The 57,671-nt window shown below is 59.6% G+C and carries 48 protein-coding genes, 2 tRNA genes and 1 pseudogene (1 of these 51 running past the window's edge); 34 read left to right on the top strand and 17 right to left on the bottom strand.

Features of this window, described 5'->3' with window-relative positions:
• Together rfaD and rfaE1 are read right to left on the bottom strand one after the other, a co-directional pair.
• On the bottom strand, window positions 1–538 hold the 5' portion of the coding sequence (rfaD, locus tag H6A60_RS00255; RefSeq protein ID WP_205101341.1) for an ADP-glyceromanno-heptose 6-epimerase. 467 nt of this gene lie to the left of the window's left edge; 538 of the gene's 1,005 nt are visible here — the first part of the coding sequence; it begins with the start codon at window positions 536–538; its stop codon lies off the left edge, out of view.
• A 49-nt stretch (window positions 539–587) separates the two neighbouring features.
• On the bottom strand, window positions 588–1,511 hold the full coding sequence (gene rfaE1, locus H6A60_RS00250; RefSeq protein ID WP_205101340.1) for a D-glycero-beta-D-manno-heptose-7-phosphate kinase: 924 nt from the start codon (window positions 1,509–1,511) through the stop codon (window positions 588–590).
• 223 nt (window positions 1,512–1,734) lie between these two features.
• Here rfaE1 and H6A60_RS00245 point away from each other — a divergent pair, with 223 nt between their 5' ends.
• The 15 genes from H6A60_RS00245 (at window position 1,735) to H6A60_RS00175 (ending at window position 18,744) form a co-directional block, all read left to right on the top strand.
• Window positions 1,735–3,117, top strand: coding sequence for a phosphomannomutase/phosphoglucomutase (locus H6A60_RS00245; protein WP_205101339.1), 1,383 nt, complete (start codon window positions 1,735–1,737; stop codon window positions 3,115–3,117).
• 6 nt (window positions 3,118–3,123) lie between these two features.
• Window positions 3,124–4,581 carry a phosphoglucose isomerase-related protein gene (locus H6A60_RS00240; protein WP_338054813.1) on the top strand — a complete coding sequence of 486 codons (1,458 nt, stop codon included), beginning with the start codon at window positions 3,124–3,126 and terminating at the stop codon, window positions 4,579–4,581.
• Window positions 4,578–5,555 carry a lipopolysaccharide heptosyltransferase I gene (waaC, locus tag H6A60_RS00235; RefSeq protein WP_205101338.1) on the top strand — a complete coding sequence of 326 codons (978 nt, stop codon included), beginning with the start codon at window positions 4,578–4,580 and terminating at the stop codon, window positions 5,553–5,555. The genes H6A60_RS00240 and waaC overlap by 4 nt, the downstream gene beginning before the upstream one ends.
• Before the next feature lie 2 nt (window positions 5,556–5,557).
• Window positions 5,558–6,874 (top strand): 3-deoxy-D-manno-octulosonic acid transferase, encoded by a 1,317-nt coding sequence (locus H6A60_RS00230; RefSeq protein ID WP_205101337.1) that lies wholly within the window; start codon window positions 5,558–5,560, stop codon window positions 6,872–6,874.
• A complete protein-coding gene (gene thiD / locus H6A60_RS00225; protein ID WP_205101336.1) occupies window positions 6,835–7,668 on the top strand; it encodes a bifunctional hydroxymethylpyrimidine kinase/phosphomethylpyrimidine kinase in 834 nt (277 codons plus the stop codon). Before H6A60_RS00230 ends, thiD begins: the two co-directional genes overlap by 40 nt.
• A 67-nt stretch (window positions 7,669–7,735) precedes the next feature.
• Window positions 7,736–7,812 (top strand) — tRNA-Met (locus tag H6A60_RS00220).
• 100 nt (window positions 7,813–7,912) lie between these two features.
• Window positions 7,913–9,244, top strand: coding sequence for a tRNA (N6-isopentenyl adenosine(37)-C2)-methylthiotransferase MiaB (gene miaB, locus H6A60_RS00215; RefSeq protein WP_205101335.1), 1,332 nt, complete (start codon window positions 7,913–7,915; stop codon window positions 9,242–9,244).
• Between the two features lie 22 nt (window positions 9,245–9,266).
• A complete protein-coding gene (locus H6A60_RS00210; RefSeq protein ID WP_205101334.1) occupies window positions 9,267–10,346 on the top strand; it encodes a PhoH family protein in 1,080 nt (359 codons plus the stop codon).
• The gene (gene ybeY / locus H6A60_RS00205) at window positions 10,343–10,852 is read left to right on the top strand and encodes an rRNA maturation RNase YbeY (protein WP_205101333.1); all 510 of its coding nucleotides are present in this window, start codon (window positions 10,343–10,345) and stop codon (window positions 10,850–10,852) included. Before H6A60_RS00210 ends, ybeY begins: the two co-directional genes overlap by 4 nt.
• A 48-nt stretch (window positions 10,853–10,900) precedes the next feature.
• The gene (locus H6A60_RS00200; RefSeq protein WP_205101332.1) at window positions 10,901–11,731 is read left to right on the top strand and encodes a CorC family transporter; all 831 of its coding nucleotides are present in this window, start codon (window positions 10,901–10,903) and stop codon (window positions 11,729–11,731) included.
• A 38-nt stretch (window positions 11,732–11,769) separates the two neighbouring features.
• Complete coding sequence (lnt, locus tag H6A60_RS00195; protein WP_205101331.1) at window positions 11,770–13,377, top strand: apolipoprotein N-acyltransferase; 1,608 nt, start codon at window positions 11,770–11,772, stop codon at window positions 13,375–13,377.
• A 162-nt stretch (window positions 13,378–13,539) separates the two neighbouring features.
• Window positions 13,540–14,448, top strand: coding sequence for a glycine--tRNA ligase subunit alpha (gene glyQ, locus H6A60_RS00190; protein WP_205101330.1), 909 nt, complete (start codon window positions 13,540–13,542; stop codon window positions 14,446–14,448).
• Window positions 14,449–14,466: 18 nt separating this feature from the next.
• Window positions 14,467–16,557, top strand: coding sequence for a glycine--tRNA ligase subunit beta (gene glyS / locus H6A60_RS00185; RefSeq protein ID WP_205101329.1), 2,091 nt, complete (start codon window positions 14,467–14,469; stop codon window positions 16,555–16,557).
• A gap of 127 nt (window positions 16,558–16,684) precedes the next feature.
• A complete protein-coding gene (locus tag H6A60_RS00180; protein WP_205101328.1) occupies window positions 16,685–17,431 on the top strand; it encodes a lysophospholipid acyltransferase family protein in 747 nt (248 codons plus the stop codon).
• A gap of 23 nt (window positions 17,432–17,454) precedes the next feature.
• On the top strand, window positions 17,455–18,744 hold the full coding sequence (locus tag H6A60_RS00175; RefSeq protein WP_205101327.1) for a M48 family metallopeptidase: 1,290 nt from the start codon (window positions 17,455–17,457) through the stop codon (window positions 18,742–18,744).
• Window positions 18,745–18,809: 65 nt separating this feature from the next.
• Here H6A60_RS00175 and rsmA read toward each other — a convergent pair whose 3' ends face one another.
• The 3 genes from rsmA to H6A60_RS00160 all read right to left on the bottom strand — a co-directional run bounded on the left by rsmA (window position 18,810) and on the right by H6A60_RS00160 (window position 23,614).
• The gene (gene rsmA, locus H6A60_RS00170) at window positions 18,810–19,622 is read right to left on the bottom strand and encodes a 16S rRNA (adenine(1518)-N(6)/adenine(1519)-N(6))-dimethyltransferase RsmA (RefSeq protein ID WP_205101326.1); all 813 of its coding nucleotides are present in this window, start codon (window positions 19,620–19,622) and stop codon (window positions 18,810–18,812) included.
• A gap of 262 nt (window positions 19,623–19,884) precedes the next feature.
• The gene (locus tag H6A60_RS00165; protein WP_239477485.1) at window positions 19,885–21,312 is read right to left on the bottom strand and encodes a peptidylprolyl isomerase; all 1,428 of its coding nucleotides are present in this window, start codon (window positions 21,310–21,312) and stop codon (window positions 19,885–19,887) included.
• Window positions 21,305–23,614 (bottom strand): LPS-assembly protein LptD, encoded by a 2,310-nt coding sequence (locus tag H6A60_RS00160; protein WP_205101325.1) that lies wholly within the window; start codon window positions 23,612–23,614, stop codon window positions 21,305–21,307. Before H6A60_RS00160 ends, H6A60_RS00165 begins: the two co-directional genes overlap by 8 nt.
• A 225-nt stretch (window positions 23,615–23,839) precedes the next feature.
• Here H6A60_RS00160 and H6A60_RS00155 point away from each other — a divergent pair, with 225 nt between their 5' ends.
• The 10 genes from H6A60_RS00155 (at window position 23,840) to H6A60_RS00110 (ending at window position 34,245) form a co-directional block, all read left to right on the top strand.
• Window positions 23,840–24,844 (top strand): aminoglycoside phosphotransferase family protein, encoded by a 1,005-nt coding sequence (locus H6A60_RS00155; protein ID WP_205101324.1) that lies wholly within the window; start codon window positions 23,840–23,842, stop codon window positions 24,842–24,844.
• A 17-nt stretch (window positions 24,845–24,861) separates the two neighbouring features.
• Window positions 24,862–25,578, top strand: a complete 717-nt coding sequence (locus H6A60_RS00150) for a nucleotidyltransferase family protein (RefSeq protein ID WP_205101323.1) — start codon at window positions 24,862–24,864, stop codon at window positions 25,576–25,578.
• On the top strand, window positions 25,575–26,576 hold the full coding sequence (gene dusB / locus H6A60_RS00145; protein ID WP_205101322.1) for a tRNA dihydrouridine synthase DusB: 1,002 nt from the start codon (window positions 25,575–25,577) through the stop codon (window positions 26,574–26,576). Before H6A60_RS00150 ends, dusB begins: the two co-directional genes overlap by 4 nt.
• Window positions 26,577–26,683: 107 nt before the next feature.
• Entirely contained in the window at window positions 26,684–26,905 is a 222-nt protein-coding gene (locus H6A60_RS00140) for a helix-turn-helix domain-containing protein (RefSeq protein WP_338054822.1), read from the top strand.
• 11 nt (window positions 26,906–26,916) lie between these two features.
• Window positions 26,917–28,470 (top strand): bifunctional phosphoribosylaminoimidazolecarboxamide formyltransferase/IMP cyclohydrolase, encoded by a 1,554-nt coding sequence (purH, locus tag H6A60_RS00135; protein WP_205101320.1) that lies wholly within the window; start codon window positions 26,917–26,919, stop codon window positions 28,468–28,470.
• Between the two features lie 158 nt (window positions 28,471–28,628).
• Entirely contained in the window at window positions 28,629–29,957 is a 1,329-nt protein-coding gene (gene tolB / locus H6A60_RS00130) for a Tol-Pal system beta propeller repeat protein TolB (protein WP_439145062.1), read from the top strand.
• 13 nt (window positions 29,958–29,970) lie between these two features.
• Complete coding sequence (pal, locus tag H6A60_RS00125; RefSeq protein WP_205101318.1) at window positions 29,971–30,513, top strand: peptidoglycan-associated lipoprotein Pal; 543 nt, start codon at window positions 29,971–29,973, stop codon at window positions 30,511–30,513.
• A 78-nt stretch (window positions 30,514–30,591) separates the two neighbouring features.
• Window positions 30,592–31,335 carry a tol-pal system protein YbgF gene (gene ybgF / locus H6A60_RS00120; RefSeq protein WP_205101317.1) on the top strand — a complete coding sequence of 248 codons (744 nt, stop codon included), beginning with the start codon at window positions 30,592–30,594 and terminating at the stop codon, window positions 31,333–31,335.
• Between the two features lie 275 nt (window positions 31,336–31,610).
• Window positions 31,611–33,230, top strand: a complete 1,620-nt coding sequence (locus H6A60_RS00115) for an NAD-dependent malic enzyme (protein WP_205101316.1) — start codon at window positions 31,611–31,613, stop codon at window positions 33,228–33,230.
• 58 nt (window positions 33,231–33,288) lie between these two features.
• Window positions 33,289–34,245, top strand: a complete 957-nt coding sequence (locus H6A60_RS00110) for a segregation and condensation protein A (protein WP_205101315.1) — start codon at window positions 33,289–33,291, stop codon at window positions 34,243–34,245.
• Between the two features lie 72 nt (window positions 34,246–34,317).
• On the opposite strand, the gene H6A60_RS00105 is transcribed toward H6A60_RS00110, so the two are convergent.
• From H6A60_RS00105 to H6A60_RS00095, 3 genes are all read right to left on the bottom strand, one after another.
• A complete protein-coding gene (locus tag H6A60_RS00105) occupies window positions 34,318–36,045 on the bottom strand; it encodes a SulP family inorganic anion transporter (RefSeq protein WP_205101314.1) in 1,728 nt (575 codons plus the stop codon).
• Between the two features lie 155 nt (window positions 36,046–36,200).
• Window positions 36,201–38,258 (bottom strand): methionine--tRNA ligase, encoded by a 2,058-nt coding sequence (gene metG / locus H6A60_RS00100; RefSeq protein ID WP_205101313.1) that lies wholly within the window; start codon window positions 38,256–38,258, stop codon window positions 36,201–36,203.
• 198 nt (window positions 38,259–38,456) lie between these two features.
• Window positions 38,457–39,440 (bottom strand): Bug family tripartite tricarboxylate transporter substrate binding protein, encoded by a 984-nt coding sequence (locus tag H6A60_RS00095; RefSeq protein WP_205101312.1) that lies wholly within the window; start codon window positions 39,438–39,440, stop codon window positions 38,457–38,459.
• A 245-nt stretch (window positions 39,441–39,685) separates the two neighbouring features.
• On the opposite strand from H6A60_RS00095, the gene apbC reads away from it, so the two are divergent.
• Entirely contained in the window at window positions 39,686–40,774 is a 1,089-nt protein-coding gene (apbC, locus tag H6A60_RS00090) for an iron-sulfur cluster carrier protein ApbC (RefSeq protein ID WP_205101311.1), read from the top strand.
• 134 nt (window positions 40,775–40,908) lie between these two features.
• Here the strand turns inward: apbC and H6A60_RS00085 are convergent, their stop codons facing one another.
• Window positions 40,909–41,991, bottom strand: a complete 1,083-nt coding sequence (locus tag H6A60_RS00085; protein WP_205101310.1) for an NAD(P)/FAD-dependent oxidoreductase — start codon at window positions 41,989–41,991, stop codon at window positions 40,909–40,911.
• A 145-nt stretch (window positions 41,992–42,136) separates the two neighbouring features.
• Window positions 42,137–43,645, bottom strand: a complete 1,509-nt coding sequence (locus H6A60_RS00080; protein ID WP_205101309.1) for a M48 family metallopeptidase — start codon at window positions 43,643–43,645, stop codon at window positions 42,137–42,139.
• Window positions 43,646–43,834: 189 nt separating this feature from the next.
• On the opposite strand from H6A60_RS00080, the pseudogene moaC reads away from it, so the two are divergent.
• Window positions 43,835–44,312 (top strand): annotated as a pseudogene (moaC, locus tag H6A60_RS00075) (cyclic pyranopterin monophosphate synthase MoaC).
• Window positions 44,313–44,392: 80 nt separating this feature from the next.
• Here the strand turns inward: moaC and H6A60_RS00070 are convergent.
• Together H6A60_RS00070 and H6A60_RS00065 are read right to left on the bottom strand one after the other, a co-directional pair.
• The gene (locus tag H6A60_RS00070; protein WP_205101308.1) at window positions 44,393–45,112 is read right to left on the bottom strand and encodes a response regulator transcription factor; all 720 of its coding nucleotides are present in this window, start codon (window positions 45,110–45,112) and stop codon (window positions 44,393–44,395) included.
• A gap of 219 nt (window positions 45,113–45,331) precedes the next feature.
• The gene (locus H6A60_RS00065) at window positions 45,332–46,231 is read right to left on the bottom strand and encodes a universal stress protein (protein WP_205101307.1); all 900 of its coding nucleotides are present in this window, start codon (window positions 46,229–46,231) and stop codon (window positions 45,332–45,334) included.
• Between the two features lie 345 nt (window positions 46,232–46,576).
• On the opposite strand from H6A60_RS00065, the gene H6A60_RS00060 reads away from it, so the two are divergent.
• The 6 genes from H6A60_RS00060 (at window position 46,577) to mnmC1 (ending at window position 52,989) form a co-directional block, all read left to right on the top strand.
• Window positions 46,577–47,380 carry a tRNA threonylcarbamoyladenosine dehydratase gene (locus H6A60_RS00060; RefSeq protein WP_205101306.1) on the top strand — a complete coding sequence of 268 codons (804 nt, stop codon included), beginning with the start codon at window positions 46,577–46,579 and terminating at the stop codon, window positions 47,378–47,380.
• A gap of 153 nt (window positions 47,381–47,533) precedes the next feature.
• Complete coding sequence (locus H6A60_RS00055; protein ID WP_205101305.1) at window positions 47,534–47,968, top strand: universal stress protein; 435 nt, start codon at window positions 47,534–47,536, stop codon at window positions 47,966–47,968.
• A gap of 98 nt (window positions 47,969–48,066) precedes the next feature.
• On the top strand, window positions 48,067–48,474 hold the full coding sequence (locus H6A60_RS00050) for a hypothetical protein (protein WP_205101304.1): 408 nt from the start codon (window positions 48,067–48,069) through the stop codon (window positions 48,472–48,474).
• Between the two features lie 113 nt (window positions 48,475–48,587).
• Window positions 48,588–49,256, top strand: a complete 669-nt coding sequence (locus H6A60_RS00045) for an aminoglycoside phosphotransferase family protein (protein WP_205101303.1) — start codon at window positions 48,588–48,590, stop codon at window positions 49,254–49,256.
• Between the two features lie 157 nt (window positions 49,257–49,413).
• Window positions 49,414–51,078, top strand: coding sequence for an energy-dependent translational throttle protein EttA (ettA, locus tag H6A60_RS00040; RefSeq protein WP_205101302.1), 1,665 nt, complete (start codon window positions 49,414–49,416; stop codon window positions 51,076–51,078).
• A gap of 576 nt (window positions 51,079–51,654) precedes the next feature.
• A complete protein-coding gene (mnmC1, locus tag H6A60_RS00035) occupies window positions 51,655–52,989 on the top strand; it encodes an FAD-dependent 5-carboxymethylaminomethyl-2-thiouridine(34) oxidoreductase MnmC1 (RefSeq protein WP_205101301.1) in 1,335 nt (444 codons plus the stop codon).
• A 32-nt stretch (window positions 52,990–53,021) separates the two neighbouring features.
• On the opposite strand, the gene H6A60_RS00030 is transcribed toward mnmC1, so the two are convergent.
• On the bottom strand, window positions 53,022–53,726 hold the full coding sequence (locus H6A60_RS00030) for a UPF0149 family protein (protein ID WP_205101300.1): 705 nt from the start codon (window positions 53,724–53,726) through the stop codon (window positions 53,022–53,024).
• A 148-nt stretch (window positions 53,727–53,874) separates the two neighbouring features.
• On the opposite strand from H6A60_RS00030, the gene H6A60_RS00025 reads away from it, so the two are divergent.
• Entirely contained in the window at window positions 53,875–54,714 is an 840-nt protein-coding gene (locus H6A60_RS00025; protein ID WP_205101299.1) for an undecaprenyl-diphosphate phosphatase, read from the top strand.
• Between the two features lie 99 nt (window positions 54,715–54,813).
• On the opposite strand, the gene trmB is transcribed toward H6A60_RS00025, so the two are convergent.
• The 4 genes from trmB to H6A60_RS00005 form a co-directional block, all read right to left on the bottom strand.
• Window positions 54,814–55,545: a tRNA (guanosine(46)-N7)-methyltransferase TrmB gene (gene trmB / locus H6A60_RS00020; RefSeq protein ID WP_205101298.1), complete on the bottom strand. Its 732-nt coding sequence runs from the start codon at window positions 55,543–55,545 to the stop codon at window positions 54,814–54,816.
• Window positions 55,546–55,682: 137 nt separating this feature from the next.
• The gene (locus H6A60_RS00015; protein ID WP_205101297.1) at window positions 55,683–56,336 is read right to left on the bottom strand and encodes a methionine ABC transporter permease; all 654 of its coding nucleotides are present in this window, start codon (window positions 56,334–56,336) and stop codon (window positions 55,683–55,685) included.
• Window positions 56,326–57,375, bottom strand: a complete 1,050-nt coding sequence (locus H6A60_RS00010; protein ID WP_205101296.1) for a methionine ABC transporter ATP-binding protein — start codon at window positions 57,373–57,375, stop codon at window positions 56,326–56,328. The genes H6A60_RS00015 and H6A60_RS00010 overlap by 11 nt, the downstream gene beginning before the upstream one ends.
• Before the next feature lie 219 nt (window positions 57,376–57,594).
• A tRNA-Lys gene (locus tag H6A60_RS00005) sits at window positions 57,595–57,670 on the bottom strand.
• Window position 57,671 lies beyond the last annotated feature (1 nt).

Raw genomic sequence — 57,671 nt, 5'->3', positions numbered from 1 at the left:
TGCGCCCCTTGTGCTGTTCGTTCGGGCCGTAGACATTGAAGTAGCGCAAGCCGATCACGGGAGCGCGCAGGTAATTGAAGTCGTGGCGAACGACTTGGTCAAACAGGAACTTCGAGTAGCCGTAGACGTTGAGCGGACCCTCAAAGCGGCGGTCTTCAACGAATTCGGTATGCGCGCCGTAGGTTGCGGCAGAGGACGCATAGATGAAGGGAATGCGAAGTTCCTGCGCCCAGCGGTAGAGGTCGAGCGTGTAGCGGTAGTTGTTCTCCATCATGTAGTGGCCGTCCTGTTCCATCGTGTCGGAGCAGGCGCCCTGATGGAATATGGCGTTCGGACGCGGCGCCGTGCCGGCACGCACGCGGGCGATGAAGTCGCGCTTGTCGAAGTAGTCCGAAATCTGGCACTTGGCGAGATTTACGAACTTTTCACTTTTTTCGAGGTTGTCGACGGCGATGATGTCGGTGACGCCTCGTGCATTGAGTGCGAGAACGTTGTTGCAGCCGATGAAGCCGGCCGCGCCGGTAACGAGAATGCTCATGGTCTAAATTTCCTATGGCTCGAGCGGGTGCCGAAAAGCACGCTGCGCGTCAGCCGAACAGTTCTTCGTAGGATACCGCAGCCGTGCCGAGCTTCCCCACCACGATGCCGCCGGCGCGGTTGGCGATGCGTACCGCATCTTCGATCGGCATGCCGGTAGCGAGCATCGCCGAAAGAATCCCGATCACGGTGTCGCCTGCGCCCGAGACGTCGAAGACTTCGCGTGCCTGAGCAGCCACAGACGTCTGTCCGTCGCGCTTAAAGAGCGTCATGCCTTCTTCGCTTCGCGTGAGAAGCAGGTAGTCGAGGTTGAGCGCTTCGCGCAGGTTCTGCGCTTTTTCCGTGAGCTCGGACTCCGAGTGCCAGGGGCCAACCACCTGACGGAGTTCTGCACGGTTGGGCGTAATAACCGTTGCACCGGCGTATCGGCTGTAGTCGTCGCCCTTCGGGTCGATCAGAATCGGGATGCGTTTGGCGCGCGCGGCTTCGATCATCTGGGAGATGTGCGAGAGGCCGCCCTTGCCGTAGTCGGAGAGCACGAGCGCATTCGTTTTATTCAGAAGCGCCTTGAAGTTGTCGAGGTGCCGCAGAAGCGATTCTTCAGCAGGCATCGACTCGAAATCGCAGCGCACCATCTGCTGCTGGCGCGCTACGACGCGCAGCTTCACCGTGGTAGCGAGCGAATTGTCAAATTCGAGCTTGGGCGTGATCGAGGCGAGCTTAAGCAGCGCTTCGATGCGGCGGCCGGGTTCGTCGTTGCCAACGACGGAAAGGAGCGTCGACTGTGCGCCGATGCCGGCGATGTTGCGCGCGACGTTGGCCGCGCCGCCGAGGCGCTCTTCGGTTCGCGTAACGCGAACGACGGGCACGGGCGCTTCCGGGGAAATGCGTTCGGCGTCGCCGAACCAATAGCGGTCGAGCATGGCGTCGCCCGCGACGAGAACGCGGGCTGCGCTGATGACGGATTTATCCATAGGAGCCAAGGCCTTCGGCAGAAACACCCAGACTCACGTGAGTCGCAGGATTTTGCCTGGCCAAATTTACTGTTGATTTCGGGCGATTTTACTTGCTGGCGGCCTTTTGCGGCAGGGGGCAAGGAGCGGAACTCTTCAGCCGAGAACAATGGAGCGCAGGTAAAATACCCAGTTTAGGGTGATTGAACCCGCGATCAAGACAGAAACCGAAAAAGGATGACCGATGCAAGCTGATGCGTCTATTTTCAAGGCATATGACATTCGCGGCATTGTGGACGAGACGCTGACCGAAGACGTCGTCTGCGCTGTCGGCAAGGTACTCGGAACGATGGCGCTCGAGCGTGGCGTCGATACATTCTGCATCGGTCGCGACGGGCGACTCACCGGTCCGCGCCTGAGCGCTGCGCTCGTCGAAGGCGTTGCTTCGACGGGCATTCGCGTCATCGATATCGGCGCCGTGCCGACCCCCGTGCTTTATTTTGCAACGAAGCATTTCGGTTGCGGTACGGGTGTGGCAGTGACGGGTTCGCACAATCCGCCCGAATACAACGGTCTCAAGATGATGGTGGCGGGGGTGACGCTCGCGGCTGAGGACATTCAGGTCGTGCGCCGTCGCGTGCTCGAGGAAGACTGGCGCGTCGCGTCCGAGCCGGGCAAGGTCGATCGTGTCGATGTGGTCGAACACTACATGGCCAAGGCGCTTGACGGTCTCAAGATCGAGCGCCGCCTCAAGGTTGTTGCCGACGCGGGTAACGGCATCGCCGGTCCCGTGATGATGCGTCTTCTCGGGCAGCTCGACGTCGAGGCGGTCGGGCTCTACTGCGAGCCTGACGGTCATTTTCCCAATCACCATCCCGATCCGTCGAAGCCGGCGAACCTCAGCGATCTCATTGCCGAAGTGAAGCGTACGGGTGCCGACTACGGCTTTGCACTCGATGGCGACGGCGATCGCCTCGGCGTTGTGACGAAGACAGGGGAAATCATCTTCCCGGACCGCCTGATGATGCTTTTTGCGGCGGACATTCTCGAAAAGCATCCGGGAGAACGTATTGTTTACGACGTTAAGTGTTCGCGCAAGCTCGTCGATTGGATCGCCGAACACGGCGGCGTACCGACAATCAGTCCGACGGGACACTCGCTTGTGAAGGGCAAGCTCCGTGAAACCAATGCGCCTTTCGCGGGCGAAATGTCCGGGCACCTTTTCTTTAACGACGAGCGTTGGACGGGCTTTGATGACGGTCTCTACGCTGCGCTTCGCCTGCTCGAAATTCTTTCGCGCGCCGAGCATCCCTCGGATGTGCTCGCGGGACTGCCGAACGCCGTCAATACGCCCGAAATTCAGATCCCGACCAAGGAAGGTGAAAACAAGGCCTTTATCGAACGCTTCCGCGAAGCCTGCCGATTCGACGACGCGGTCGACGTGATCAAGGTCGACGGCGTTCGTGTTGAGTGGCGTGATGGCTTTGCGCTTGCGCGCGCGTCGAACACGACGCCCGTCATCGTTGTCCGCTTCGAGGGCGACACGCCTGAAGCGCTCAAGCGCGTGGCCGAACGCTTTACGGCCGAAATGCGCCGCGTCGATCCTTCCATTCAGATTCCGGAGTAAACCATCGTGAAGAATCGCACCAAAGCGATGCTCCTGCCGTTTCTGCGTGACAGTGCCGGCGTGAATACCTCGGCGACGGCCTGCGGCATTCGTCTCGATATCTCCAGGCAGCGCTTGAGCGCCGACGATTTCAAACGTTTGCTCGAACTTGCCGAGAGCAAGGGGCTGCTCGATGCGTTCAAGCGCATGGTGCAGGGCGAAGTCGTCAATGCCTCTGAAGGTCGTGCGGCGCTGCATACGTCGCTGCGATCGTGGAATCCGCGTGCACCGCACTACGAAGAGGTCGCGCGCGAACGCGAGCGCATGCTCAACTTTGCGACCATGGTGCGCGACGGACGCTGGCGCGGCTGTCGCGGCGACCGCATCACGGACGTGATCAATATCGGCATCGGCGGTTCTGAAATGGGGCCGCACGCCGTCTGGCATGCGCTTCATCCAGCCAAAGCCGACATTCATCTGCATTTCCTCTCGAGTGTTGACGGCGTACTTCTTGAGCGCATTCTCGCGCAATGCAACCCGCGCTCGACGCTCGTGGTCGTGTCCTCGAAGAGTTTTACGACGCGCGAAACGCAGGTCAATTCCGCGGCGGTCGATCAATGGCTTCTTGATAACGGCATTGTCGGCGCGGACCGCGCCAAGCACATGGTGGTCGTTTCTGCGAATCCGCATGCTGCCGATGTCATGTGTCTGCCTGCGCAGAATTTCTTCCACCTCTGGGATTGGGTGGGTGGTCGCTTCTCGGTCTGGAGCGCGATCGGGCTGCCGCTCGCGATCGGACTTGGCGCGGAAACTTTTCGTGAGTTCTTACAGGGTGCCAATGAAATGGACCGCCATGCGTTCAATACGCCGGTCGAAGAAAATCTGCCGGCGCTACTCGCGCTTATGGCCTATTGGAACGCGACGCGTCTTGAAATCACTTCGCACTGCATGCTTCCGTATGACGAACGCTTGCGCGTGACGGTTCCGTGGCTGCAGCAGCTTGAAATGGAGTCGCTCGGCAAGACTGTTACTCCCGAAGGCGAACGAATCCCCGGCCATACGGGACTGAGCGTCTGGGGCTCGAACGGCAACGAAGCGCAGCACAGCTTCTATCAGTGGCTGCGTGAAGGCACGGGGCGCACGAGCATCGACATCGTCTGGAGCGAAATGCCGGGTCACCGCTATGCCGAACACTACCGCGTGCTGCTCGCCAACGCGCGCGCGCAGGCTGAGGCGCTTGTGATGCGCGATCCGGCGAGTCCCTATTTCAATGCCGTCTCGACGATCGTGTTCGACGCAGTAACGCCGCGCCGCCTCGGTGCCTTCATGGCGATGTACGAGCACAAAACGACGATGCTTGGCTCGCTTTTCGGCATCAATCCGTTCGATCAGCCAGGGGTCGAGCTCGGCAAGCGCTTGAGCAAACGCGCCGAAGCGGGCGGCGATCCCGCGCGCATCCTTCGGGAAGAGGCGGATCGGCAGTGAAGATTCTGATTGTCAAATCGTCCTCCATGGGCGACATCATTCACGCGCTTCCTGTCGCGCATGACATTCGGAAGGCTTTGCCTGATGCGCAGATTGATTGGCTCGCAGAGGAGAGCTTCCAAGCTATCCCGACACTCGCACCTGCGGTGCGTCGCGTGCATGTCACGGCGTTCCGCCGCTGGCGCAAGTCGATTCTGAGCGAACGCACTCGCAGCGAGGTGAGTGCGCTCAAGGCGGCGATGCGCGGCGAGCACTATGACGTGGTGCTCGACATTCAAGGCCTCATGCGTTCGGCGCTGGCTGCCAAGTGGGCGGGTGTTCCCGTGACGGGGTACTCGCGTTCGACGGTGCGTGAACCGCTTGCGAGCTTTGCGTACGCAAAGACACTCGATCTGCCGGCGTCGCTCGGCGCCGTACGCCGCTATCGCTTGGCTGCTGCACAGACGCTCGGCTACGAAATCGATGAGACCAATCCTGTTTTCGGTCTGCGGGCGACAGCCGAACCCGTCGCGGAACCGAGATCAAGTACGGTTGCTTTTGCCGTCAATACAAGTCGTGACGAGAAGCTTTGGCCCGAGGCGAACTGGATTGAGTTCGGGCGAATGCTCGAGCGTTCTGGTCATCCTATAGACCTCTACTGGGGCAATGCAGAAGAAGAGGCGCGCGTCAAGCGAGTCGCAGCGGCGTTGTCCAACGCGCGTGTTTTGCCGCGTGCGGGGCTCGATCGCGTGGCTGCGTCGCTTGCCCGGGCGCAAGCCGTCGTCGGGGTCGACACGGGGCTTGCGCATTTGGCAGCCGCACTCGGCCGACCGAGCGTCGGCATCTTTGTTTCGACGCCGATCGAGGTGCTCCATCTTGTCGGCGACGGTCCCGTTGAGTCACTCGGCGGCGTTAACTGCATGCCGAGCGTTGAGGACGTTTCGGCAGCGCTTTCGCGGGTGACGGCAGGCACCGGTTCACCGATTTCCTTTTGAAAATGAAACTGACACCTGGTATCTACCGAGCCGTCACAATGGTGGCGCTGCCGATCGCTAGCCTCTATTTGATGTGGCGCTCCCGCAAGCAGCCCGCTTACAGAGAATTTTGGGACGAGCGCTTCGCATGGGGGACCTATCCGCTGCGCCGAACGGACAGGCCGCGCATTTGGATTCACGCGGTCTCTGTGGGCGAAACCAATGCCGCGGGGCCGTTGCTCAAAGCCATGCTTGAAGCCTGGCCCGACTGTGATGTACTTCTGACGCATATGACCCCGACGGGGCGTGAAGCCGGTGAAAAACTCGTGCGTCTCGCTCCCGGGCGCATCCACCAGTGCTATCTCCCGTACGATGCGCCCTACGCGGTCGAGAAGTTCTTCCGTCAGACCCGTCCGACGATGGGGATCATCATGGAGACGGAAGTTTGGCCCAACGTGATGCGCGAAGCGCAGCGCCGTTCGATTCCAATGGTGCTTGCCAACGCGCGCGAGAGCGAAAAGTCCCGTTCTCAGGCCGAGCGTGCGATTGACGTGTTGCGGCCAGCCTTTGCTTCGTTTGCCGCTGTGCTCGCGCAGAGCGCGGAGGACGAGGCGCGTCTGAAGAGCCTGGGGGCCCAGCATGTGACGGTGACGGGGAGCATCAAGTTCGATCTCGTGCCCGACGCGTCACAAACAGCAGCCGCGCGCGATTGGCGAGCGAAGCTTGCTCGGCCGGTCATTCTGATCGCTTCGACACGCGAAGGCGAAGAGGTTCGCTTCGCCAAGGCCCTCCTTGAGCGGCGCAGCCTTTGCGAGCGTGCGCATGTCTTTGTCGTGCCGCGTCACCCGCAGCGCTTTGATGAAGCACGTGCTGCATTTGAGAGTGAAGGCTTCAAGGTTGTTTTGCGCTCGACGCTGCGCGATCCTGCGTCGATCCCTGCCGATGCGGAGATTGTGCTCGGCGACAGTATGGGCGAAATGAGCTTCTATTGTGCGCTCGCTGATATGACCGCCATGGGTGGCTCGTTCGAAAACTTCGGTTCCCAGAACGTGATTGAACCCGCTATGGCGGGTTCTCCCGTCGTGGTCGGCCCGTCGATTTTCAATTTCGACAAAATTATTCGAGACGGTCTTGCGCACGGTGCCATGTGTCAGGCAGCCGATCCAGCAGAAGCGCTCGCACGCTTCGAGCGCTGGCTTGACGTGCCAGAAGAGGGTAGACAAATCGGCGAAGAAGCCAAGCGATTCGCCAAGGAATACGCCGGCGCGACCGGCCGCATGATGACGATTCTGGACAAGCTATGGAAGAACGCAAGGAAGCTCGAATCCCAAATGTCGTGAGTATTGCCGGCGTGGACCCTTCGGGGGGCGCCGGGATCTTTGCCGACATCAAGGCAATGTCGGCCTGCGGGGCCTACGCCTGCGGCGTGGTCGCCGCTCTTACGGCGCAGAGCACGCGGGGCGTGTTCGGCGTGCTGCCCGTCAGTGCGGCGTTTGTGCGGCAACAACTCGATGTTCTTTTTGAGGATGTTGCAATCGATGCGGTCAAAATTGGCATGCTCAACGATGCCGAGGTGATCGAGACGGTGGCACAGGTGCTTGAAGCGCGGCGCCCACGCTTTGTCGTCCTCGATCCGGTAATGGTGGCAAAGAGCAAGGATCGGCTCTTGGCCGAAGATGCGCTGGGCGCACTCAGAAGCCGCCTGCTGCCGCTCGCGACCGTCGTTACGCCCAATCTGCCGGAGGCGGCTGAACTGTTAGGTGTGCAGGAATCCGATGCGCCAGAAGATATGGCGTACACCGCAAAGGCACTGCTCGATCTCGTCGGCGAAAAGAGCTGGGTGCTTTTGAAGGGTGGTCATCTCGCGGGCGATACGGCTAGCGATCTGCTTCTCTCACGAGAAGAAACCCATCGCTTTGAAGCCAAGAAAATTGCAACGAAGAACACGCACGGTACGGGCTGCACGCTCTCGTCGGCACTTGCGGCGCTTCTCCCGCAGTCGAATTCTGTGCCTGAAGCGGTTGAGCGTGCCAAGGCGTACATCACGGGAGCCATCCGGCACGCCGACGATCTTCAGGTCGGCAGCGGTCACGGACCGACGCATCACTTTTGGCAGATAAACCACAATATGTAACAAAATGTAAGAATTTGGATTGCAGCTCTTGACGTTTTGTGTCGACGTATGCATAATTCATCTCCTCGGCGCATTAGCTCAGTCGGTTAGAGCAGAGGAATCATAATCCTTGTGTCCGCGGTTCGAGTCCGTGATGCGCCACCAGATTCCAACCCGATCTGCTCCATGCAGGTCGGGTTTTTTGTTTAACTGCGCTCCGTCCGCGTTGCTCGCGTTTGCGGAGACTCGCCACCGGATGTAACCCGTGCCCGCGAAGAAACTCTATCTGCGCAGCTTCGGCTGCCAAATGAACGATTACGACTCTGCCCGCATCGTCGACCTGCTTGGCGAAGAACTTGGCTACGAACAGACGACCGAACTCGAAGAGGCAGATCTTGTCGTTATCAACACGTGCTCGATTCGAGAAAAGGCCCAGGAAAAGGTCTTCTCAGATCTCGGACGCATCCGCGAAGTGAAGAAACTTCGCCCCGAAATGAAAATTGCCGTCGGCGGCTGCGTTGCGTCTCAAGAGGGCGAAGGCGTCGTGAAGCGTGCACCGTGGGTCGACGTCGTATTCGGCCCGCAGACGCTACATCGCCTGCCTGAGCTTCTTAAAGCGCGTGCGAAGAAGGGCAAGCCGCAAGTTGACGTAAGCTTCCCCGAAATCGAAAAGTTCGACCACTTGCCTGCGCCGCACGCGCATGGGGCGAGTGCTTTCGTCTCTATCATGGAGGGATGCTCCAAGTACTGCTCTTATTGCATCGTGCCCTATACGCGCGGGGAAGAAATCTCGCGTCCGCTTGTTGACGTACTCGTCGAAATCGCGCAACTTGCCGACCAGGGTGTCAAGGAAGTGACGCTTCTCGGTCAGAACGTGAACGCTTACCGCGGCCTCTCGCCGCAAGGCGACATTGTCGATTTTGCGACGTTGCTCGAGTATGTCCACGACATTGACGGCATTGAGCGCATCCGCTACACGACAAGTCACCCGCGCGAATTCACTTCCCGGCTGATCGACTGCTATACGCGCTTGCCCAAGCTCGTGAGTCACGTACATCTGCCCGTGCAGTCGGGATCCGACCGCGTGCTCGCTGCGATGAAGCGAGGCTACACGGCGCTCGAGTACAAGTCGATCATCCGCAAGCTGCGCGCCGCCCGCCCGAATCTGTCGATCGCCACCGACATCATCGTCGGCTTCCCTGGCGAGACGCAGGCCGATTTTGAGGCGACAATGGAACTCGTCAAATGGGTGGGCTTTGACGCGAGCTTCAGCTTTATCTTCAGCCCGCGTCCGGGTACGCCCGCCGCGCGCCTTCCCGACGATACGCCCTATGATGTGAAGCTCGAACGCTTGCAGACGCTGCAGGCCGAAATCGATGCAAAGGCGGCGGAAATCAGCCGTTCGATGCTCGGCAGCGTCGAGCGTGTGCTCGTCGTCGGACCGGCTAAACGCGGCGAAGGCATGCTGAGTGCGCGCACGGACAATAATCGCATCGTGAACTTCCCCGGTGACGAGTCGCTTGTCAACCGAATGGTTCGTGTGAAAATTACGGATGTTTATCCGCATACGCTCGGCGGCGAGCTCGTCAACGAGTGAAATTCATTTGTCGATGTTGGACATGACGGAAAAAAACAAATCGGATGCGAAGGCTGCGGCGGCGCAGACGCCGGAGTTCTTCAGCTTCAGCGCGGACGCGAACAATACGTATCTCGGTCACCTGTGTGGTCCGCTCGACGAGAATTTGCGCCAGATAGAAACGATCCTCGGTGTGAAGATTGCACGCCGAGGCAACACTTTCCGCGTGAGCGGTGAGCGGCATGCGGCTCTGCGTGCCGTTCGCGCGCTCGAGGTACTTCTTGATCGCGTCAAGCGTGAGGGTAAGGCACTGGCCGTTGATGACATCCAGTGGCACTTTGTCGGTAACGACGACGAATATCGCGCGCAACAGGCCGATAAGGACGAGGTGCTCACGAGCGATGTTCAGCTCAAAACGCGCCGACGCGACCTGCAAGGCAGAACGCCGAACCAGCGCGCGTACCTGCAGGCGATTCTTTCTCACGACATCAGCTTCGGCATCGGGCCGGCAGGGACGGGCAAAACGTTCCTTGCCGTGGCTACGGCTGTCGACGCCTTCGAGCGAGGTACGGTCGAGCGCATCGTGCTTACGCGTCCGGCGGTCGAAGCGGGCGAGCGCCTGGGTTTTCTGCCAGGGGACCTCGCGCAGAAGGTCGATCCATATCTGCGTCCGCTCTATGATGCGCTTTTCGATCTCATGGGATTCGACAAGGCGCAGCGTCTGATGGAGCGCCAGCTCATTGAAGTGGCGCCGCTTGCCTATATGCGCGGCCGCACGCTCAACAATGCCTTCGTCATTCTTGATGAAGCACAGAACACGACCGCCGAGCAGATGAAGATGTTCCTCACGCGCATCGGTTTCGGTTCGAAGGCCGTAATTACGGGCGACATTACGCAGATCGACCTCCCGAGAGGCGTTCTCTCGGGGCTCAAGCACGCTTCAGGCATCCTTGAAGGCGTGCGTGGGATTTCGTTCACGAAATTCAATTCTGCCGACGTCGTTCGCCATCCCCTTGTCGCACGCATCGTCGAGGCGTACGATGCGGCGCTCAAGCGTGAAGAACGCAAGGATCGAGAGGACCGAACGAAGACCGATGATCACTTGGCGGAGAACAAAGCATGAGAGCGGCAATTCGACGCAAAAAGACGGCGCTCGCCGCGGCCGTGACCGAGCGCACGCTCGAGGTGGACTTTCAGAACGAAGGGGCCTTTGCTGACCGACTTCCCGACAACGCGTGCATGCACAAATGGATGGCCGCCGCGTGCGAACGAAACACCGAGGTCGTCGTGCGCTTTGTCGACGCAAAGGAAGGGCGCGAACTCAACAACACGTATCGTCACAAGGACTATGCGACGAACGTGCTCACGTTTGACTATTCGCGCACGCCCATCGTTACGGCCGACCTGGTGATCTGCGTGCCCGTGCTCGAGCGCGAGGCGGCCGAGCAGAACAAAACTTTCGAAGAGCACCTTGCACATCTTCTCGTGCACGGCATTTTGCACGCGCACGGTTATGATCATCTCGCCGAGGACGAAGCAGAGATCATGGAAGCCCGCGAAACCGAGATCATGCTTAAGCTCGGCTTTGCCAACCCCTACAGCGACCGCATCGGAATGGTGCACGACTGAGCCCGATCCAGAGGCGCTGCGAGAAGTCACCTTTTTATCGACGAACGTATGCCAAGCGAACCCCCGAGTCCGAAATCGAAAAATATTTTCAATCGAATCGCCTCCGCGTTTCACAACGAGGAACTCTCCGATCGTGATGATCTCATTGAGGTACTCAAAGAGGCAAAGTCTCATAACCTGATCGCGGCAGATACGTTCTCCATGATCGAGGGCGCGCTCTCTGTTTCCGACCTGAGAGCCTCGGACATCATGGTGCCGCGCTCACAGGTTCAGGCGCTCGATCTTCTGGAGGACAGCTCCGAGTGGATCCGCACGATTATCGAATGTGGGCACTCCCGGTTTCCGGCCGTTGAGGGCGACCTTGACAATGTGGTGGGCATGATCCACGCCAAGGATCTGCTGCGACTCGTTCTCAATCCCGAAGCGGATGTCAAGCGCTTCGTTCGTCCCGCGCGCTTCATTCCGGAAAGTCAGCCCGTGAATGTGCTTCTCAAGGACTTCAAGTCGACGCGTAGCCATATGGCGCTTGTGATCGACGAGTTTGGCAGCGTCTCGGGTCTCATCACGATTGAAGACGTGCTCGAACTCATTGTGGGCGATATCTCCGACGAGTTCGATCGCGAGGACAAGAGCCAGAACATCGTTCAGGAAGGCACGCACTGGCGTGTCAAGGCGCTTACGACGATCGAGCAATTCAACGAGTATTTCGGGTCTGATCTTGAAGACGATTACTGCGATACGATCGGCGGCCTCGTAACCGACCGCTTCGAGCACGTTCCGCAGGCTGGAGAGGTTCTTGAAGAGAAGGGCTTTCGCTTCAAAATCGCCCGCGCCGACGAGCGCCAGGCACAGCTTCTCATTGTTGAGCGGCTCGATTGAGGCCGCGAGTCCTGCTGTCGGCAGCTAGGGGAAAACGCATGGGTAAGCCCTCAGAGAGTCTTCGGGCGGACCGGCCGCGCGCCGGGATATGCCTCCGGGGCGTGATCGCGCTTACTGCGGGCGCCGCGTTTTCATGCGGGTTTCCGCCTGCAGACATGCCGCTTGTGGGCTTCGCAGCGCTTCTTGTACTCTTTGTGGGGGTCGCCTGCGCGACTTCGGCGCGCGGTGCCTTCGGCTTCGCCTTTCTTTTCGGGCTCGCCTGGTTCGTACCCGGTCTTGCCTGGACACTCGAATCTATGGTTCGGCACGGACACGTGCCGCAGGTGCTCGCTTGGGCGGGTTTGTTGGGACTTGGTGCTGTCTGCGCGTTTTTTGTCGCAGCAGCCGCGGCGGCCGCGAGGCGTCTGGTCGGTTGGGCGGCGAGTGACGCAGCTTCTCGTGCTGGTGTCCTCTACGCTTTCGCGGGTTTCTTCGCCGCGGGCGAATACCTGCGAGGTTGTGGGTTGGCGGATTTCGCGTGGCTCACGCCCGCCAATCTATTTGTCGCTCTTCCGTGGGCCGGTTGGGCGCCGATTGCGGGCGCCTACGGTCTCAATGCGGCAGTGTTCTTTTCTGCCGCTGCGGCGCTTGCGGCTTTTTCCGCACTTTATGCGCGCCGCATGCAGTCTGCGGCAGGACACTTCCTCGTTTTCTGCGCATTTCTTTCAGTTGGCGCTTTTGGACTCGGCCACGATTGGTCTCAGCCGGGCGAGAGGCTCAAGGTCGGCATGATTCAAGCCGATCTTCCTGTTGTCAACGCCTTCGTGAAGGCCGATCCAGCCGTGCGTGTCTCGGCCGCTGCCGAGCTGGTCGAACGCCTGCAAGCCGGCAGTGACAAGGTCGATCTCGTACTCACGGCCGAAGGGATTCTCTTAACCGACCTGCAGCGGCTTGGTGCGTCTACGCGTAACGAACTCGGGCGCTTGCTCACAAGCGCACAGGCGCCGGTGCTTTTTAACGGCTTTCGACGGCTCTCGCGCCAAGACTGGCGGAATACGTCATTTTACTTCGATCCGGCTGGCGAGCCGCAGCTTCTCTTCGTCGACAAGCGCAAACTCGTGCCTTTCGGGGAGTATGTGCCTGCGGGCTTCGAGTGGTTTGTCGATATGCTCGGCATTCCGCTCGGCGAACTACACCCCGGAGAGATGCAGCAGGAAGCGCCACGCATTCGTTCGACGACGCTTGGCATTCTCATCTGCTACGAAAATCTTGACGGAGAGGTGTTGAGAGCACTCTGGGGCGCCGGCCGAAATAAAGAGGCGACTGGTCCGGAACTGCTTGTCGTTACGTCGAATCTCGGGTGGTTCGGCAAGGCAGTTCGTTCGCAGCATCTGCGCATGACGCAGCTTCGTGCGCTCGAAGCAAGCCGGCCAGCCGCGAGCGTCTCCATGAACGGTCTTTCGGCGATGGTCGACGAGAAGGGGCGTATCACGGCTGTTGCGCCCGAGGAGGGCGCTGCGCTGCTCTCGGCCGAGGTGACCGTGCGCTCGGGGTGCCCCACGCCTTATGTGCGCTTTGGGGATATTCCCGCCATTATTTTGTCGCTTCTTGGCGCAGGGGCGGCTGTTGTGCTGTTTCGAGGCCGCCGCAATCGCGTTCGCCTTTGAGCGCTCTTAGCGCATGCGGCGCAATTCGATTCTTTGTCGATTCGGTCAAAAAAAGGCATATCGCCTCGGCGATATAATGCTCTCCTTATTTGTCTTCGGCATTGCGCGTGCCGAATTTCCATTCAATTTTCCGCGCCGCGCTTTGCGGTGCAGCAAGTCGACATGATTACCTTTCAGGAAGTCATCCTGCGCCTGCAGGAATACTGGAACCGCCAGGGCTGCGCGCTTTTGCAGCCTATCGACATGGAGGTCGGGGCGGGTACGTCTCACACTGCGACGTTCCTGCGCGCGCTTGGTCCTGAACCTTGGCGCGCTGCGTACGTTCAGCCCTCGCGTCGTCCGAAGGACGGCCGCTATGGCGAGAACCCGAACCGTTTGCACCAGCACCATCAGTTCCAGGTCGTGCTCAAGCCCGCACCCACGAACATCGTGGACCTTTATCTCGGTTCGCTCAAGGCGCTCGGCGTTGATGTGCTCGTCAACGACATTCGTTTCGTTGAGGACAACTGGGAAAATCCGACGCTCGGTGCCTGGGGTCTCGGCTGGGAAATTTGGATGAATGGCATGGAAGTGACGCAGTTTACGTACTTCCAGCAGGTTGGCGGTCTCGAATGCAAGCCGATCACGGGCGAAATCACGTATGGCCTTGAACGCCTCACGATGTACCTGCAGAACTGCGACAACGTCTTCGATCTCGTCTACACGACCTGGAAGGATCCCGACGGCAACGATCGCGTGCTGACCTATGGTGACGTCTTCCACCAGAACGAAGTCGAGCAGTCGATCTACAACTTTGAAGCAAGCGACTGCGACAAGCTGCTCAAGCAGTTCGACTACTTTGAAGCCGAAGCCAAGCGCCTCATGGAACTCAATCTGGCGATTCCTGCCTATGAAATGGTTCTCAAGGCCGGGCACACCTTCAATCTGCTCGATGCGCACGGCGCCATCTCTGTGACGGAACGTGCCGCATACATCGCCCGCATTCGCAATTTCTCCCGTTCGGTCGCTCAAAGCTATTACGACTCCCGCGAACGACTGGGCTTCCCGATGCTCAAGAAAGACGCTCAGTAAGCGAGGAGGACAACAAAAATGACGAATTTGCTCGTTGAACTGCAAACCGAAGAGCTGCCGCCCAAAGCGCTCAAAAGTCTTTCGGCCGCTTTTGCCGAAGGCGTCAAGAAGAGCCTTGCTGATCAGCACTTCCTCGCCGAAGATTCGCAGGTCGTCGCCTACGGTGCTCCGCGCCGCCTCGCGGTGCGCGTGACGAACGTGCTCGCGCGTAGTCCCGAGGAAGCCTATGCGCAGAAGCTTGTGCCGGTGCGCGTCGGTCTTGACGCCGAAGGCAAACCCACTGCCGCACTCACGAAGAAGATGGCTGCGCTCGGCATCTCGTGCGATGTTGCCGAACTCAAGCGCGTTCAGGACGGCAAGAACGAACAGCTCGTCTTCGAAGGTGTTCGTCCCGGCGTCGAATTGAAGGACGGCCTGCAGACGGCGCTCGAATACGCTGTCAAGCATCTGCCGATTCCGAAGGTCATGACCTACCAGCTCGCCGACGGCACCACGACGGTCTCCTTCGTGCGACCCGTTCGTCACCTTACGGCGCTCTACGGCGAAGATGTCGTGCCCGTTTCGCTCTTTGGCCTTGAGGCAGGCCGTGTGACGTCTGGTCACCGCTTCCATGCGACGGCGCCTGTTGAAATTGCGTCGGCTGATGCCTACGAAGACGCCATGAAGGCCGCCTATGTTGATCCGTGCTTTGCGCATCGCCGTGAAACGATCGTCAACGCGCTTCTTGAGCATGCCAAACAGCTCGACGCTGAGCCGATCATGCCCGAAGACCTGCTCGACGAAGTGACCGCGCTCACGGAGTGGCCCGTGATCTACGAAAGCCGCTTCGAGGAAGACTTCCTTACGGTTCCGCAGGAATGCCTCATCCTCACGATGCAGCTCAACCAGAAGTACTTTGCGCTTCGAGATCGCAGCGGCAAGCTGATGAACCGCTTCCTGCTTGTTTCGCAGCTCATTGCCAAGGACGGCGGCAAAGCCATTTCCGAAGGCAATGCTCGCGTTGTTCGCGCTCGTCTCGCCGACGCCAAGTTCTTCTACGAACAGGACCTGAAGGAAACGCTCGAGTCGCGCGTCGAAGGTCTCAAGCACGTTGTCTACCACAACAAGCTCGGCAGCCAGCTCGAACGCATGCACCGCGTTGAGGCTCTCTCGGGCCTGATCGCCCAAATGATCGGTGCGGACAAGGCGCATGCCGAACGCGCTTCTCGTCTGGCCAAGGCAGACCTTCGCACGCTCATGGTGGGCGAGTTCCCCGAATTGCAGGGCATCATGGGCGAATACTACGCTCGCCACGACCGGGAAGCCGACGACGTTGCGCTCGCTATTCGCGAGCACTATCAGCCGCGCTATGCGGGCGACGAGCTGCCGTCGGGGCCCGTGAGCCTTTCCGCGGCGCTGGCCGACAAGCTCGAGACCTTGATCGGCCTCTTCGGCATTAATCAGATGCCGACCGGTGAAAAGGATCCGTTTGCGTTGCGACGTCACGCGCTCGGTGTTCTTCGCATGTTGATCGAAAAGAAGCTCGACGTGACGCTCAATGCGCTGGTCGATGCGGCTTGGTCGGTTGAGCAGAATGTTGCTGGCGTTGTCGACAACCGCGAAGCGCTCCTCGGCTTCTTTGCCGATCGTCTGCGCGTCATGTTGCGCGATCAGGGCTATTCGGCTCAGGAAGTCGACGCCGTCCTCGCGCTGCGTCCGGGCCGCCTGCTCGAGCTGCCGCTTCGCCTCGCTGCGGTGCGCGCCTTTATGGCACTGCCCGAATCCGAGGCTCTCACGGCCGCCAACAAACGTATCGGCAATATTCTCAAGAAGGTCGAAGGTGAAATTGCGCAGGACGTCGATGCGGCGCTTCTTGTCGAGCCCGCCGAACAGGCCCTCTATGCGGCGCTCAGTACGATCGAGCCCGAAGTCGACACGCTTTATGCGGCGGGCGAATACGAAAAGATGCTCGCTGCGACGGCCAAGCTGCGTGCGCCCGTCGATGCGTTCTTCGAAGACGTGATGGTCAACGCCGAAGACTTGCGTTTGCGCGCTAATCGTCAGGCACTCCTCGGCAGACTCTACCGCGTCATGAACCGCATTGCGGAAATCTCGCGTCTTGCCAAGTAATCGCTGCGTTGCGGCACTTTGACGGGCGAGCGCCGAAGCGCCGACGCTTCGCCACAAGTGCCGACTGGTGATGACGGCCCGCTTCGAGGCATCTCGCAGCGGGCCTTCTTTTTTCGGAGACTTTTCAATGAATACGTTCAGAGGGTGGCTTTTTTATATTGCACTCGCCGTAACGATCATTTTCCTCACGCTCGTGCTTCTTATCGCCAAGCCTTTCATGTCGCTTAGAGCGCGCTACGAAAAGATCTGCAGGCCCTGGGCGAAGCTTTCGCTGCGATTCCTTAAATGGACCTGCGGGATCGATGTACGCAACATAGGTATGGAAAACATGCCAACCGACGGGCGCCCGCTCGTCGTGCTTGCCAAACATCAGTCGGCGTGGGACCCGTTCTGGCTTGGCGCCATGCTCGTTAATCCGCCGTGCTTCCTCTACAAGCGCTCGCTCAACAAGATTCCGGTCTTCGGCTGGGCGCTCTGGTCGATGGAAATGCTTGCGATTGACCGCTCCGCGGGGCGCACAGCCTTTGAAAACTTTATGCATCGTGGCCCCGAATTCCTGCGCCGCGGCTGGTGGATTACGCTGTTTCCCGAGGGTACGCGCGTGCCGCCTGGCGAGCGCGTTCGCTACAAGACTGGCGGCGCGCGCTTTGCTTGTTCGACAGGGACACCCATTCTGCCGATTGCACACAATGCGGGACTTTTCTGGCCGAAGAACAGCATCGCTAAAAAGGCAGGAACAATCACGGTTGAGGTGGGTCCGATCATTGAAACCGCCGGACGAGAGCCCCACGAGGTGACGCTCGAGGTCGAAGCTTGGATCGAAAGGACGACAGCGCGTCTCATTGACGAGGCGGTCGGCAGGAGCGCGTCCTGACACTCGGCGAGGCCTGCATGCATATGCTTCATTTTTTGGAGATTTTCAGCCGTCGGCGCAAACCTGTTGTGGCCGATTTGAGCGCTAAATTCCTGACGCTTCCCGCGGTGCTTCTGTCTGCCGGTGCCCGTCTTGAGGCCGGTCGAGAGTATGCCTTTTGGACCAATGTACCCGATATGGTGGTGCCCTGCCGAACGGTTACGATTGCGAGCGGGGAGCCGCTCGTCCGGTACGACGGGGAGCAGGAATGCATGCTGATCGGTATCCCTGCAGACAGAGAGATTCGAGCGAACGAAGTGACGGTTCCGATTGAAATGGCGCTATCGGCACTTCGTAGACGCGTTTCAAAAGGTGAGGTGTTCCCCAGGTTCTTTTGGGTCGTTCGAGAACAAAAGACGGACTTCATGTCGATGGGGCTCTACGACGAAGCGAATTTCGAGCTCATCATGCGGTTTTTCGGTGCGCGGCTCCGAAAAGGGGGACTCTTTTCGGCAGCCAACGACGGCGGGACAGCCAGCCACGCGAAAGCCCCCAATGAAAAACGTGCGGGCAAGCTGCAGTCGACTTCGTCCGAGCGAGCGCACTACGTTTTCGCAAGCGGGCGTAGCATCGATTACCAAATCGAGTATCGACGCAGCAGAAAGCGCTCGGCACTTGTTCTGCAACGAGGCGAACTGTTCGTGCGGCACCCGGTTCGTGCGTCCTTGCGTACGCCGACGGAGTCTTTTCTTGAAGCGAATGAGACGTGGATCTTCGCCAATATGGAAAAACAGCGTCGACGCTGCGAAAGCCATCGTGCCGAGTTCGATTTTCGAGACGGCGGTGGTGTGTATTTCCGTGGTGAAAGGGCGCGTTTGCGCTTAGGCGCCTCTCGTGCAGGCGTCAGGCGGCTCGAGTCCGACGAGGGATTCGGTTGGGAGGTGTCGCTCGCCACAGCGGTTTATGCTGACGAGGCGAGCGTTCGAGCCGAGCTTTGCGCACTCTATAGGCGCGAGGCAAAGCGGGTCCTAGACGAGCGTTTCCATGCAGTGGTTCCGCTCGCGCGTATCAAACCCAAGAGTACTTGGCAGATAAGTCGCGGTACTCGTACGCTCGGGACCTGTTCGCGCGGCGGCGATATACGTCTTTCGTGGCGACTGGTTTTGATGCCCGACGCACTGATCGATTACGTGGCAGCGCACGAGCTCGCGCACTTGGTCGAATTTAATCACTCTCGTCAATTCTGGTCGGAGCTCGAACGCATGATGCCCGACGCGAAAAAACGGCGACAGGCGCTGCGCGACTTTAATGCAATGCTCGTCGATGCGATCTGAGAAAAAAGGTCGGCCGAGCATAGAGCTCGGCCGAAGTCATTGAGCGTCGAGGCGATGGCTGTTCGTTAGAGCGCGTTGGTCTTGGCCTTGAGCGCTGCTGCGTTTGCCAAGCGCACGAAAGCGGACACGTCGAGCGCCTCGGCGCGTGCCCCGGGGTTGATGCCGACCGATTCAATATCGGCTTCGTCAAGAAACTTCGAGACGGCGTTGCGCAGGGTTTTTCTGCGCTGCTGGAACGCGGCTGCCACAACGAGCGAGAAGTAATGACTGTCGACAGACTCGAGCGCTTCGACGGGGCGCGGCTGCATGCGCACGATTGAGGAGACAACTTTCGGCGCAGGTACGAAAGCACCGGGCGGCACGTCAAAGAGCTTGTGCATCACGTAGCGGTACTGAAGCATGACAGAGAGTCGTCCGTATGTCTTCGAGCCCGGCTCGGCCGTCATGCGGTCGACGACCTCTCGCTGCAGCATGAAGTGCTGGTCGATCACGCGGTCGGCGACGGTCGTGAGCGCAAAAAGGAGCGGCGAGGAGATGTTGTAGGGGAGGTTGCCGAGGATGCGCAGGCGTCGTCCGGGAAGAACCGTCTGCCAATCGAGTGCGAGCGCATCGGCTTCGATGAGCGAAAGTTCGTCTTCAGAGAACTGCGTACGCAGGAATGCAGCAAGGTCTCTGTCAATTTCGACAGCGGTTTCATGTCCGGCCATAGCGATAACTTCGCGGGTTAGCGCCGCTTGGCCGGGGCCGATCTCGACGAGCGCGTCGCCCGGTTTCGGATCGATGGCGCGGGCGATGCGCTCGATCCAGTGGCGGTCGTGCAGGAAGTTTTGACCGAAACGTTTGCGGGCACGATGCCCTTCAAGCCATTCTTGTTTCACGCTTATGGGAGATGTCGTCGGCTCGGATAAAGCGCGAAGGCATGTTCCGGGCCGGAGTGTTGCGGGGTGCCCGCGGCAAGCGGGCGTTTCTGAGTTTGGCGCGTATCCTAACGCGACCGACGCATTGCGTGCGCGGCAAAGCCTGTGTTTTTACTGTGGGCTTGTTTGGCCTTAAAGAAAAGACTGCCGGCGTGAAGGCCGGCAGTCTTTTCGAATGATGCTGCTGCCCGTGGAGGCAGAGCAGCAGCACGCGTGGCTGCGATTAGCGCTGGCGCAGCGACGGCTCGCGGATATCGACGAAGGCTTCGTCGCGAAGTTCGCGCTGCCAGTTATAGGTGGCTTCAGCGAGCTTCTTCTGGCGCAGCGCCTGACGTGCGGCAATTCGCATGCGCTGCGGATTGCCTTCCTTTTCAGTGCGGCGTTCGAGCACTTGGATGATGTGGTAGCCGTAGTTGGTCTTGATCGGTTCAGAGACCTCACCCGGCTGCAGCGTGTTCATGGCTGCTTCGAATTCGGGCACGGTGTCGCCCGTCTGCAGCCAACCGAGGTCGCCGCCGCGTGTGGCGGTCGAGTCGACGGAGTTGAGGCGCGCCATTGCGGCAAAATCGGCCTGACCGCTTTCGACACGGCTCTTGATGTCGTGCAGACGACGCAGCACGTCGGCTTCCGGCGTGATGTCGCTCACGAACATCAGAATGTGACGGGCGTGCGTCTGGACGACGGGGCCGCCGGCGAGTTTGGCTTCAACGCCGTTGCGCTTTTCAACCAGCTTGAAGACGTGGAAGGCGTGCTGCGACTTTGCGACGTAGACGTTGCCCGAGGCGAGGTCGGACTTCATCGCGTCCCAGAATTCAATCGGTACATCGGGCTGCTTGCGCCAGCCGAGGTCGCCGCCCGAGAGGGCATCTTCCGAGCGCGAGTAACTTGCCACGAGCGTGGAAAAGTCCTCGCCTGCGCGCGCACGTTCGGCGACGCGCTCGGCTTCGGCCCGTACCTGATCCTCTTCAACGCCCGGGTCGATCGGCATCAGAATGTGCGAGATGCGGTACTCGGTAACGTCGCTGCCGGTAAAGCCGGCCTGTTCGGCGAGGTAGGCATCGACTTCGCTCTCGGGAATCTCAATCTTTTCGTCAACTTCACGCTCGCGCAGTCGCTGCGTCGTGATTTCGTCGCGAATTTCATTGCGGAAGGCCGCAAAGGTGACGCCGTCGGCTAGGAGGCGCTGGCGCAGTTCGTCGATCGTGAGGTTGTTCTGGCGCGCAATCTGTTCGATCGAAGCGTTCACCATTTGGTCGTCAACACGAATGCCAGTCTGACGGGCACGCTGCAAAATGGCTCGCTCGGTGATGAGTCGTTCGAGCACCTGAATGCGCAGCTGCTCCATGGGCGGCAGCTGAATGTTCTGACGGCGCAGGTTGATCGCAACCGTGTGCACGCGCTGCTCGAGTTCGTGCTCGGTGATGATGTCGTTGTTGACAACAGCGATGATTCGGTCGAGGTCGATTTCGTTGTTGGGCGCGGCAGTCTCGGTTTCGGCAGCAGGCTGCGGGGCGGCGTCAGCCGGCAGCGCATAAGCCGGCTGCACGGACTGCGCGCCGTCCATGATCGAGGCGCCGTGGGCGGCAAAGGCCGTCAGGGCGGAAGCCGCAACAACGGCGGCGCGAATCGACGTTAACAAGGCTTTATTCATAGTAGTCGTACGGGCTCGAAGAGAGCGGCAGATTTTCTCGCGTCTGATAGCCGCGGATGTTGCGGCGAAGTTCTGTGAGCGGACTAGTGCCAATGCTACCCAAGCCGTTGAGCTCAAGCTGTAAAAAGAAGTTGGATTCTTCTTCGTTGGATGCCGTGACATAGCGTTGTGCAGCAAAGCGCAGCGTCCAGCAGTCATGCAAGTATTCGACGCCGCCGATTACTTCGATCGGCTTGTGCGTGTATAGCGAATAGTTGTAGCGGAAGACGCCGTAGAGACGTTCGGTGATCGGCCACTGGACTGCGAGGTCGATCTGCTTGATGTTGTCGTCAAGGATAGTATCGGAGTAGTTGTAGCGGTAGTAGAGGCCGAGGAACGACATCGGGCGCGGCTGCCAGGCAACGCCCGCATTCATCTTAACGAGACGGCTCTGCGAAGAGGAATACTGCATCGTCACGTCGGACGTGACGTTGCGCGCCAGGCGCGCGCCCACGCTCGCGAGGAGGTCGCTGCGCACGTCCGTACGCAGCCCGGAACTGTAGTTGTCCGAGTAGTACTCCTTGTCTTCGGGCGCGTACAGGAACTCGACGTTCTGATCCGAGAAGTACTGACGCTGACCGATGCTCGCGCGGAAGAGTTCGAGACCGCTCGACTTGTCGATGTAGCGCGTCGAGAGAACAGTCGTCAGCTGATTGGCCTGCGAGACGCGGTCGTAGCCGGCGAACTGGTTTTCCGTAAAGAGCGTCGCGAAGTTGAGGTCCGCGATGGTGGTGTCGAAAATCGGGATATCGCGCTGATCGCGGTAGGGCGAGTAGGCGTAGTAAATGCGCGGCTCGAGCGTCTGGAAGGCATCACGGCCAAACCAGCTCGAATCGCGTTCAAACACAAGCCCCGCATCGAGACTGAAAATCGGGGATACGCGGCTCGGATTTTTTTCCGTGAAGCTTTGGCCACGCGACATATCTTCGAGTTCGTACCAAGTTCCGATCAGCTGTCCTTTCGGGACCACGAACCAGCCCGCGCCGCGAAGCGGATAGGAAACGGACTGATCGAACACGAAGCGCGAGGCGCCGATGCGTTCGCGATGCTTGAACTTCGTCGCTTCGAGCGTGGTGGCAAGCTCAAACCCGTAGAAATCGGCTGCGTATCCGTTCAGCGTGATCTGCGGCACGCGTTCGTAAGGCTCAACGACATCGTCATCATCGATCTTGAGCGTCTGGTTCTTCGTGACGCGGATGCCGCCGTTCCAATAAGTGTCGGTCCACGTGAGGTTGTAGTCCTGCGGCAGCACCGCTTCGGACGATTCTCGGATATTGCCCGAAAAGTCCGAAATGTAGTCGTCGTCCGAAACACGGTTGTAATCAATATCGAACGCAAGCTTGTCGCGCTGATAGTGCGTCTCGACGCGCATGCCGTAGCGGCTTTCGTTCGTTTCGCGGTCGTCGGGCATCCAGTCGAGGTTGATCTGCCCTTCGAAGTTGTAGTACTTCAGGCGCGCCTCGTTGCCGAGCATCAGACCGCGTTTGGTCATGATGCGGGGTGTGAGCGTGTAGTCGTAGTTGGGCGCGAGGTTGAAGTAGTAGGGGATCGAGAAATCCACACCGCGCGTCGAGCTCATGCCGTAGGTCGGCGTGAGAAAGCCAGAGCGGCGTTCATTGCTGATCGGGAAGGCGAACCAGGGCGAGCCGAAAATCGGTACGCCCATGAAGTGCAGGCTCGCGCCCGTACCCGAAGCGGACTGGTCGTACTCGTCGACCTCGAGTTCGTCGAGCTTGATGAACCAAGCTTCGTCGTCTCGCTTGCAGGTCGTAATTGTCACGTCCTCGAACGAGGTGTGGTCGCCCGAGAGAAACTTCACGTTTCGGGCACACCCGCGAATATTGCGCGGTGCGTATTCATACTCGGCATCGGGCATTTCGCCTGAGCGCGAAGTGATGCGAAAGCTCATCGAGGGGCCCGTGAAGCTCGCGCCTTCGCGCGAAATTCGGGCGTTACCCGTCGCCGTGACCTCGTCGGTCGCCTGAACGTAAGTAATTTGATCGGCGCGCAAAACCGAGCCGCCGCGGCGGATTTCGGCGTTGCCGTACAAGTTGAGCTCGTCCTCGGGGTTGCCTTCAATTCGGTCGGCGGAAACGAAGCTGGCGGCATCGTTGCTGCCGGTAGCCCGTTGAGGTTCGAGCTTCATGACAGAGTCGAGCTTGACTTTGACCGCATCTGCGGCGGTCGCGCTCGTTGAGGCGGACATCGACGCAGCGGCGCAGGCTACGCAGAGCGCGATGGCTCGAACGGCAGGCTGAGACATACGAAGGCGAGAAATGGACTGACAGCCCGTGCGAGCGGACTTTAGAATGATGGGCTTTAGATTTTCGTCGAAATTTCACCCGCAAAACGGGCGGGCAATTCGACAGCGTCACGATTTTATCAGCTGAGCGTGAAGACCGCGGCTCGAGCGCATGTGGGCTTTCGAAGCCCCCAAAAGCCGCTTGCTTCGCGCTCGGTCCGATTTTGAGCGGAAGGATCCTTGAGCATGAGCACCAGAGATGCGGCCTTACACGCGTGGCTTGCCGGCCTCGCCCCCGAATTCGGTTTTGAGCCCGAAACGCTTGAAGCCGCCAGCGCCGATGCGAGTTTTCGCCGCTATTTCCGCGTTCGCTCGGAGAAAAGCAGTTTCATCGTGATGGATGCGCCGCCCGAGCACGAAAACAATCCGCAGTACGTTCGCGTGGCCAAATTGATGGAAAAAGCGGGCCTCAACGTGCCGAAGATCCTCGCGGCAGATCTCGAGCAAGGGTTCCTTCTCATTACGGATCTTGGACGCGAAACTTACCTCGATGTTCTCAACGAGGAAAACGCCTTCCGACTGATGGATGCAGCGACGACTGCACTCGTGAAGTGGCAGGCGGCCTCTGCTCCCGGCATTCTGCCGCCCTATGACGAGGCGGTTTTGCGACGCGAAATTGAACTCTTTCCAGAGTGGTATGTCAAGCGCCACTGTGGCGTCGAATGGGATGAAAAGCATCGCGCCTGGTGGGAGATGAGCGTCAAAGCCATTTTACGCAGCAACCTCAATGAGCAGCAGGTCTTCGTTCACCGCGACTTTATGCCGCGCAACCTCATGGTGAGCGATCCGATGCCGGGTGTGATCGACTTTCAGGATGCGCTCTACGGTCCGGTGAGCTACGACATCGCGTCGCTCATGCGCGACGCGTTCATCAGCTGGAACGAATCGTTCGTGCTCGACGTTTCCATTCGCTACTGGGAAAAGGCGCGCCGGGCTGGCGTACCCGTGCCGGCGGACTTCGGCGTTTTCTATCGAGACATTGAGTTTATGGGGCTGCAGCGACACTTGAAGGTACTCGGCATTTTTGCGCGCATCCGCTATCGCGACGGCAAGCCGAAGTACCTCGAGGATGCGCCTCGCTTTATTAATTACGTGCGTCAGACGGCGGGCCGCTATGCGGAGCTTTCGCCGCTGCGCCGCCTCATCGACGAACTCGCTGGCGTCGAAGAAAAAACGGGTTACACCTTCTGAGAAGGTCGGCAGCGCCCATGAGAGCACTCGTTTTATGTGCGGGCGCAGGTACGCGCCTGCGTCCGCTCACGCAGATTATGCCCAAGCCGCTCGTTGAAGTGGGCGGCGTGCCGATGGCCGTGCGTCAGATACGAGCGCTTGCGCGCGCGGGCGTCGACGGCTTCGTTGTCAATGCAGCTACAGGCGCCGCGCACCTCATGGGGGTGCTCGGCGACGAGGCGCGCTGGGGCCAGCGCGTTCATTTCTCGGTTGAGGGTCAAACTGCCGCCGAGGCGCTTGAAACGCGCGGCGGCATCGTTCGGGCGCTGCCCGTTCTCACGCAAGCTTGCGACGCCTTCATTGTCGCAGCTGGCGACATCGTGACGGATTACGACTACGCCAAGCTCGTTGCTGTCGGGCGCACGCTCTCTGCCGAGGGTACGCTCGCGCATCTTGTCCTCGTCGACAATCCCGTCTATCACCCGAGCGGCGATTTTGCGCTCGCGCCCGACGGCCGAATTGTGCTCGAAGGCGAGAAGCTTACGTTTGCGGCCTTCGGCGTTTACCACAAGGCGCTTTTCGAGGGTGTTAAAGACGGACGTGCGGCGCTGTTTCCCTGGCTGCTGGATTTTATTCGGGTCGGACGCGTAACGGGCGAACACTATCGGGGCCGCTGGGCCAATGTTGGCTCCCTCGAAGAGCTTGAGCGCGCAGAGCGGCTTTTCGGCAACTCGGCCGACGGGAAGGAACGATGAGGCTTGGCACGCACGAGATCGCGCCCGCGCTCATGCTCGCGCCCATGGCCGGAATTACCGATCTGCCTTTCAGAACGATTTGCCGCGAATTCGGCGCCGCTTATGCGGTCGCGGAAATGACAGCTTCGCGCGCCGACTTGCGTGCCAAAGCTAAGAGCCTTACGCGCTGGGTGGAACAAGAAGAGGCGGGACTGCGCGTCGTGCAGCTTTTGGGCGCGGATCCGATCGTCATGGCCGATGCAGCAAAAGCGGCGGCCGATGCGGGCGCAGATGTCGTTGACATCAACATGGGGTGCCCAGCCAAAAAGGTGCTTTCCACCGCCTGCGGCAGCGCACTTTTGCGCGACGAACCTCTCGTTGCGCGCATTCTTGAGGCTGTCTGCGGCGCGGTCGAAATTCCCGTTACGCTCAAAATCCGAACGGGCTGGTCGGAGGCGGAAAAGAATGCGCTTCGCATTGCCGCGCTCGCTGAATCGAGCGGCATTGCGATGCTTGTCATTCACGGGCGCACGCGTGAGCAAGGTTTTCGAGGCGAAGCCGAATACGAAACGATTCGGGCCGTTAAGGCGAGCGTTCGCATCCCTGTTATCGCTAACGGTGATATCGACAGCGCTGCAAAGGCGCGGCGCGTGCTAGCGCAAACAGGGGCCGACGGCGTCATGATCGGGCGTGCCGCGCTAGGTCGTCCGTGGATCTTTGCCGAGGTCTCGCAGGCGATGGGGGGTGAGATGGCTGCGACCGCTTTGACGCTCGACATCATTCGAGCAACCGTTCGGCGTCACATGCGGCTTCATTTCGACTACTATGAGGGCCGTCGCGGAGCGGCCTCGATCCGCAAGCATCTCGCATACTATCTGCGGGCCTTGCCGGATCCGAAAGAATTGCTCCCGAAGCTCCTCCGCGAAAGCGATCCGAAGCAGCTGACCGACCTCGTTGAAGCCTTCTTCGAGGCGGCTCGCCTTCCCTCCACTTCACGAATAGAAGAGCTGAACGTTTGAAGCGAATGCACAAAACGCACCCCGACCTTCCTCAGCCGCCCACGGACGCACCGCAAGCGCCTGCGTCCGATCTTCAGCGCGGGCGCAACGACCTCGAGGAGGTTCTAATTCGCCAGCTCGATCAGTATTTCGCACAGCTCGAAGGGCGTGAGCCCCATCCGCTCTACGAGCTCGTTCTCCATGCCGTAGAGAGACCCCTGCTCCTCTATGTCATGTCGAGATGCCGCAGTAACCAATGTGCGGCCGCTGACCTATTGGGTATTAACCGAAACACGCTCCGCAAGAAGCTCGCCGAGCACGGTCTGCTTCAAAGCAGAGCGAACAAATGAGGACTAGAGACATGCGCAAGCAAGCACTTTTGAGCGTCTCCGACAAGAGCGGCATCGTCGCGTTCGCACGCGAGCTCGTTGCCTTGGGTTATCACATTCTTTCGACTGGTGGCACCGCCAAACTCCTCGCGCAGGAAGGCATTGAAGTTCAGGAAGTCGCCGACTACACGGGCTTCCCCGAAATGCTCGACGGTCGCGTCAAGACGCTCAATCCGAAGATCCACGCCGGGATTCTTGCCCGTCGTCCCGATCCCGAACATATGAAGGCGCTTGCTGATCACGAAATCGATCCGATCGATATCGTCGTCGTGAATCTCTACCCGTTCGAGCAGACGATCGCCAAGCCCGACTGCACGTTTGAAGACGCGATTGAGAATATCGATATCGGCGGCCCGACGATGATTCGTGCGGCTGCAAAGAACCACGAGTCGGTCGCCGTCGTCGTCGATCCGGCCGACTACGAGCTCGTTGCTGAAGAAATCCGCGCCGAAGGCGCCGTGAGTGCCAAGACGCGCTTCGAACTCGCCAAGAAGGTGTTTGCTCATACTGCTCGGTACGACGCGATGATCACGAACTACCTCACGAGCCTTGATGAAGAACAGAAGCCCGGCCGCTTCCCGGCCGTCTTCACGCGCCAGTGGGAAAAGGTACAGGATCTGCGCTACGGTGAAAATCCCCATCAGCAGGCCGCCTTCTACCGTGAAGTGAATGTGGCACCCGGTCTGCTGGCGGGCTACGAACAGCTTCAGGGTAAGGAACTCTCGTACAACAACATCGCTGACAGCGATGCGGCTTGGGAATGCGCCCGCTCCTTCAAGGAGCCGTGCTGCGTCATTATCAAGCACGCCAACCCCTGCGGTGTCGCTGTTGGCGCCGACTCGGCTGAAGCCTACGCCAAGGCCTTTAAGACCGACAGCAAGTCCGCCTTCGGCGGCATCATCGCCTTCAACCGCATTGTGACGCGTGAATGCGCCGAACTCGTCGCGCACCAGTTTGCCGAAGTGATCATCGCGCCCGAATTTGCCGAAGGTGCTATGGAAATCTTCTCGCAGAAGAAGAACCTGCGTCTGCTCAAGATGGCTGCGGGCGAAGCGGCCAACGACTTCGACTTCAAGCGCGTCGGCGGCGGTCTCCTTGTTCAGACCCCCGATACGCAGCTTTGTGCCGAAGATGCGCTCAAGTGCGTTACGGAACGCGTGCCGACCGAGTCGCAGCTGAAGGATCTCATGTTCGCTTGGAACGTTGCGCGCTTCGTGAAGTCGAACACGATTGTTTACGTCCGTGATGGCATGACGCTGGGTGTGGGTGCCGGCCAGATGAGCCGCGTTGACTCCGCTCGCATCGCAGCGATGAAGGCTGAAGAGGCCGGTCTCTCGCTCGAGGGTTCGGTTGCCGCTTCGGATGCCTTCTTCCCGTTCCGCGACGGTCTTGACGTGATTGTTGATGCCGGTGCGGTTGCCGTCATCCAGCCGGGCGGTTCGATCCGCGATCAGGAAGTGATCGATGCGGCCAACGAACGCAACGTCGCGATGGTTCTCACGGGCGAGCGTCACTTCCGCCACTAACGCAGGCAAACGTTGCTAATTGCTTCTCCCGAGTCCCTCTCGGACACGGGAGAAGCTTCATCGCTTATAGTGATGCGATGGAGAGGAGGAGCGTCCGGGAATCCACAGCTTGTCCGGGCGCTCTTTTTGACTCTCGAAAAACAAGCTGGAGAAGCATCGTGAAGCAATCTCTTGAAGCGCCCGCCCTTACTCGCCGCACGCTGCTCGGTGCAGGGCTTACCCTCGGCGCTTTCGCTGCGTGTCCGGCACTTGCCGAACTGCGCATTGAAATTACCGGTGTCGGCGCCAATCAGCTGCCGATTGCCATCCGTCCGTTCCAGGGGACGAGCGGTGCGCCCGCCGACATTGCGAAGATCATTGGCGACGACTTGTTGCGCTCGGGTGCATTTCGCCTCGTTGAGGTCGGTGGCGAAAATCCGCAGGAAAATCTGACTGCACCCGAAGGACTGGCCGACGCCGCGCAAAAAGGGGCTTCGATCTACGTGATCGGTTCCGTGACGCCGCTCGGCGGCAAGCGCTGGGACGTGCGCTGCATCGTCTATGACACCGTAACGGGGCAGGCCGTCGATTCGGTTGGGTATACGCCGAGCGAGGAGCACATCCGCATGGCAGCGCACAGATGCGCCGACCGCGTTTATACGCGCTTGACGGGTGAAGGTCCCATGTTCGCTTCTCAGCTCGCTTACGTTGCGCAGCTTGGCGCTCGCCGCTATGAACTTATTGTGTCGGACTCTGACGGCGAAATGCCGCAAAAGGCGCTCGTTTCGAACGAACCGATCATTTCGCCCGTTTGGTCGCCCGACGGGCGTAAGCTCGCGTACGTGAGCTTTGAAAACAAGAAGCCGATCGTTTATTTGCACGACCTAGCGCGCGGTGTTCGTACGCCCGTTGCTGCCTTTAAGGGCAACAATTCTGCGCCAGCCTTCAGCCCGGACGGTACGAAACTTGCGGTGGCGCTTTCGCGTGACGGCTTGACGCAGATCTATCTCATCAACTCGGATGGCACGGGACTGCGTCGCTTCACGCGCAGCTACGGCATCGACACCGAGCCGACGTTTACTCGCGACGGGCAGTGGATTTACTTTACGAGCGATCGCGGCGGTACGCCGCAGATCTACCGTCAGCGTGTCGCGGGCGGCGGCGCCGAGCGCGTTACGTTTGGTTCGAATTACGCGATCAGCCCTGCGGTTAACCATGATGGCACGAAGCTTGCCTACATTTCGCGAATCGAAAGCAAGTTCCGCGTCGCGGTGATGGATCTTGCCACCGGGCAGGATCTTCTTGTCACGACGACGGAGCGCGACGAGTCGCCGTCGTTTGCGCCGAACGGCCGTTTCCTCGTTTATGCGACCGAAGAAAACGGTCGCGGCGTTCTGGGCACCTGTTCTGCCGATGCACGTCTGAGTACGCGCCTGACGGGCGAGGGCAACATTCGAGAACCCGCTTGGGGGCCGATTCTTCAGGACGCTGCAGTGAATCAACAATAAAGGAGCATTTGAAATGACTTTTCCCTTCAAGGCTGCGCTTGCTGCAGCGCTTGCCGCTGCCGTTCTGAGCGGCTGCTCGTCGGTTTCGCTTGATGAGTCGGCCAAAGAGGGTACGCTTGCCGGCCAGACTGTCGAGACGCCGAAAGATCCTTTCACCGATCCGAATAATCCGCTTTCGCACCGCTCGATCTACTTTGCGTTCGACTCCTATGATGTGTCGCCCGAGTACGCTGCGATCGTCGAAGCGCACGCCAAGTGGCTTGTTGCGCATCCCGACGTCTCGATCGTGATTCAGGGCAATACGGACGAACGCGGCGGTCGCGAGTACAACCTCGCGCTCGGTCAGAAGCGTTCGGAAGCCGTCAAGCAGCGTATGCAGCTTCTCGGCGTGCCTGCCGCGCGCATTGAGGCTGTTTCCTTCGGCAAAGAAAAACCCGTTGCAACCGGTTCGACCGAAGAGGCTTGGGCGCAGAACCGTCGCGCTGACATCGTGTATCCGCAGCAGTATGCGGCCGAAACGGCTGCTCCCGCTGCTGCTGAATCCGCTGCGCAGTAACCGACTTTTATCCAGTCTTCTGGCGAGGCCGCAGGTTGCCGGATGAGGCTGCCGGCGGCCTTTCTATTGAGAAATCCAATGAAGTTTCGTTCCAGTCTTTGCCTGCGCCGCACTGCTGCGGCCCTAGCCGCACTCTCGATTGCGGGGTCGGCATTCGCGTTTGCCGATGACGACGCGCGCCGCGCGATTCTCGATCTGCGCGAAACCGTCAAGGCGATTCAAGCCGATCTGAGCGTCTCGAAGAACGCGCAGATGCAGCTCATGACGGAAATCAACCGTCTCAAGGAGCAGAATCGACATCTGACAGGGCAGGTTGAGGAGCTCTACAACGCGCTAGAAATGGAAAAGCGCTCGACGCGCGACCTCTTCGGTTCGCTCGACTCGCGCGTGGAGGCTTTTGAGCCGCAGACGGTTGTCATCAACGGTGAGAGTGTGACGGTTGATCCGAAGGAAAAGCAGGCTTTTGACGAAGCGGTGCTTCACCTGCAGGACCGTCAGTACAAGCAGGCCGAAAACGGTTTCAAGCGCTTTGCGGCAGAGTGGCCGAAGTCACCCTATCGTCCGGATGCTCTCTTCTGGTGGGGGACGGCAGCCTTTGCGCTCGAGCACTATAAGACGGTGATCTCGACGCAAAACCAGTTGTTGCGCGAGTATCCAAAAAATCCGCGAGCGGCCGATGCAATGCTCCTTGTCGGTTCCGCGCAGGCTGCTTCCGGGAATCTGAAGGCTGCGCGCGCAACCTTCCAGAAGGTGCAGAAGACCTATCCGGACTCCGAGGCGGCCGTCACGGCCAAGGCGCGTCTGGCTTCGCTCGGGAAATAAATTTTCCCGCTGCCCGTTCCTAAAGGGCGTGCATTACGCGAGGAACGGCTTGCCCGTGCGCAGGCCGTTCTCTTTAGAATACGGCAAAAGATGCCGAGTCTCTTCACAAGAAGGCATCAACAGCCTCCGGCTGGGCGGCGATCGACGCTCTATCGGAGGTCTCACACGCATTCGATCGGCTGCAAAAAACTGCCGTGACGCCCGTGCGGAGACACACGACTTACGGTGTCTCAAACGGAGTGGCTCTTCACGGCAACAAAGGAATTTAATTCGAAATGACAGACTGCAGTAAACATAGCGGCGCAGACATTCTGATGGATCCGCATCGCAATCACGGCGTCGCCTTCTCGCAGAAGGAGCGCGCCGAACTTGGGCTTCGCGGACTCCTGCCGCCCGTGCCGGCTTCGTCCGAACAGCAGGTCGCGCGCATGCACGAAATGCTCTCGAGAATCGAGCTTCCGATCGATAAGGCGATGTTCCTCGACAGCCTTCATGCGCATGACGAGTCGCTTTTCTTCCGTCTGCTTATCGAGCGCACCGAAGAGTACATGCCGATCGTCTACACGCCGACGGTGGGTGAAGTTTGTCAGCGCTTCAGTCATATCTTCCGCTATCCGCGCGGTCTCTACATTTCGATCAATGACGCGGGCCAGGTCCGCGAGCTCGTCGAGAACGTCCCCAATGAAGAAGTCGACGTGATCGTTGTCACCGACGGCCAGCGCATCCTTGGTCTCGGTGACCAGGGTCTGAACGGCATGGGCATTCCCGTGGGCAAGCTTTCGCTTTACACGGCGTGCGCTGGCATTGATCCCGCCAAGACGCTGCCCGTCGTGATCGACGTCGGCACGAACAATCAGGAATACCTCAACGATCCGCTCTACCTCGGACTGCGCCACGAACGCATCACGGGCGAACGCTATGCGGCGCTCATTGAAGAGTTCGTTCAGGAAGTGCGCCGTCGCTGGCCGAACGTGCTTATTCAGTTCGAAGACTTCGGCAACCACAACGCGTTCGAGCTGCTGCACCGCTACCAGGAAAAGATCCTCTGCTTCAATGACGACATCCAGGGTACGGCCGCCGTGACGCTTTCGGGCGTGTACTCGGCGCTTCGCATCAAGAAGGAAACGCTTGCCGAACAGCGCTTCCTCTTCTTGGGTGCCGGCGAAGCTGCGACGGGCATTGCGACGCTTATCGTCGACGCGCTTGTTGACGAAGGGATGGATCGCGCGGAGGCTTACAAGCACTGCTGTCTCTTCGATTCGAAGGGGCTTGTCACCGCTTCGCGTACGGGATTGGCCGCCAACAAGCTGCCGTTTGCGCACGATCTCGACTCGGCCGACAAGTTCATTGATGCCGTGCGCCTCGTTCGTCCAACCTGCATCGTCGGTGTGGCTGCGCAGCCCGGCGCCTTCAACAGCGAAGTGCTTCGCGAAATGGCTGCGATCAACGAGCATCCGATGGTGTTCGCGCTTTCGAACCCGACTTCGCGCGCCGAGTGTGACGCGGAAACGGCTTATCGCGAAACGGACGGCCGTGCCCTCTTTGCATCCGGTTCGCCTTTCCCGCCCGTGGATGTCTGCGGCAAGCATTTTGTCCCGCGCCAGGGCAACAACTGCTACGTGTTCCCGGGGCTCGGTCTCGGTGCCGTGTTCGCCAAAGCCACGTGGATGCCCGACGGCATGTTCCTCACGGCCGCGCGTGAACTTGCCAAGCTCGTCAGTGAGGAAGACCTCGCGCAGGGTTCGCTCTATCCGTCGCTCGGCGAAGTGCGCGCCGCTTCCGTGAAGATCGGTGCGGCGGTCGCCGACTACGCCTATCGCCACGGACTCGCGACGGCCGATCGTCCGGACGATCTTGAAGCGGCCGTTGCCGCTTTCATGTACAAGCCCGAATGATCGTCAGACCGCCTGCGGCATGCCGCAGGCGGCCGATCCGGGCCTATTCGGGACGACGATGGCTGACACTGCAAAAGCGCCGCAGACGACGGTAACGGCCCGAACAGGTGAAGAAGCGGGGAATGACCGCCAGCAGGGCGGGGGTTCGCCGCTTGCTTTTTTATACGGCGAGCCACTCGATAAATTCCCTGCGGAACTGTACATTCCGCCTGACGCGTTGCTCGTCTTTCTCGAGCAGTTCGAAGGACCGCTCGACCTGCTTCTTTATCTCATTCGCAGTCAGAAGTTCGACGTGATGGACATTCCGATGGCTATCCTCACGGATCAGTACATCGGATACGTGGAGCTCATCCGTCGCTCCAACCTAGCACTTGCTTCGGCTTATCTGGTCATGGCTGCGACGCTCATGTCGATCAAAAGCCGCCTGTTGCTGCCTGCGCCTGCGCGTGAAGACGAAGGTGAAGAGCCCGAAGATCCTAGAGCCGAACTTATGCGGCGGCTTCTTGAATACGAAAAAATCAAGACGGCGGCGCGCGCGCTCGATCGCCTGCCTCGATTCGGACGCGACTTCCATCTGATCGAAGGGGTCTTTGTTCCGCAGGAAGAGACTGCGCCGCCAGCGGGCGACGTCGACGAGCTCGCTGCCGCGTGGCTTGATGTCGTATCTCGCATGCAGCTTTCTGCGAGGCACCGTGTTTTTCGCGAAACGCTTTCGGTTCGCGAACACATGACGGCGGTGTTGCGCCGTCTGAGCGGACGACCTTGGATCACGCTCGAAATGCTTCTTGAGGAGAGCGACGAACCCGAGCGAGAGACCGTTGCCGTGTGGTGTCTTGCGCTTCTTGAGCTTGCGAAAGCGGAACTTGTGCGTCTGACGCAGGCAGCGCCCTATGCTCCCATTTACGCAACGCCTGTGGGGCTGCGCTTTGCGGAAACGCCTTCGGATGACGTACCCGATTTCCACGACATTTCAAAGTTGAAAACGCCGGACGAAGAAGCGTCTTCTCTATTTTGAGACCCGCAGCAAAAACGCCCGCTCGAACGAATTCGAACGGGCGCAGTGGTTGGCGTTTCAGTGCGGAGGCGGTTAGCGGCGCGCTTTTTCCTTTTCATCGAGTTCGAGCAGCACCTGTTTGGCGCGCGCCATGGCAAATTCCATGTCGGGCACGAGGTTGGGGCCGAGCTCCTTGGTGATGCCCGTGCGCTCGAGCTGACGCAGCGGATGGCCGCTGGCTCCCGCAATGATGAGTTCGTGCGTACGGCGGTGCAGTGCTCGCACGAAGGACTCGATCTGATCCATCGCGGAGTTGTCGATGTTGATGAGATCCGTAAAGTCGAGCACAACGACGCGTGCGGCACCAGGGGCCGTGAGGCGCGCCGGGTCGGTGACGTGCTCGAGCTTGGAGATCGAACCGAAGAAGAGCGCACCCTTGATGTGCCAGGCTTCAACCGTTTCGGGGATGTCAAAGGGCAGCGTCGCCGGTTCCACTACCGTGATGTTGTTCATGCGATAGAGGAAAAAGATGCACGCGACGACAAGCCCCACTTCGACAGCGACCGTGAGGTCGAAGATCACCGTGAGGAGGAATGTCACGATGAGCGTCGCCTTATAGGAAAGTGTCATCTGGCGCAGGCGCAGGAATTCGCGCCAGTTGCCCATGTTCCACGCGACAAAAACGAGAATGGCTGCGAGCGCCGAGAGAGGAATATTGCTCGCAAGCGGGGCGGCGGCGAGGATCACGACTAAAAGCGTGAGTGCATGCACCATGCCCGAGATCGGCGAGGCGGCGCCCGACTTAATGTTCGTCACCGTACGCGCGATCGTGCCCGTGGCGGGGATGCCGCCGAAGAAGGGCGCGACAAAGTTTGCAATCCCCTGGCCCATCAGTTCCTGGTTGGGATCGTGGCGGTCGTCGGTCATGGTATCGGCCACGCGCGCACAAAGGAGGCTCTCGATCGAGCCGAGCACGGCGAGCGTGAGCATGGAACCCAAAAGCTGTTTGGCGTTGGCCCAGTCGACGTCGGGAATGGAGAAGGAGGGCAGCGACTGCGGAATCCCGCCGAACTTCGAACCGATCGTCTCGACGGGCAGTCCGAAGAGACTCACAACAAGCGTCGAGAGCACGAGCACGACCACGGTGCCCGGCAGGTGCGCGAGCCAGCGCTTCCACTGCGGGCCGCTCATCGAGTAGCCCTTCGGCCAGAAGAAGACGATGAGAAAGCTCGCAAGCGCAATGCCGAACGCCCACGGATTGAAGGTTTGAATGTGCGAGAGCAGTGCGCCGATCATTCCGAAAAAGTCGGCAGGCATTTTCGCGATCGAGAGCCCGAGAAAGTCCTTCACCTGCTGCAGGCCGATCATGACGGCGATGCCGTTTGTGAAGCCGATCACGATCGAAATCGGGATGAATTTAATAAAGCCCCCGATTTTGAAGAGCCCCATCAAAAATAGAATGATCCCTGAGCCGATCGTCGCAAGCATGAGGCTCTCGACACCGTACTGCGCGATGATGCCGTAAATGATGACGACGAATGCACCTGCCGGGCCGCCGATCTGAACGCGGCAGCCGCCTAGCAGCGAAATCAGGAAGCCGGCGATGATGGCGGTGTAAAGGCCGGCTTCGGGCGGCACGCCCGAAGCGATGCCGAAAGCCATCGCAAGGGGCAGCGCCACCATGCCGACAGTGAGGCCCGCCGAAATGTCGCGCGTGAGATGCCGTTTGTCGTAGCTGCGCAGGCTCTGGAAGAAAACGGGAGAGAAGCGTGCCAGCGGCAGGCGATGCAGAAGTTCGCCGGCCTGCTCTTTGAGAAACATTTTGGGAAAGCTGTCGAGGGGGAATTTTAGGTAAAGCAACCCATTCTAAAGAAAGGCGCCGCCCTAACGGGACGGCGCCGAGAAAGAAGGCGTAGAGCTTGCGCTATCTCAATACGGGCGCTCCCAGAGCGTCCGATCGACTGCGCCAGAGGCTATCAGCGGATGCGCATGCCGGGCACGGCACCGGAGTCGGGCGACAGCAGGAAGAGTCCGAGATCCTTGTTCTGTGCGTCGCTCGCGCAGAGCACCATGCCCTCGGACACACCAAAGCGCATCTTGCGCGGAGCGAGGTTGGCGATCACGATCGTGAGGCGGCCTTCAATGTCTGCAGGGTTGTAGGCGCTCTTGATGCCCGAGAACACGTTGCGCGTGCGGCCTTCACCAAGGTCGAGCGTCAAGCGCAGAAGTTTCGTGGAGCCTTCGACGGCTTCGCATTTGACGATCTTCGCCACGCGCATGTCGATCTTCGTGAAGTCGTCGATCGTGCACTCGGGCGCAATGGCTTCGCCGCCCGGAAGCACCGGTTCGGGTTCGGGGGCTTTTTCGGGCAAGAGAACGTCAAGCTGCTTTTCCATGTCAACGCGTTGCATGAGGTGCTTGAAGGGCTTGATGGGCGAAGTGCTAGAGAGCGACTTTTCGACGCTCGACCAGTCGAGCGGATCGATCGAAAGGAACGCTTCGACCTGTTCGGCCGTGTGCGGGAGCACCGGCTTCAGGTAGAGCGTAAGCAAGCGGAAGCCTTCGAGCGCGATCGAGGCGGCGCGATGAAGCGCTTCGGCCTTCGTCGGATCCTTGGCAAGCTCCCAAGGCTTTTCCTGGTCGACGAACTCGTTGATCACGTCGGCGAGTTCCATGACAAGACGCGTAGCGCGCGCAAATTCGCGCGCCTCGTAGTAGCTGCGAATTTCATCGGCGCGCTCGCGCAGGCGCACGAGGATCGGGTCCTGCATGGCAGCGTCGAGCACTCGCCCTTCGAAGCGCTTCACGATGAAGCCGGCGGCGCGGCTCGCGATGTTGATGTACTTGCCGATCAGGTCGGAGTTGACGCGCTGCGCGAAGTCGGACTTCGTGAAGTCGACGTCTTCAACACGCGAATTCATCTTGGCGGCGAGGTAGTAGCGCAGCCACTCCGGATTCATCCCGAGCTCGAGGTACTGCAGCGGGGAGATGCCCGTGCCGCGGCTCTTCGACATCTTTTCGCCGTTCACGGTCATGAAGCCGTGTGCGTTGACATGATCGGGCACACGGTAGGGCTGGCCGGCAAAGTGCAGCATGGCCGGCCAGAAGAGCGTGTGGAAGTAGATGATGTCCTTGCCGATGAAGTGGATCTGCTCGGTATTGGGGTCCGAGAGAATCTTTTCGAAGTCAAGGCCCTTCTCATTGCAGTAGGCGCAAAGTGCAGCGAGGTATCCGATCGGAGCGTCAAGCCAGACATAGAAGTACTTGCCCGGCGCATCGGGGATCTCAATGCCGAAATAGGGGGCGTCGCGCGAGATGTCCCAGTCGCTCAGATGACCGTCAGCGCCGAGCCATTCGTTGTCTTTAGCGAGCACTTCGTCCTGAACGCGCGCCGTACCGTCCTTGCCCTTGCCCGTAGACCATTCGCGCAGAAATTCCACGCACTGCGGGTCGGAGAGCTTGAAGAAGTAATGGGTCGACTTGCGGATAACAGGCGTGGAACCCGAAAGCGTCGAATAGGGATTGACGACTTCCATGGGCGAATAGACTGCCGAGCACTTTTCGCAGTTGTCGCCATACTGATCGGGGGCGCCGCAGCGCGGGCACGTCCCTTTGATGAAGCGGTCGGCAAGGAACATGCCCTTCACCGTGTCGTAGAACTGCTCGATCTCTTTCGTGTAGATGAGGCCGGCGTCTTTGAGGCGGCGATAGATCTTCTGGCTGATCTCGTGATTTTCCTTGCAGTCGGTCGAACCCCAGTAGTCGTGGCTGATGTAGAAGCCGTCGAGGTACTGCTTGCGACCGGCAGCGATTTCGGCGACGAAGGCCTGCGGAGTCATGCCGCGCTTTTGCGCGGCGATCATGATCGGCGCACCGTGTACGTCGTCAGCCCCCATGAAGTGCACGACGTTGCCGGACATTCGTTCGTGACGTACCCAAATGTCCGCCTGGATGTATTCCATGATGTGACCCATGTGGAAGGCCCCGTTGGCGTAGGGAAGTGCCGTGGTCACGAAAAGAGTGCGCTGAGTCATGAAGTGATGATCCTAAGTATTGAAGCGGGGCAAAGGCATCGGGCAGATGAGCCGCGGCCGAATGCGAACCGCCGACAAGAAGAATTGTCAAATTTTAGCGATTTGCGCGAAATCACGAGTTCAACGGAGCGTCTCACTTTTTTCGGATGTCTTGCGTCGCCCGCATCGATCGAGTTGTCGATTCTCACGACCTCGGTTTCAATCGGTCTTGGCTCCGATCTGCTTGACGAGCGAAGCCCACTTGGGACGCTCCTTACCGATAAAGGCACTGAAGTCGCTGCGCTCGCCGCTTGCAGGTTCGGCGCCCTTGGCGCGAAGGCGATCGACGACGCTTTTTTCTTTGAGCGCTCGCTGCAAGGCCACACTCATTTTTTCGAGCACACTCTCGGGCGTACCCGCTGGCGCCATGACACCGTCCCAGGCGGCAAGCTCGAACCCGTCGATGCCGAGCTCAGCAAAGGTCGGCACTTCGGGGGCAATGCCGAGTCGCGTAGCGGAGGCGACGCCGAGCGCGGCGAGTTTACCGGCACGGACATGGTGAATGACGTTGGGCGCCACATCGATCATGAGCGGTACGCGCCCGGCGAGCACGTCGAGAATGGCAGCGGCGCCGCCGCGGTAGGGGACGTGCGAGAGCTTTAGGCCTGTGCGTTCAGCGAGGAAGCATCCTGCAAGGTGACTCGTCGTGCCGTTGCCCGAAGAGGCATAGTCGACGACGTCGGGATTGGCTTTCGCATATTTCAGAAGAGATTCGAGATCGTTGACGCCCGCAATGGCGTTCGGATTGAGTACGGCCATGAGGCCGATACTCGAGATTTGCCCGACGGGCGCGAGTGAAACGAGCGGGTCAAACGGGATGTTGGCGTAAAGAAGCGGATTGACGCAGAGGATCCCGTTCGTGACGTAGAGAAGCGAGTTGCCGTCGGCAGGGAGATTCGACGCGAAGCGCGCGCCGACGGTACCGCCCGCACCAGGACGATTTTCAATCAGGATTTTTCTGCCGAACGCTGCGCCGAATTCCTGCGAGACGGAGCGCGCTAGCACGTCGCCGCCCCCTCCCGGAGGAAAAGGTACAACGAGTCGGGCGGGTGAATCGTTCGCGCGGGCGGCTGCCGAAAAAAGGGGGATTGTGCCGAATGCGGCGCAGGCGAGGCCCGCGGAAAGGAGCAGTCGTCGGTGCATGTCACATCTCCCGAAGCTTAAGTGAGAATCGTTAGTGGAAAGGAGCGAATTGTAGAAAAGCCAAGTCGACGAAAGGGGAAAATTTGTTAAAAGTTTTGTCGATCGGGATTTGAAAGTGCTTGCTGATCAGGCGTTTCGAAGAGGAATGCCGCCGCTCGACAAGCTCGGATGGCTCGCTACAATGAAAGCTTTCGTCAGCGCTGAAGAAAGTGTTTTCAGCGCCCAATGAAAAGGAAAAAAATCAGATGACCATTTCCACCGAAGAAGTCAAGGCTCGACTTGCTCAGCTGATCGACCCCGTGACCGGGACGGATTATGTTTCTTCGCGCATGCTCAAGGATGTTGAAACCGACGCGCAGGGCGGCGTTGTCGTTCGCATCGCGCTCGGCTATCCCGCCAAGTTTCGTGCACAGGCCGTGGGCGAAGCCGTTGGGAATGCCGTGGCCGAATTGGGCGCCTCGTCCGTGAAGGTGGAGGTGACGCAGGACATCATTGCGCATAAGGTGCAGGGCACGCTGCGCGTACTCCCGGGCGTGAAGAACATCATCGCGGTGAGTTCGGGCAAGGGCGGCGTCGGCAAGTCGACGGTTGCAGCGAATCTCGCGCTTGCGCTCGCGCACGAAGGCGCTCGCGTGGGTGTGCTTGACGCCGACGTATACGGCCCAAGTCAGCCGACGATGCTCGGCGCGCACGGCACGCCGATGACAGCCGACGGCAAGACGATGGAACCCCTTGAGTCGCACGGGCTTCAGATCAACTCCGTCGGCCTCATGGTTGACGAAGATGAGCCCATGATCTGGCGCGGTCCGATGGCCGCAGGCGCGCTTGAGCAGCTTCTGAAGCTCACGAATTGGCACGACCTCGACTATCTCGTTGTCGATATGCCGCCCGGCACGGGTGACATCCAGCTCACGCTCTCGCAGTCCGTGCCCATTACGGGGGCCGTGGTCGTCACGACGCCGCAGGACATTGCGCTCATCGATGCGAAGAAGGGGCTTCGCATGTTTGAAAAGGTCAATGTGCCGATTCTCGGCATTGTCGAAAATATGAGTGTCTTTATCTGCCCGCACTGTGGCGAGGTGACGCATGTTTTCGGCGAAGGCGGCGCGGACCGCATGAGCGAGAAGTACGGCGTACCCGTGCTCGGACACCTGCCGCTTTCGGCGCAGATCCGCGAAGAAGCCGACAGTGGCGCGCCCACGGTGGTAAAGAATCCCGATTCAAAGGAAGCCATGCTCTTCCGCGAAATGGCCATGAAGGTCGCGGGTTCTCTCGCCAAGCTCGGCAAGGACTACTCTGCCCGCATGCCTTCGATCAAGATCAAGAACGATTGATCGATTAGGCCGCGTTCGGCCGCCCGTGCAGAGTGCACGGGTGGTTCGACACGGGCTATTCGCTACGAAAACGCCCCGGTGCAGCTCGGCTTCCCGGGGCGTTTTGCAAAAGGTCGCTGTCAGCGGCGAGTCGCTTATTCGTCAAAGTTCGGCATTTCGACGCCGAGAACCTTGTGCAGCTTGGGCGAAGTCGTCGTGTACTGCAGGAAGATGCGCTTTTCGGGGAAGACGTAGTCGCAGGCGGCAAACGCGGCAAGAGCGCATTCGTGGAAGCCGGAAAGAATGAGCTTCTTTTTGCCCGGGTACGTGTTGATGTCGCCTACGGCGAAGATGCCCGGGATGTTGGTCTCGAAGCGAGCCGTGTCAACGACGATCTGTTTGCGGTCGAGCTCGAGCCCCCAGTTTTCGATCGGACCGAGCTTGGGTTGCAGGCCGAAGAAAACGAGGAGATGGTCGAGCGGAATGCGGCGCGTGACGCCGTCTGCGCCCGTGACGTTGACTTCAGTGAGGCGGTTGTCTTCTTCGGAGAAGCCCGTCACTTGGCCGACTTCAAACTGCATTTCCCAGTTTTCGCAGAGCTCCTTCATCTTGGCGACGGAGGCGGCCTGCGCGCGGAAGCCGTCTCGACGGTGCACGAGCACAACGCTCTCGGCCTTGCCGACTAGGTTGAGCGTCCAGTCGAGCGCGGAGTCGCCGCCGCCGCAGATGACGACGTTCTTGCCTTCGAAAATCGAGGGATCCTTGCAGCTGTAGTGGAGCTGGGTGCCTTCAAACTTTTCGATGCCCTTGACGCGAAGCGGGCGTGCTTGGAACGAACCCACGCCGGCGGCAATGATGACGACCTTGCACTTGAAGCGGGTGCCCTTGTCGGTTTCGACGCGGAACGCTCCGTCGGCCTGCTTTTCAACGACCGTCACTTCTTGGCCGAGGTGGAACACAGGACCGAAATGGTGGTTCTGCTTCAAGAGGTTTTCGGTGAGCTCGTACGAGGAGCAGACCGGTACGGCAGGAATGTCGTAGATCGGCTTGGTCGGGTAGAGTTCCATGCACTGGCCGCCGACATTGCGTAGCGAGTCGACAACGTGGCACTTGATTTCGAGCAGGCCGAGTTCAAAGACCTGGAAGAGGCCGACAGGACCGGCACCGATGATGACGGCGTCCGTTTCAATAATTTGGTCCGTTGGCTCGGCAACGGTCATGTAGTCTTCAATAGCCATTTTGAAAGCGCGGCTGCAGGCGGGTTCCGAAGGGCAGCCGAAGAAAATGAGTGAGCAAAAAAGGGCGCCGGACCAAAAGCGGACCGGCGGTGGGCGTTATTTTCGCACGGAATTCCCTGCAAAAACGAGACGTGAAAATCCAATTTCACCTGTCTCGCTTTTCTTGCGCGGCTTGCTCGCGCAGCTCGCGAAGGCGCGCATCGATCTGACTCATGGTGTAAAAGTCGCCGTCATTGGCCTTTTGGGCAAGCGCGTACTGATAAACGGCAGCCTCCGTGCCGCCCATGAGCGCATACATTTCTCCTGTGTGCATGTACTGCAGGCTCTTTTTGCCGAGTGCCTCATACGAGCGCGCGAGAATCGCGTGATAGTCGGGGTCGCTGTCGGTGAGCGCGGAGCCGTTGCGCAGGAAGTTGATGAGTTCCTGGTGGCGGTCGAGCGAATAAAGAAGGTCGACGTAGTTTTCCGCCATCATCGCCGAGAGCGGATAGGTACTGAGCGCCTTCTTGGCGTCGGCTAGCGCCCCCAGTTTTTCGGCACTCGTGCGCGCCGCGTCAAAACGCGTTCGGATGAGGTTGCGCTCCAGCACCGCCGATCGGATGCCGCACGTTGTCGAAGCTTTAGCTGCAGCATAAGCGCCAGCGCGGTCCTTGAGTTCGCCCTTGGCGACGGAAATGCCGTACTGATAGACGCAGGCCTCTTTGCCCTTGGCCGTTTTGAGACTTCGTTCGAAGTCGGCGAGCACGCGTCGCCACCCGTCGATGCGTGTTTCCTGCAGTACGCGGGCGCGCACTTGAATGAGACGGAAGTCGTCGCTGTCGCGATGCATGCGCGTGGGCATGCTGCGCGTACGGTTTTCCATATCTGCGATTCGCTCGATCGTGAGCGGGTGGGTCGAGAGATACGCAGGGGCGGCAGACTGGTAGAAGCGGTTGCTCGATTGGAGGCGCTCAAAGAAGCCCTCCATGCCTTTGGGGTCGAAGCCGGCGGCCGCAAGCGTCTGCAGGCCGAGTCGGTCGGCCTCTCGTTCGGCATCCTGCGAGTAATTGAGCTGAGACTGAATCATGGCTGCCTGCGAGCCCATTGCGATGGCTGCGGCCGCTTGGCCGCCCGAGTTGCCGCCCGCTCGTGCGGCCAGAATGGCCAGCAGCACCGAACCGAGCGTGAGCGCGAGGTTGCCGCGCTGCCCTTCGATCATGCGTGCGATGTGGCGCTGCGCGACGTGGCCGATTTCGTGGCCGACGACGCCCGCGAGCTCGCTCTCGTTGCGCGCGGAGATGATCGTGGCCGTATGTACGGCAATGAAGCCGCCGGGGAGCGCAAACGCGTTGAGCGTGTCGTCGCGGATCGGGAAAAAGAAAAAGTTGTAGGTGCTCGTTTTGGCGTGGCTCACGAGCTGATAGCCGAGGTGGTTCAGGTATTCCGTGATTTCCGGATCCGTCATGAAGGTCGGATCCGAGCGAACGGAATTCATGAGTTGTGCGCCCAAGCGGTGCTCTTCGAGCGGACTCAGCTCGGCGTCGGCGCTCGAGCCGAGATTGGGTAAATTGAGATCGAGCACCGTCGGGCCGGCAGCGGCGTAGATGGCCGATGTCGGCGTGGCGGCGACAAACACGGCCGCCAGGGCGCAGAGACGTGCGATAAATTTGGACATGCGTAGGCTCGGCATTTGGGCGGTGCAGCCGCAGCGCTCGTTCGCCTCAATGCTGTATCGTTTGAAGCTCGTGCCGGCGACCGGTCGGTGAAATGCTTCCCGTCTCGGCCGCAGCCGGCGAATTTATTCATTATGTCGTGTTTTGGTGCTTCCAATTTGGAGGCTGCGCGTTCTTAAAGGTAACGAAAAATGGGAGAACTCACACATTTCAATGTGGACGGCGAGGCGCACATGGTCGATGTGGGCGGCAAGAGTGAAACGCACCGCATCGCCCGAGCGACTGGAGTCATTCGCATGGCGCCCGCAACCTTTGAGCTTGTGAAGAGCGGCACGGCCAAAAAGGGGGGACGTCATCGGTGTCGCTCGTATTGCGGCGATCATGGCGAGCAAGCGTACGGCCGATCTCGTGCCGCTTTGTCATCCAATCGCGCTCACGCATGTTGACGTGGCCTTCGAACTTCACGAAGCAGCGAGCGAAATCCGATGCACGGCGACCTGCGAGTGCAAGGGGCAGACCGGCGTTGAAATGGAAGCGCTCACGGCCGTTCAGGTGGGACTTCTCACGATCTACGACATGTGCAAGGCAGTCGATCGCGGGATGGTGATGAGCGAGATTTGCCTGCTCGAAAAGGCGGGCGGCAAGTCCGGACATTGGACGCGCGGCTGATCGGTTGCAAGCGGCGGAAAAGAAAAAAAGCCGAGCGCTTTCGACGAGACGCTCGGCTTGGTTTTCTTTTCCGACTTGCGTCAGGAAAGCATGTGCTGATCGGGCAGGATGCCCATACAGGCAGCTTCGTACACGGCTTCGCCGCGCGAGTGCACTTGGAGCTTGCGGTAAATTTTCTTGATGTGCGCCGTCACGGTGTGCGGCGAAATCGACAGAATGTCGCCGATGTCGGCGAAAGAGATCCCCTTGGCCAGGAGCGCGAGAATTTCGGCTTCGCGCTGCGAGAGCGGCGCAATCTCCGTGCTGTCCTTTTTTTTGGCGCGAAGCGTGGGACTGTTTGAGCGGGACTGAAGCGCTTTGAGAACGCTGCGCGTTACCGTGGGCGAGACGGGGGAACCGCCGCCGCGCATGAGGCGCATGCTCGTTAGGATGTCCTCCTGGTCGCCCTTGAGAAGGTAGCCCATGGCGCCGGCAAGAACGGCGCGGATTACGGCGTTGTCCTGCGTATTCGTCGTGTAGACGAGAATGTCGATGTTTTCGTTGAACTGACGTGCTTTCGCAAAGAGCGGCGTGACGTCTTCACCGTTGAGCGCGATGTCCGTAATGAGCGCATCAACGGGCATGAAGCCGGAGATGGCCTCTTCCATGCGGATGCGGTCGGTGGCGATGCCAATGACGTTGTAATCGGAGGCTGAGCGAATCCTTTCGGCGAGTCGCTCGGCTTCTTCCCGGGTTTCGGCGGCGATGAACACGTTTTGCGGTTCTCGTTTTTGTCCGTTGTTAGTGAAAGCGTTATTCATCGGAGTCATTTTCTTTTGCGCTTGGTTTCTCTGCTCGCAACTTCTGCGCAGAGTGTCGAGTGCGCCTCTGCGGACCGACTGATCTTAGCACATCCCCTTTTTTGGTATCGCGTGAATGCGTTATCCATGAAAAAGGCCCGTCCGACCGAAGGTCGAGCGGACCTTTGTATGGGGCTGCTTCAAGCGCAGTAGCGCTAGCGCTTGAAGCGAAGACAGACATCAGGCTTGGCGAATGATAAGCAGCGGTACGTCGCCAGTAGCGGCGATACGCGTGGCAGTCGAGCCCATGATCGCGGCTTTGAAGCGGCCGTAGCCATGCGAGCCCATCACCACAATGTCGAGCTTCTTCTTCTTGGCGAAGGCGGCGATTTCGTCGCCGGGATTGCCGACAAGGCAAACTTCCTTCGTCTTCACTGCAGCCTTCGAGAAGAAGGGGCGAAGCGGTTCGACGGCTTCGTTGAACTCGTCCTTTTGCAGCTCGAGCACTTCTTCTTCAGAGAGTGCCGGCAGGGCCATGCCGGCCATGTCGGGCATGACGGCGCCTGCGTAGTCGCTCACGACGTTAATCAGGTAGAACGAGGCGCCCGTGCCGAAGAAGGAAATATGCTTGAGGGCATAGCGTACAGCGGCGCGCCCGTACTTCGAGCCGTCGACTGCGACACCGACGCGAAGGGCATCGGTCGCAGGCGGCAGTTTGCCGCGCACGACAAGAACCGGGCACTTCGACTGCGCGAGAACGCCGTTCGAGACGGAGCCGAAGAAGAGGCCCTTGAGGGCGCTCTGGCCGCGCGACCCCATGACGATCAGGTCGGCGCCGACCTTTTCGGCGCTTTTGGCGATGCTTTCGGCCGCTTCACCGACCACGAACGATTCGTTGGCTTGGAAGCCTGCTTTTTGGAGAATCTTGCGGGCGGGTTCGAAGACCTTTTCCGCCTCATCTTCATAGTAGCGGGTGAGCGCATCCTGGCCGACCAAGCGACAGGCACGCGCCGGAAGCGGCAACTGAATGTTGAGCAGCTCGATCGTCGGATTGCTGCCGAGAAGCGTCTTGCGGGTGGCTATGAAAGAAACAGCGTTCAGAGAGTTGGTACTGCCGTCGATCGGAACGAGAATTCGCATAGGGCCTCCTTGATTATTGAGAACGCTTCTGCGGTCTGAGTTGCGTCTCTTTTTGCCGGAACGTCGGACCACTGCAGAAAAGTCGCCGAATGGAAATATCCGACGCCACTGCAGTTCTGATCAAAAACGTCCTGTTAACTTAAATTTAGCACTTGAATTTTTTGAGAATTACCTTCTTTTTCTGACCCAAAGCAAAAAATCGAAAAATCGAAAAATGAAAAGTAAGTCTCCAAAATGAAGGAAGCGGCGTTGCGAATTTTTACAGAGAGTTGTCTGAAAATAAAGAAGCATTTTTTTTGTAAACGATCTAATCTCCGCTAAAAACCGCACATTTCGGAATCAAAAATGAGTTACACAACGGATCCGCGCCGCTTGGGCGGCGTCGCAAGACTTTACGGAGAGGAAGGCGCAGAACGATTGGCGCGTTCGCATGTTGTCGTTGTCGGAACGGGCGGCGTCGGCAGCTGGGCGGCCGAGGCGCTCGCGCGAACGGGTGTCGGTCGGCTGACACTCATCGACGGCGACAAAAGTGCGCTCTCCAACACGAATCGACAACTTCACGCGATGGACGGCAACTACGGCCAATACAAGGTCGAGCTGCTCAAAGCGCGATTCGCGCTCATCAACCCCGAGCTTGAAGTCAGTGCTATTACAGCTTTCGTCACGGCAGAGAATGCCGAAAGGCTTTTGCCCAAGGATGCCGACTGGGTGGTCGACTGCATTGACGATCTCAAAGGCAAAACCGTGCTTGTTGCAACCGCAAAGCGCCTCGGTTGCAAGGTGGTCGTTTCCGGCGGCGCCGGCGGCAAACGCCGTCCGAGTGAACTCGTTGAAGAGGATCTTGCGCGCATCAAGGGCGATCCCCTCGCGGCAAAGCTTCGTACCAATCTTCGGCGCGATTACGGCTTCCCCGCGGGCAGTGCGAGCGGCAAAGCCAAAAAGTTCGGGATTTTGGCCGTAACGAGTGCCGAAGCGGTGAAGCAGCCCGACGCCGAGAATCTCGCGGCTGTGGGTGCGCGCTCGGGTGAGCGCATCGGCTTCGGTTCCGGGATCGTTGTTACGGGCTCGGTCGGGCTGCGTCTTGCGGCGATCGTTATTAACGACATCGTCGAAAACGGTCCCGTGCACGCGACGGCGAATGCCGACTGAAGAGGCGCTCGGCATCGTGGCGTCGGGCTTGATGCCACAGCGCCGTCGCGCCATCCGTTCGGTCGCCCTAAAATGAGAGGAGACCGAAATACAAAAGCGGCGGCGCCCGCAGGCGAGGTGCCGGCCCGCTCAACCTAGAAGAGGAACAGGCATATGTACAAGCGGATTCTCGTGCCGACGGATGGTTCGGAGCGCTCGATCAAGGCGGTTGAGGGGGCGGCCAAGTTCGCCAAACCCCTTGGCGCGGCGCTCATTGTGATGACTGTTGTTGAACCCTATTCCTATACGAACTTGGCCGAATACCGACCTGAATCGATCGAGCAGTACGACGAGCGCGTCACCGAAGAAGCGCTCGATCGACTCGAAGAGGCGCGCAAGACCTGCGAAGCGCTCGGCGTTGATGCCAAGACTGTGATGACGAAGAGTTTCTCGCCCGCTGAGGCCGTCGTCGAACAGGCCGAAAAGAACGACTGCGACATCATCTTCATGGCGAGCCATGGACGCAAAGGTATTGCCGCTGTGTTGCTCGGCTCCGAAACGCAGAAGGTGCTCACGCATTCACAGATTCCCGTGATGGTTTTCCGGTAACGACGCGCTTGTTGCGGCGACCGAATGCCTTCAGGCTTCAAGCCGCTCTTTGCTAATATTGCCGCTTCAAAACAGACAAACTTCAGGAGCCAACCGAAATGGTCGAAGACTCTACGAATCCCATTGACGCGCTCGACATCGAAATGGATGCTGCCGGCCTCTACACGGAAGAAGTCGTGACGGACCGCCGCGTCGGCACGATCCGCGTGATGACACCGGTGAAGACTGACGGCCAGCGCGATCTCGACCGTCCGATGCTTTTTGTCGGCGAAACGCAGATCATGACGCAGATGGGGCCCCTACCCGTCACGTTCGAGATCCCTGCCGATAATGTCGGCGAAGCGGTCGAGAAGTTCGGTGCTGCCGCCAAGGACGGTGTCAAGAAGCTGATGGAGCGTCTGCAGGAGATGCGCCGCGAAGCCGCTTCTCAGATCGTGACGCCCGGTATGCCTGGTTTCCAGGCGCCGCCTCCTCCCGCCGGGGGCTCTGGTCTCGTGATGCCGTAATGCCGGCCGCGCCGCCCGAGCGTTCCTGTGGGCGCTAAGGGTGCGGCGTTGGAAGCATCGAAAAACAAAAGGCCCTTCGCGATGGAGCGCTGGGCCTTTTTCCTGAAAAAAGCATGCAGCAAGAGAAGTCCCAACCCTTTACGCGCGAGGACATGAAAAGCGCGCCGCAAAAGCTCCTTCGCGACGGGCGAACGGCCAATGCGGTCGTTACGAAAATCGAGGCCGCCGGCCGCACCTGGACCGTGAAGGACTTTTCATCGCGGCCTTGGTTCGTGCGCTGGTTTATTGCTCCCGTGCTTTTGTCGCGCGAACTCGCTTTCCTCAATCGGCTCGAAGGCGTCGACGGTATTGCCGATTCGGCCTTTCGCATCGACCGCTATGCGATTGCTGTGCAGTTTATGCCGGGCGAGTCGATCGGCAAGCGCGTCAAGGAGCGTGTCACGCCGGACTTTCTCGAGAAGCTCGAGGCACTCGTTGATGCCATGCATGCGCGCGGTGTCGTGCACTTGGATCTGCGCGGGCTCGGCAACGTAATGATTCGGCCCGACGATACGCCGGGGATCATCGACTTTCAGTCGTCGCTCTTTACCGACAGGATGCCGCGGGGTCTTAGGAAGATTCTTGAAGACTTCGACTTCTCGGGCGTACTCAAGAAGTGGGCGAAGTACCAGCCCGAAGCGATGGGCGACGCGCGTAAGGCAGAACTCGAGCGCATCAACAAAGTTCGCCGCTTCTGGGTGTTCCGCGGCTACTTCGGGATGAAAAAGAAGAAGCGCCGCTGAGCTCGGCAGCATTCGCTGTACGGACAAATTGCAAAAAATTCTTTTAAAAACAAACAAGTTGAAGCAATTTCTCGCTGAACTTGCTAAGATGCGCGCTCACATCGGGCGCGCTTCTTTTTCTGCGAGCGCATCGACCTCCGAACTTTGCATTAGGAACATGGCACAGTACGTTTTCACCATGAATCGCGTGGGTAAGGTTGTTCCGCCCAAGCGTCAGATTCTCAAGGACATTTCGCTCTCCTTTTTCCCGGGCGCCAAGATCGGCGTGCTCGGCCTAAACGGCGCGGGCAAGTCGACGCTGCTCAAAATTATGGCCGGCGTCGATCAGGATCACGAAGGCGAAGCGATTCCGATGCCGAATCTCAAGATCGGGTATCTGCCGCAGGAGCCGCAGCTCGACCCTGAGAAGACCGTGCGTCAGACGGTCGAAGAGGGTATGGGCGAAGTGATGGAAGCGCAGGCCAAGCTCGATGCTGTCTATGCCGCTTATGCCGAGCCGGATGCCGACTTCGATCAACTCGCCGCCGAGCAGGCACGCCTTGAGGCCATCATTGCCGCTGCGGGCACGAACGCCGAAACGCAGATGGAAGTGGCAGCCGACGCGCTGCGTCTGCCGCCTTGGGATACCAAGGTGGGCGTGCTTTCGGGCGGTGAAAAGCGCCGCGTGGCGCTTTGCCGTCTGCTTCTTTCGCGCCCGGACATGCTGCTCCTTGATGAACCGACAAATCACCTTGACGCCGAATCCGTCGAGTGGCTCGAGCAGTTCCTGCACCGCTTCCCGGGTACGGTCGTTGCCGTTACGCACGATCGCTACTTCCTTGACAACGCCGCCGAATGGATTCTTGAACTTGACCGCGGCGAGGGCATTCCTTGGAAGGGCAATTACTCGTCCTGGCTCGACCAGAAGGAAAAGCGCCTCGAAATCGAAAAGCGCCAGCAGGATGCACGCATGAAGGCGATCAAGCACGAACTTGAATGGGTTCGTCAGAATCCGAAGGGGCGTCAGGCGAAGTCAAAGGCTCGTCTGTCGCGCTTTGAGGAGCTCTCGAGCATTGAGTACCAGCAGCGTAACGAAACGAATGAAATTTTCATTCCTGTCGCGGAGCGCCTTGGCAACAACGTGATCGAATTCAGCCATGTTTCGAAGGGCTTTGGCGATCGTCTGCTTATTGACGATCTCTCCTTCACGATTCCGCCCGGCGCTATCGTCGGCGTAATTGGTCCGAATGGCGCCGGCAAGTCGACGCTCTTCAAGATGATCGAAGGCCGCGAGACCCCCGACAGCGGTGAAATCAAGATCGGCCCGACGGTGCATCTTGCCGCCGTCGATCAGCTGCGCGATTCGCTGCCGAACGACAAGACGGTCTTTGAGGCCGTTTCCGATGGTCTCGACGTGCTGCAGGTGGGCAAGTTCTCCATGCAGAGCCGTGCTTATCTCGGCCGCTTTAACTTCAAGGGCGCTGATCAGCAAAAGCTCGTTGGCGCGCTCTCTGGGGGCGAGCGCGGTCGTCTGCACCTTGCCAAGACGCTGCTTGCGGGCGGCAACGTGCTGCTGCTCGACGAACCGTCGAACGACCTGGACGTCGAAACGCTTCGCGCGCTCGAAGAGGCGCTTCTCGAGTTCGCGGGTTGCGCGCTCGTGACCTCGCACGACCGTTGGTTCCTCGACCGCATTGCTACGCACATCCTTGCCTTCGAAGGTGACTCGAAGGTTGTCTTCTTTGACGGCAACTACAACGAGTACGAAGCCGACAAGCGCCGTCGTCTCGGCGAAGAAGGGGCGCGCCCGAAGCGTCTTCGTTTCAAGCCGCTCAAGCACTGAGCTTGATGAGCGGCTGAGGGGCTCGGCGTGCCGTCGGGTCCCTGCTGCAATGCTTTCCGACAATGAGAGAGGCTGCGCTTTCGAGAGCAACCTCTCTTTTTCTACGTACGCATGCCCGCAGAAGTTATTGCTAACAATGCATCGGTTGGTTCTTTGAGCGAGTCGTTCCTCGATCGAGCGCTCAAAATCTACGTCGCTGGTGCAGCAGACCCGGTCTTTGATCCAGAGCAGGCTCGCGATGCGCTCGCATATGCGCAGCGCACTTTAGAAAAGGGCGCTCGTGTGCTTCTGCGTCTATTCGCGACGCCGGCATCTTTTAATGCCGGGCTTCGGCGCGTCTGTGAGGGCGCAGTTTCGCGTGCTGTCGGGAGCGCCTTGCCGAGCAATGCATGTCGGTGGCATCGGTGCGGCGAGGTCGAGACCTGCCGCAGTCCGAACCTCACTATCCAGGTCTGTTTCATCGTGCCCGAGCGACGGCAGCGCGAGGCGGGATGCAGGGCTGATGTTCTTTTTGTTCGGCAACTGGGCGACGCCGTGCGGCTTCGCGGCTTCATGCACCCGGGGACTCGCGTTCGGGTGACCGGAGAGGCGCCGAAGCTCGAAGGGAGCGAAGCGCAGCTACAGGTGTTTACAAAAGCGGGTGAGCGCGAATACACGCCCAATTTCACATCCAAAATTTCGTCGACGCCGGTCGCGGGCAGCCTCGTAGCGTGCGGCGCAGGGGCCGTGAAGGATGTACTAGTTGTCGGCGCCGGGATGGCGGGGGCCTTTGCCGCGCACTCGCTCAAATTGCGCGGTTTCCGATTGAGCGTTGTCGATGCAGGCGCAGTGCCGGCGAGCGGCGCCTCGGCGCTATATGCGGCACTCGCGCATCCACATTGGGAGGCGGTTGACACGAGCGGATTTCGCTTGACGGCAGCCGGTACGATGCGACTCGCCGAACTGCTCGAAGCGCATCCCGAGTGCGTGCATGCGAGCGGACTCCTCGATCTTGCGATCGACGAAGAGGAGGAGCGGCATTTTCGACAAGCGGCGCTCTCGGTGGCAAAAGTCGGTGCAAAAGGTGGGCATCATCCTTACGTGCCCGAATTCCTCGAGGCGGATGCGGCAAGCCGTACAGCAGGTACACGTGTTCGCTTCGGCGGGTGGTGGTACGCAGAAGGACGCCTCGTCAATGCTGGGGCGCTCGTTCGAACGCTCCTCAAGGGAATAGCTTCGCCTGTTCTCACGAATATGCCCGTGCGGTTACGACGCGAGGAAGGGGTATGGCTCGCATTCAACCGAGCGGGGGTCGTTGTGGCGAAGGCGCAGGCTGTCGTAGCGGCTGCCGGACTGGCTTCAGGCGCGCTTTTTGGGGACGAGGCTGATGATTACGGTATCTCGCCGCTGTACGGTCGAATTTCGATTCTGAGAAGTTGCGACTGCAGAACGCTTGCAGCACCTGTTACGGGGCGGGGGTACGCTGCCAGGACGGCCGATGGCTACGTCGGGGTTGGCGCGACCTACGAACGCGCGTGCGAGCCGGTTCTAAGCGTCCAAGAAGCACACGCACATAATCTCGCCATTTTGCCGCGTCTTTTCGAGGGCGCCGACGCGTGCGTGCCCTGCGGCTTTTATGAGGGCGTGCGTGCGGTGGCGGCTGACCGCATGCCGATTGCGGGGCCTATGGTCGATATGCCCGCGCTGCGCGCGCTTGACGCCAACCGCACTGAAGCCGCGCAGGTGCCGCTCCTGCCGCAGGCGTGGGGGCTTTTTGCGCTCGGTTCTCGCGGGCTCTCCTGGGGACTCATGCTCGCTGAGGTGCTCGCCGCCCGCATGGCGGGCGAGCCGGCGCCGATCGTGCATTCGCTCGAAGAGTCCCTTTCGCCTGCACGGCACGCGCTGCGCAGGCGACGTGCGAAGACGCGCTGAGTGCGGGCGGTCAACAAAGGTTCAACGATTGATCAGTTTTTGCCGCAGCACTGCTTGTACTTCTTACCGCTGCCACAAGGACACGGATCGTTGCGGCCGATGCGCGGCGATTCACGGCGAACGGGCTTGTTCGGGCGGAGGTACTGCTTGAGCTCGAAAACGCTTTCGACTACATCGTAGAGTGCGTCGGCAAGTGTTTCGGGCTTCTTGCCTGCGGCCTCTTCGATACGTTCGATCAGCGCTTCATCGTCGGGCGAATCGGCTTCAAGCGGCGCATAGCGCGCAATGCGCGCCAGGTGCTTGAAGGCGTTGTCATCTTCGCCCTCTAGAATCGGGTCGGCCCACACGCCCGCTCCCATGAAGAAGCCCGTGGCCCAGGGCTCGATTGCGTCGATGCCTTCGGCGTCGAGAATTTCGTTGCCCTCGTCGTCAACGAACGGGAGAATGATCGGATCGAGACCGCCGCCTGCGTTGAGCGCCGCGGCGATTTCGCGCTTTCGCATGTCGATGAGCTCGAGAATGCGGGGATTGTCAGGCACCTTTTCGGGGTCGCCTTCTTCGTCAAAGATGAAGGGCAACAGGTCTTCGTCCGTCGGCATCTCGGGCGCCAGCAGCGAAGCGGTGAGATAGCCGTCAAGCACGCCGACCTCCATGACGCTCTCGCCGAGCGGTTCGAGAAGGCGATCGAGCTCTTCGATCTGTTCTGCGTCGATGAGACGGGCATCCTGATGATTCATTTGCAGTTTCCTTTCGTGCTGGAAGTTTGTGTGGGCGCGATCATAGCCCAAAGGTTTTCGGATTGTTGCTTTTGCACGCAAATGTTTGTTCAGCATGTCACCGAACGATCGCGCATAATGAGCTCTTTCAAAAAAAAAGGGGGCGCTCGTGGATTGGCTTTATCTGCTGCAGACAGTTGTTCTCGGCATAGTTGAAGGACTGACGGAGTTTCTGCCGATCAGCTCGACCGGGCATCTCATCATTGCGTCGGATTTGGTGAACTTTGCCGACGCGCCCGGCGCAGACACATTTGTCGTTGCCATTCAGGCGGGTGCCATTCTCGCTGTCTGCTGGTATTACCGTGAGCGCATTGTGCGCATTTTGCGCGGACTCTTCTCCGACCCTGTCGAACAGCGTCTTGCCGTTAATACGATCGTGGGCTTTCTGCCCGCGGCGCTTGTCGGCGTGTTGGTTGCCGGCGCGATCAAGACGTATCTCTTCAATCCCGTTACTGTTGCGGCGGCGCTTGTTGTGGGCGGCCTTATCATTCTTTGGGTTGAAAAGCGCGAAGCGGCGAAGGGGCGCGCGCCGCGCGTTCTCACAATGGATGATATGACCTGGAAGGATGCGCTTCTTGTGGGCTTCATGCAGTGCTTTGCGATGATTCCCGGGACGAGCCGTTCGGGTGCGACCATCATCGGAGGTCTTTTCCTCGGTCTTTCACGCAAGGCGGCCACAGAGTTCTCGTTTTTCCTGTCAATTCCGACGATTTTCGGCGCGACGGTGTATGACCTCTACAAGGCGCGCGACATGCTTGCTGCGGCGAATCTCGAGGGGCTTGTCGTCGGTACGGTCGTCTCGTTTCTGAGCGCGCTCTTTGTCGTGCGCTGGCTGCTGCGCTACGTTTCGACAAACGATTTCAAAGCGTTTGGCTGGTACCGAATCGTCTTCGGAATTCTCATCCTCGTTCTAGGGGCAACAGGCGCCGTCGAGTGGCGCGATATCTGACGCTTTGGCGGTCGCGAAGAAAAAGAAATGCGGCGGATTTCCGATACGGAGGTCCGCCGCGGGCTTTTCTTCCGGAGCGTATTTCAGTCGAAAAACGCCTTATTCGGGCTTTCGGATATAGACGAGGTCCCAGATGCCGTGCCCGAGGCGCTCGCCGCGCGACTGGAACTTTGTTGTCGGGCGCTCGCTCAAGGGGTTGCCCATGACAGGGCTGTAGTTGCCAGCGCCGTGCAGGTTTGCAAGCTTCGCTTCCCCTTCAAGAACTTCGAGCATCTGCTCGGCGTAGTTCTGCCAGTCCGTGGCGCAGTGAATGTAGCCGCCCGGGCGAATCTTCGAGGCAAGCATCCCGATGAAAGGCTGCGCGACGAGGCGCCGCTTGTGGTGACGCGCTTTGCGCCAGGGATCGGGGAAGTAGATGTGCACGCCATCGAGCGAATTGTCCGCAATCATGTCGCGCACGACTTCAACGGCGTCGTGACGAATGATGCGCACGTTCTCTATGCCGCCTTCTTCGAGGCGCTTGGCAAGTGCGCCGACGCCCGCGGCGAAGACTTCGCAGCCGAGGTAGTTCACGTCCGGGCGAAGCTGCGCGATACGGGCGGTTGTTTCTCCCATGCCGCAGCCGATTTCAAGAACGACGGGCGCCGAGCGTCCGAAAATCGACTCGAAGGCAATCGGCGTATCGGCGTAGGCGACTTCGTAGCGGGGGAGCACCTCTTCGAGTGCGCGCTTCTGGGCGTTGGAAATGTGACCGCGGCGCAGCACGAAGCTGCGGATGTGGCGGTTCTTGAGCGCTTCAAGTTCTTCAGCAGTGAGTTCTTTCTTGTCCATTTTTTCGATGAAAGCGACGGCATGGCCGGAGTGCGCGAGATTCTAACAGCGGATGTCGGCCGAGCGGGAAAAACGAAGGGCGCTCCGTACGCGGAGCGCCCTCGATCGAATGTCGGTTCGCCTATTGAATCGTTGCTTTAGCGGTGCGAAATCTTTCGAACAAGCCGGTCGCCGAAGGACTGCAGCCCCTGAACGAGGACGATGAGCACGATCACGACGGGCCACATGACTTCGGGCATGAATCGCTGGTAACCGTAGCGGATGCCGAGGTCACCCAAGCCGCCGCCGCCCACAACGCCTGCCATGGCCGAGTAGCCGATGAGCGAAATCACGGCAATGGTAAGGCCGGCGAGGATGCCGGGCATCGCTTCGGGCAGAAGTACCTTCGTGACGATTTGCAGGTTCGTCGCCCCCATGGCCTGAGCGGCCTCGACGAGTCCCTTATCCACTTCGCGCAGGCTCGTTTCGACGATTCGGGCGATGAAAGGCGCCACCGAAATCGTGAGCGGCACGATCGCTGCGGCCGTGCCGATCGAGGAGCCGACGACGAGGCGCGTGAACGGAATGATCGCCACGAGCAGAATGATGAAGGGCACGGAGCGCAGAGCATTGACGATTGCGCCGAGAACCACGTTGAGCACCGGCATCGGCAGAAAGGACTTCTTGTCCGTCACAAAGAGAATGATGCCAAGCGGGATGCCGAGAACCGTTCCGATGCCACCCGAAATGGCCACCATGACAAGCGTTTCGAGGAACGAATCGAAGATCATGCTGACAAGACTACTGGACATCGGAGAGCTCCTCTACATTGACGCCGCGCTGGCGCAGGAAGTGAACGGCTTTTTCGTAAACGTCGGCCTCGGCTTCAACGAGAATCGTGAGCGTGCCGAGGCTGCGGCCCTGCATGTCGTCAACGGTGCCGCGCAGGATGTTGAAGTTGATGTCGAAGGCGCGCGAGCATTCGGAGATGACGGGCTGCGTGACTTCGTCGCCGATGAAGGAGAGGCGAAGCAGGTGAACCTCTTCGTGCGAACTGCGGGCGGCGCGTGCCGATCGCACGCGCTCGATGATCGATTCGGGCAGGTCGCTTGCAACGACGTTACCGATGAGTGCTTTGGTGGTCTCGCTCTGCGGTCGCGCAAAGATGTCGATTACGTTGCCGCGCTCAACGATTTCGCCCTTGTTCATGACGGCCACGCGGTTGCAGATCTGCTTGACGACGTTCATTTCGTGCGTAATAAGAACGATCGTGACGCCGAGCTCGCGGTTGATTTTCTGCAAAAGCGCGAGCGTAGCGACCGTCGTTTCAGGGTCAAGCGCCGAGGTCGCTTCGTCGGAAAGAAGCACCTTCGGGTCGTTAGCGAGCGCACGGGCGATGCCGACACGCTGCTTCTGACCGCCCGAGAGCTGGGAGGGGTATTTGTCAACGTGTTCGGTAAGGCCCACGAGTTCAATGAGAGGGCGGATTTTCTTATCGATCACGTCTTTGGGCGTGCCGACGAGTTCGAGCGGCAACGCAACGTTCTGATAAACGGTGCGCGACGAGAGCAGGTTGAAGTGCTGGAAGATCATCCCGATCGAGCGGCGCACCTCGCGCAGTTCGCTTTCCGGGAGCGCGGTGAGATCGTGCTCGTTGACGATAACGCGACCTTCGCTCGGCCGATTGAGCAGATTAATGCAGCGCACGAGCGTACTCTTGCCCGCGCCCGAGCGGCCGATGATGCCGAAAATCTCACCGTCCTCGATCTCGAGAGAGACGTCCTTGAGCGCTTGGAAGGTGTTGCCCGACGGATCGGTGTACGTCTGCGTTATGTGTTCAAGTTGGATCATTCTTTTTCTTCTGTATCCGGAAGCTGTCTGCCCGCAGACTCGGGCGGCGTCCGAATTGCGAGGGGATTTGATGCATTGTGCAAGTGTAGCGGGCGACAGGCAGCGGCAGGCGCCCGAACGGGCGGCATCGAGTGCCGTCTTGCGGTATTACTTTCGAAATGCCGTGCTGGAGGGCCCGGAAATGAAAAAAGCCGTCGATGACTCGACGGCTTTTTGAATTGGTGGGAACGCAGGGATTCGAACCCTGGACCGACGGATTAAGAGTCCGCTGCTCTACCAACTGAGCTACGTTCCCA

It is taken from the genome of Sutterella massiliensis (genome assembly GCF_016899755.1).
GTDB lineage: Bacteria > Pseudomonadota > Gammaproteobacteria > Burkholderiales > Burkholderiaceae_F > Sutterella > Sutterella massiliensis.
This window is presented reverse-complemented; position numbering and strand designations above follow the sequence as displayed.

Bases quoted from the DNA above. Each gene is read 5' to 3' on its own strand.
- thiD (WP_205101336.1), top strand. From the start codon at position 6,835: ATGGAAGAACGCAAGGAAGCTCGAATCCCAAATGTCGTGAGTATTGCC.
- metG (WP_205101313.1), bottom strand. From the start codon at position 38,258: ATGACTCAGCGCACTCTTTTCGTGACCACGGCACTTCCCTACGCCAAC.
- H6A60_RS00175 (WP_205101327.1), top strand. From the start codon at position 17,455: ATGCTTCATTTTTTGGAGATTTTCAGCCGTCGGCGCAAACCTGTTGTG.
- H6A60_RS00095 (WP_205101312.1), bottom strand. From the start codon at position 39,440: ATGCACCGACGACTGCTCCTTTCCGCGGGCCTCGCCTGCGCCGCATTC.
- ybgF (WP_205101317.1), top strand. From the start codon at position 30,592: ATGAAGTTTCGTTCCAGTCTTTGCCTGCGCCGCACTGCTGCGGCCCTA.
- H6A60_RS00070 (WP_205101308.1), bottom strand. From the start codon at position 45,112: ATGAATAACGCTTTCACTAACAACGGACAAAAACGAGAACCGCAAAAC.
- H6A60_RS00050 (WP_205101304.1), top strand. From the start codon at position 48,067: ATGGTCGAAGACTCTACGAATCCCATTGACGCGCTCGACATCGAAATG.
- ybeY (WP_205101333.1), top strand. From the start codon at position 10,343: ATGAGAGCGGCAATTCGACGCAAAAAGACGGCGCTCGCCGCGGCCGTG.
- H6A60_RS00165 (WP_239477485.1), bottom strand. From the start codon at position 21,312: ATGAATAAAGCCTTGTTAACGTCGATTCGCGCCGCCGTTGTTGCGGCT.
- H6A60_RS00045 (WP_205101303.1), top strand. From the start codon at position 48,588: ATGCAGCAAGAGAAGTCCCAACCCTTTACGCGCGAGGACATGAAAAGC.
- H6A60_RS00200 (WP_205101332.1), top strand. From the start codon at position 10,901: ATGCCAAGCGAACCCCCGAGTCCGAAATCGAAAAATATTTTCAATCGA.
- H6A60_RS00030 (WP_205101300.1), bottom strand. From the start codon at position 53,726: ATGAATCATCAGGATGCCCGTCTCATCGACGCAGAACAGATCGAAGAG.
- trmB (WP_205101298.1), bottom strand. From the start codon at position 55,545: ATGGACAAGAAAGAACTCACTGCTGAAGAACTTGAAGCGCTCAAGAAC.
- H6A60_RS00080 (WP_205101309.1), bottom strand. From the start codon at position 43,645: ATGTCCAAATTTATCGCACGTCTCTGCGCCCTGGCGGCCGTGTTTGTC.
- H6A60_RS00110 (WP_205101315.1), top strand. From the start codon at position 33,289: ATGGCTGACACTGCAAAAGCGCCGCAGACGACGGTAACGGCCCGAACA.
- dusB (WP_205101322.1), top strand. From the start codon at position 25,575: ATGAGGCTTGGCACGCACGAGATCGCGCCCGCGCTCATGCTCGCGCCC.
- ettA (WP_205101302.1), top strand. From the start codon at position 49,414: ATGGCACAGTACGTTTTCACCATGAATCGCGTGGGTAAGGTTGTTCCG.
- H6A60_RS00055 (WP_205101305.1), top strand. From the start codon at position 47,534: ATGTACAAGCGGATTCTCGTGCCGACGGATGGTTCGGAGCGCTCGATC.
- H6A60_RS00115 (WP_205101316.1), top strand. From the start codon at position 31,611: ATGACAGACTGCAGTAAACATAGCGGCGCAGACATTCTGATGGATCCG.
- pal (WP_205101318.1), top strand. From the start codon at position 29,971: ATGACTTTTCCCTTCAAGGCTGCGCTTGCTGCAGCGCTTGCCGCTGCC.
- H6A60_RS00060 (WP_205101306.1), top strand. From the start codon at position 46,577: ATGAGTTACACAACGGATCCGCGCCGCTTGGGCGGCGTCGCAAGACTT.
- lnt (WP_205101331.1), top strand. From the start codon at position 11,770: ATGGGTAAGCCCTCAGAGAGTCTTCGGGCGGACCGGCCGCGCGCCGGG.
- H6A60_RS00085 (WP_205101310.1), bottom strand. From the start codon at position 41,991: ATGGCTATTGAAGACTACATGACCGTTGCCGAGCCAACGGACCAAATT.
- glyS (WP_205101329.1), top strand. From the start codon at position 14,467: ATGACGAATTTGCTCGTTGAACTGCAAACCGAAGAGCTGCCGCCCAAA.
- rfaE1 (WP_205101340.1), bottom strand. From the start codon at position 1,511: ATGGATAAATCCGTCATCAGCGCAGCCCGCGTTCTCGTCGCGGGCGAC.
- apbC (WP_205101311.1), top strand. From the start codon at position 39,686: ATGACCATTTCCACCGAAGAAGTCAAGGCTCGACTTGCTCAGCTGATC.
- H6A60_RS00150 (WP_205101323.1), top strand. From the start codon at position 24,862: ATGAGAGCACTCGTTTTATGTGCGGGCGCAGGTACGCGCCTGCGTCCG.
- H6A60_RS00065 (WP_205101307.1), bottom strand. From the start codon at position 46,231: ATGCGAATTCTCGTTCCGATCGACGGCAGTACCAACTCTCTGAACGCT.
- H6A60_RS00010 (WP_205101296.1), bottom strand. From the start codon at position 57,375: ATGATCCAACTTGAACACATAACGCAGACGTACACCGATCCGTCGGGC.
- H6A60_RS00155 (WP_205101324.1), top strand. From the start codon at position 23,840: ATGAGCACCAGAGATGCGGCCTTACACGCGTGGCTTGCCGGCCTCGCC.
- H6A60_RS00230 (WP_205101337.1), top strand. From the start codon at position 5,558: ATGAAACTGACACCTGGTATCTACCGAGCCGTCACAATGGTGGCGCTG.
- H6A60_RS00210 (WP_205101334.1), top strand. From the start codon at position 9,267: ATGACGGAAAAAAACAAATCGGATGCGAAGGCTGCGGCGGCGCAGACG.
- H6A60_RS00105 (WP_205101314.1), bottom strand. From the start codon at position 36,045: ATGTTTCTCAAAGAGCAGGCCGGCGAACTTCTGCATCGCCTGCCGCTG.
- H6A60_RS00160 (WP_205101325.1), bottom strand. From the start codon at position 23,614: ATGTCTCAGCCTGCCGTTCGAGCCATCGCGCTCTGCGTAGCCTGCGCC.
- H6A60_RS00245 (WP_205101339.1), top strand. From the start codon at position 1,735: ATGCAAGCTGATGCGTCTATTTTCAAGGCATATGACATTCGCGGCATT.
- glyQ (WP_205101330.1), top strand. From the start codon at position 13,540: ATGATTACCTTTCAGGAAGTCATCCTGCGCCTGCAGGAATACTGGAAC.
- H6A60_RS00180 (WP_205101328.1), top strand. From the start codon at position 16,685: ATGAATACGTTCAGAGGGTGGCTTTTTTATATTGCACTCGCCGTAACG.
- purH (WP_205101320.1), top strand. From the start codon at position 26,917: ATGCGCAAGCAAGCACTTTTGAGCGTCTCCGACAAGAGCGGCATCGTC.
- H6A60_RS00015 (WP_205101297.1), bottom strand. From the start codon at position 56,336: ATGTCCAGTAGTCTTGTCAGCATGATCTTCGATTCGTTCCTCGAAACG.